Below are 57,227 nucleotides of genomic sequence, written 5' to 3'. Positions count from 1 at the left end.
TCCTCGTTCGGCGCCCGCGTCCGGTTTTCCGCCGGACGCGGGCGCCGTCCGCATTTCCCTCCGTCTCCACCCGGCCGCTGGCCCCCCGGCCCGGCCCGTTCGTCGCGCACCGTCGAAGGAGCATCCGCAGCATGAGCAGCGAGCGTCTGGCCGGCCTTCTCGACGAGTACGCGGAGCTGGAGAAGCGGTTGGCCGATCCGGCCATCCACGCCGACCAGGCCACCGCGCGCCGGGTCGGCCGTCGGTACGCCGAACTGGTGCCGCTGCACAAGGCCGCCGACGAGTTGGAGCAGGCCCGCGCCGATCTGGCCGCGGCGCGCGAACTGGCCGCCGAGGACCCGTCCTTCGCCGCTGAGGCGGACTCCATCGCCGGGTCCCTGCCGGTGCTGGAGGAGCGCCTCGCCGAGCTGCTCATTCCGCGTGACCCGCACGATGCCAAGGACGTGATCGTCGAGATCAAGGCGGGTGAGGGTGGCGAGGAGTCGGCGCTGTTCGCCGGCGACCTGCTGCGCATGTACACGCGCTACGCCGAGCGGCACGGCTGGGTCACCGAGGTGATCGACGCCCAGGATTCCGACCTCGGCGGGGTCAAGGACGTCTCCCTGGCGATCAAGACCAAGGGTGTGCCGGAGGGCGGCAACGGCGTCTGGTCGCGGCTCAAGTGGGAGGGCGGCGTGCACCGGGTGCAGCGCGTCCCGGTGACCGAGTCGCAGGGCCGGATCCACACCAGCGCCGCCGGGGTGTTGGTGCTGCCGGAGGCCGAGGACGTCGACGTCACGATCGACCAGAACGACCTGCGCATCGACGTGTTCCGCTCATCCGGCCCGGGTGGCCAGTCGGTGAACACCACCGACTCGGCGGTGCGGATCACCCACCTGCCGACCGGCATCGTCGTCTCCTGCCAGAACGAGAAGTCCCAGTTGCAGAACCGGGAGCAGGCGATGCGGATCCTGCGGGCCAGGCTGCTCGCCGCCGCGCAGGAGCAGGCCGACGCCGCCGCCTCGGACGCGCGCAAGGCCCAGGTGCGCACCGTGGACCGCTCGGAGCGGATCCGCACCTACAACTTCCCGCAGAACCGGATCACCGATCATCGGATCGGCTACACCGCGTACAACCTTGATCTGGCGCTCGGCGGGGAACTGGACGGGGTGCTGGACGCCCTCACCGAGGCCGACCGGGCCGCCCGGCTCGCCGGCGACACCGAGCTAACCCGCCGCTAACCACACCGCCCGCCCCACCCCCTCCCGCCCTCCCACGCCCCGCCACGCCCCCTCGATCATGGAGTTGTGGTGGGCCGTTTGTCGTGTGGTGGGCGTTTGGTGGGGCACCACAACTCCTTGATCGACCCGGCCCTCGGTGACGCCGGCCCTCGGTTGACGCCAGCCCTTGGTTGGGCGCCGGCAGCCCGGTTGATCAGCTTGCGCGGGGGCGGGTCTTGGCGCGGAGCATGGCGCGGTCGGCCTGCTCGAACGCCACGCTGAGCGCGTCGCGTAGCCCACTGCCACCGGAGACCTCGGCGAAGCCGATGGTCACCCCGACCGGGGTGCCCGGCACCAGCGATTCCCAGTCCTCCAGGCGGACCGCCGCCTCGATCCGGCGGGCCACCTCGGCGGCCTCGGTCATGCCGGTGTCCGGCAGCACCACCACGAATTCGTCACCGCCGTAGCGGGCCACGAAGTCGCCCCGGCGCATCACCCGGTTGATCACGCCGGCGATGCGTTGGAGCACCAGGTCGCCGGAGTGGTGCCCGTGCCGGGTGTTGACCGCTTTGAAGCCGTCCAGGTCGCAGACCCCGATCACCACCCGTTCGCCGCGGGTGACCACGGCGGTGATGTATCGCTCCAGCCGACGGCGGTTGGGTAGGCCGGTGAGCGGGTCGGTCAACGCCTCGCCCTCGAAGCGCGCCGCCTCGCGGCGCATCTCCTCGTGGTCGATGCGCGCGGCTATGCCGTCGATGTAGACGTCGCGTAGCCGGTCGTTGCGCTGCGCGGCGAGCCGGAACGCCAACCGGTCGGCCCGGTGTGCCGCCAGGTGGTCCCCGGCGCGGGTCAGCGCGATGCTGCGTAACCGGGCTGGTTCGGCCGCGCCGAGCGTCTCGTTGGACACCTGGACGGTGTCCAGTCTGGCGACCGCTTCGATTGGCCGCCCATCGGCGACGGCGAGGCACACCTGCCCGAGTTGGCGCAGGTCGCGGGCGCGGGCGCTGTCCCCGCCGTGGCTGATCAACCGGGCCGGCGGGGTGCCTTCGGTCGAGACCTGGTCGCCGAGCGCGGCCTGTCGGGCCGCCGCGTAGCCGTACGCGGCGAGGCTGCTCGGGCGTAGCTGGTCGGCCCGCCCGCTGTGGACGAAGCGGGCCAGGTCGGCGGCCACGTCCCGGAGCACCCGCAGGCAGCCGTCGCTGTCGCCGTTGTGGTCCAGGGCCACGGCGTTGCGCAGCCGGATGCCCGGCGCGGCGAACGTCTCCTCCGGGATTCCGGCGGTCAGCCCGAGCTGCCGGGCCCGCTCGATGGCGCCCAGGGCGTACCCGTGGAAGCTGAGGTAGCTGTAGGCCATGGCCAGGTCGTGCCAGCCCCAGGCGGTGTCCCGGTCCGGATCGGTGACGGCGCCCAGCGCCCGGGCCGCCCGGACGAGGTGCATGACGCAGCGGTCCAGTGCGCCCTGGTGGTGCGCGGCGAGCGCGGCGAGGGCGTTGAGGTGCCCGTGCAGGTAGGGCTCGGTGAGGTCGCGGACCGCCGCTGACGCCTCCTCGATGGCCCTGGTGAACTCCGCGGTCCGACCGAGATTGATCAGCGCGGAGAGGCGCTGCACCATCGCGTCCGCTCGGGCCGCCGGGTCGTGAGTGGTGCGGATCACACGCTCCAGGAGGACGTACGCCTCCGCGGAGCGGCTTGCTTCCTGCAACGCCCGGGCGTGCGTGAGGGCGTCAACCTGGTCATCGACCCGGTCGAGCCAGCCCACCCGCCAACCTCCTGTCGTGCGCGCCGGGGCGCACCTGTTCGTCACGTCGCTCGCGACGCTTCATGATTATGTCGTGAGTACTTTGCCGCAACACCCCCCCGAAGGGACAGGAGCCGTCCGGCCGTCCGCCGCGGTGGCCCGAGCGGCCCGCGCGCTCGCCGCCGCCGGGATCGGCTCCGCCCGGGTGGAGGCCGAGTTGCTGGCGGCGTACGTGCTGGGGGTTCCCCGGGGTCGGCTGGCGCTCGCCGACGACCTCGGCTACGACGAGCTGGTCCGGCTCGACGAGCTGACGCGTCGTCGCGCCGCGCGTGAGCCGTTGCAGTACCTGACCGGTCGGGCCGGCTTCCGGCACCTGGAGCTGTCGGTCGGCCCGGGGGTCTTCGTGCCCCGCCCGGAGACCGAACTCCTGGCCGGCTGGGGCGTCGAGGAGGCCCAGGGGCGGCCCGACCCGGTGGTGGTGGACCTGTGCAGCGGTTCGGGCGCGATCGCGCTGGCGGTGGCTCAGGAGCTGCCGGCGGCGCGGGTGATCGCGGTGGAGCGGTCCCCGGAGGCGCTGGCCTGGCTGCGGCGCAACGCGGCGGAGCGGGCGGCGGCGGGGGACCGGCCGATCGAGGTGGTCGAGGCCGACGTGACCGCCCCGGACCTGCTGGCGGAGCTGGTGGGCCGGGTGGACGTGCTGCTCTGCAACCCGCCGTACGTGCCGGACGACGTGGTGGTCCCGCCGGAGGTGGCCGGGCACGATCCGGCGGAGGCGGTCTTCGGCGGTGCGGACGGTCTGGTGGTGATCCGGCCGGTCGTAGCACGGGCGGCGGTGCTGTTGCGCCCGGGGGGCGTGTTCGGCGTCGAGCACGATGACACCCACGGCACGGCGGTGCCCGGGCTGCTCGCCGAGGCCGGTGGCTTCACCGCTGTCGCGGAGCACCGGGACCTCACCGGGCGTCCCCGCTACGCGACCGCGTCCCGACGGGCGGACGGCCAGCACGCCCCGATCGGGGCGGCGTGGCAGACTGACTCCTCGTGATGCTCTACGACTGCCGGTCGCCCGCCGATCGGGACCGCGGCATCGCTGCGGCGATCGAGGCGGTCAAGAACGGTGAGCTGGTTGTTCTTCCGACGGACACCGTCTATGGGATCGGCGCGGACGCGTTCACCCCGTACGCGGTGAAGGCGCTGCTGGATGCCAAGGGCCGGGGTCGGCAGATGCCGCCGCCGGTGCTGATCGGCTCGCGGCACACCCTGGACGGGTTGGTCTTCTCGCTGCCCACCGCCGCTCGGGACCTGGTGGAGGCGTTCTGGCCGGGTGCGCTGACGATCGTGGTCGAGCACTCGCCGAGCCTGCAGTGGGACCTGGGCGACAAGACCGGCACGGTGGCGGTGCGGATGCCGCTGCACCCGGTGGCGTTGGAGGTGCTGCGCGAGACCGGCCCGATGGCGGTCTCGTCGGCCAACAAGACCGGCCAGCCGGCCGCGGTCACCGCCGATGAGGCGCGTGACCAGCTCAGCTACTCGGTGCGGGCGTACCTGGAGGCCGGGCCCTGCCCGGACCCGGTGCCCAGCACGATCGTGGATCTGACCGGTGAGGTGCCGCAGTTGCTGCGGGCCGGGGCGATCCCCCTGGAGAAGCTGCGCGACGTGGTTCCGGACCTCGTCGACGGTCGGGCGGTCTGAGTGCCCCCGTTCACGGTTCTGCACGTCTGCATGGGCAACATCTGCCGCTCACCGATGGCGGAGCGGCTGCTCGCCCTGGCGGTGCGGGAGCGGCTGGTCCGGCGTTCGGAGGACCCGGCGCGGGCCGAGGAGTTGGTGCACAGCCACAGCGCCGGCACGGGTGGCTGGCACGCGGGTGAGGAGATGAACCCTCCGGCGGCGCGGCAGGTCACCGGCCGAGGTGGGGACGTGGAGGGGTTCGCGGCGCGCAAGCTGCGCTCGGACCACATCGACGCCGCCGACCTGGTCCTGACCGCCACCGCCGACCAGCAGGAGTACGTGGTGGCGCTCCGTCCGGACGCGGCGGCCCGCACCTTCGTGCTGGGCGAGTTCGGGCGGCTGCTGGCCGCGGTGGACGCCGCCGCGCTGCCGTCGGGCGACGCCACCCCGGAGGCCGTGTACGCGCGCGGGGTGGCCCTGGTGGCGGCGGCGCACGACGCGCGGCTGGGCGCTTCGGCGCTGCCCACCGATGATCTCGATGACCCGTGGGGCCGCGGTGACCAGTGCTTCAGCCGGGTCGCCGACGAGATCGAGGAGACGGTCCACCCGTTGGCCGGCGCGCTGCTGCCCTGAGCGTGGTGCGAGTTTCCTCCGGGTTTGTGGAAAACCCGGGGCTAACGGGGTGTTCCGGGTCATTCTGAACGGGTCCTAGCGTGACCGGCTCCTGCGGGGAGAGCTGATGATCCGGGCCCAACTCGACAAACTGCTGACCGTGGTGATCGCCGGCGTGCTGGCCGGGTTGGTGCTGGCCGCCGCCGCGCTGCCCGCGGCCCTGGTCTTCGGGATCGGCTTCAGCGCCCTGTCGACGCCGTACTCGGAGCTGCCGAACACGCTCCGCACGCCGCCCACCGCGCAGCGCTCCAACCTCTACGCCAACGACGGCACCACCCTGATCACCTCCTTCTACCAGGAGGACCGGGTGGACGTGCCGCTGCACGAGGTGGCCCCGGTGATGCGCCAAGCGATCATCGCCGCCGAGGACGTCCGGTTCTACCAGCACAGCGGGGTCGACCTGCGCGGCGTGGTGCGCGCGTTCACCGTCAACAGGCGCGACGGCCAGACCCGGCAGGGCGCGTCCACGCTGACCATGCAGTACGTCCGTAACGTGCTTAGCAACGACCCCCGACTGACCGAGGCGCAGCGGAAGGCCGCCACCGAACTCACCACCGTCCGCAAGCTCCAGGAGATGCGGTACGCGCTGGCGTTGGAGCGGGAACTCGACAAGGACGAGATCCTGACCCGCTACCTCAACATCGCCTACTTCGGTGCCGGCGCGTACGGCATCGCGGCGGCCAGCAAGCGGTACTTCTCCCGGTCGCCGGCCGATCTGACCCTGGCCCAGGCGGCCATGCTCGCCGGGCTGGTGCGTTCGCCGGACAGCGACGATCCGATCAACGGCGACGCCGACAGCGCGTTCGAGCGGCGGTCGTACGTGTTGGAGCGGCTGGTGGAGTCGGGGCAGGTGCCGGCGGACGCGGCGGCGGCGGCGCGCGCCGAACCGTTGCAGTTGCGGCCCAGCGAGACCCCGAACGACTGCACCGGCGTGCCCGACGCGCACAACGACTGGGGTTTCTTCTGCGACTGGTTCACCCGTTGGTGGAGCAACCAGTCCGCGTTCGGGGCGACCGCCGACGAACGGCAGCGCGCGCTGCGCCGGGGTGGCTTCTCCATCGTGTCGTCGCTGGACCCGGGGGTGCAGCGGGCCACCACCGAGCAGGTGTTGAAGATCTACCCCAGGACCAGGGCCGAGGCGCTGCCCACCGCGGTGGTGCAACCGGGCACCGGGCGGGTGCTGGCGATGTCGGTGAACCGGGCCTACAGCGTGGCGGACAACCCGGTCGGGCAGAAGAACCACCCGAACACCGTCAACCAGTTGGTCGCCGGCGGCGGCGCGATCGAGGGGTACCAGGGCGGTTCGACGTTCAAACTCTTCACCCTGCTGGCCGCGCTGGAGTCCGGCCTGCCCCTGTCGACCGAATTCGTGGCGCCGACCCAGTTGCTCACCCGCTTCCCGGTGACCGGGCAGGCGAGTTGCGACGGACGGTGGTGCCCGGCGAACGCCAGCCCGTCGTCGATGGACGGCCCCCGCACCATGTGGAGCGCGTTCGGTCGCTCGGTGAACACGTACTTCGCCTGGCTCACCGAGAAGGTGGGCGCCGACCGGGTGGTGGAGATGGCCGAGCGGCTCGGCATCGTGCTGCGGGCCGAGTCCGACGCCAAGATGGCCCGCTACGGCGCGAAGGACTGGGGTCCGTTCACGCTGGGCGTGGCAGCGACCACCCCGTTGGACCTGGCCACCGCGTACGCCACGGTGGCGGCCGAGGGGACCTGGTGCGCGCCGCTTCCGGTGGTCTCGATCACCGACTCGGGCGGCCGACCGGTCGACGCCGCGAAGCCGGACTGTCGGCAGGCGCTCGACGCCGACGTGGCGCGGGCGGCCACCGACGCGGCCCGCTGCCCGGTCGGCGACCAGTCGATGTACGGGCGCTGCGACGGCGCCACCGCACCCGGGCTGCGGGCGAAGCTCGGCCGTCCGGTGGCGGGCAAGACCGGCAGTTCGGAACGGTACGAGACGGAGACGGTGGTGGCGTTCACGCCGCAGCTCGCGGTCGCCTCGATGGCCGCGAACCCGGACGATCCCCGGGACGCGGTCGGTCAGGCCGTGCAGGCCCAGATGGTGAACGCGGTCGGCGCGGTGCTGGCGTCCGCCCTGCGCGACCAACCGGTCCGCGACTTCGTCCCGCCCAGCGAACGAACCGCCTTCCACCCCCAACCCCAAGCCGGCAACTGACCGACCACGTCAGCGGGGGTGTTCGGCGTTGCGGGCGATGTTGCGGGCCATTCCGCCGAAGACCACCGCGTGGAAGGGCGCCACCGAGCCCCAGTAGGCGTGTCCGGCCAGGCCGCGCGGTAGGAAGACCGCGCGCTGCTGGTAGCGGCTGCGGCCGCCGTCGGCGGGTAGGACGCGCATCTCCAGCCAGGCCCGGCCGGGTAGCCGCATCTCGGCGCGCAGGCGCAGCAACTCGCCCGGGATGATCTCCTCGACCCGCCAGAAGTCCAGTGCCTCACCGACCTGGAGGCGGTGCGGGTCGCGTCGTCCTCGCCGCAGCCCGACCCCGCCGACCAGCCGGTCCAGCCAGCCCCGGATGGACCAGGCCAGGGGGAAGGAGTACCAGCCGTGTTCGCCGCCGACGCCTTCGACGACCCGCCAGAGCGCGGCGGGTGGCGCGTCCACCGTCCGCTCCCGCAGGTCGGTGTAGGCGGTGCCGCCGGACCAGTCCGGGTCGCTGGGCAGCGGCTCGGCGGGCGCGTCCGGGATGCTCGCGGTGGACCAGCGGGTCTCCACCTGGGCGTCGCGCACCTTGGCCAGTGCCAGCGCCACCGCCTCGTCGAAGCCGGTCAGCCCTTCGGGCGGGTCCGGTACGTGGCGGGCGATGTCGTGTTCGTGGACGACCGCCTCGTGGATCAGGCTCTCCACCAGCGGGCGGGCGATCTTGTTCGGCACCGGGGTGATCAGGCCGACCCAGTGCGAGGAGAGCGACGGGGTGAGCGGGCGGACCGGCACGATAATCCGCCGTCGCAGCCCGGCCACCCGCGCGTAGCGCTGCATCATTTCGCGGAAGGTCAGCACGTCGGGCCCGCCGACGTCGAAGCCCCGGTTGACCTCTGCCGGCAGGTCGGCGCAGCCGGCCAGGTACCGCAGGACGTCGCGGACCGCGATCGGTTGGATGCGGTTGTCGACCCAGCGTGGGGTGACCATGGCGGGCAGCCGTTCGGTCAGGTAGCGCAGCATCTCGAACGACGCCGAGCCGGACCCGATGATCACCGCGGCGCGGAGCACCGCCGTGGGTACCCCGCTGGCCAGCAGGATCCGGCCCACCTCGGCGCGGGACCGCAGGTGCGGGGAGGGCACCTCCTCGTCGGACGCCGGCTCCGGGCCGCCCAGGTAGACGATGCGGCGTACGCCGGCAGCGCGCGCCGCCGCCGCGAAGTTGGTGGCCGCCGTCCGGTCGGTCGCCTCGAAGTCGGACCGGCCCAGCGAGTGCACCAGGAAGTACGCGACGTCCACGTCGGCGAACGCGGCGGCCAGTGTCTCCGGGCGGCTCAGGTCCCCCTCGACGATGTCCGCCGCTGACGCCCAGGGCACGTCACGTAGCCGCACCGCCTTGCGGGCGAGGCAACGCACGGTGTGCCCGTCGGCGAGCAGCAGCGGCGTCAGCCGCCCGCCGATGTAGCCGGTCGCTCCGGTGACGAGGCATCTCACGGGTCCCAGTGTGCGGCCGCCTAGACTCGTTCGCTGTGGAGACCGAGACGAGCACCTTCTGGGGGCCGGATTTCGCGCAGCTCAGGGCCACCGATCCGGAGATTGCCGGGGTGGTCCTCGGTGAGTTGGACCGGTTGCGGGGCGGCTTGCAGCTCATCGCCAGCGAGAATCTGACCTCGCCGGCGGTGCTGGCGGCGCTCGGTTCGACGCTGACCAACAAGTACGCCGAGGGTTACCCCGGCCGGCGCTACTACGGCGGCTGCGCCGAGGTGGACCGGGCGGAGGAGATCGGTATCGCCCGGGCCAAGGAGCTGTTCGGTGCCGAGCACGCCAACCTTCAGCCGCACTCCGGGGCGAGCGCCAATCTGGCCGCGTACGCGGCGCTGGTGCAGCCGGGGGACACGGTGCTGGCGATGGACCTGCCACACGGTGGGCACCTCACCCACGGCAGCCGGGTGAACTTCTCCGGCAAGTGGTTCCACCCGGTCGGCTACCCGGTCCGGCCGGACACCGAGCTGATCGACTACGACGAGGTCCGGGACCTGGCGCGAACGCACCGGCCCAAGCTGATCATCTGCGGGGCCACCGCGTACCCCCGGCTGATCGACTTCGCCCGGTTCCGGGAGATCGCCGACGAGGTCGGCGCGTACCTGATGGTGGACGCCGCGCACTTCATCGGCCTGGTCGCCGGTCGGGCGATTCCGTCTCCGGTGCCGTACGCCGACGTCGTCTGCGCCACCACCCACAAGGTGCTGCGCGGGCCGCGCGGCGGCATGATCCTGTGCCGCGAGTCGCTGGCCCAGCGGATCGACAAGGCAGTCTTCCCGTTCACCCAGGGCGGTCCGCTGATGCACGCGGTGGCGGCCAAGGCGGTCGCGCTGCGTGAGGCCGCCCAGCCGGAGTTCCAGACGTACGCCCGGCAGGTGGTCAGCAACGCCCAGGCGCTCGCCGCCGGTCTGGCCGACGAGGGGATGCGGCCGGTGTCCGGTGGCACCGACACCCACCTCGCGCTGATGGACCTGCGGGAGCTGGGGGTGACCGGCACCGAGGCCGAGCGGCGCTGTGACGCCGCGTCGATCACCCTGAACAAGAACGCCATTCCGTACGACCCGCAGCCCCCGATGGTGGCCTCCGGCATCCGGGTGGGCACCCCGAGCGTCACGACGCAGGGGATGCGCGAGGGGGAGCTGCGCCAGGTGGCCACGTTGATCGCCCGTGCGGTGCGGACCGATCCCGAGGCTCCCGGCGGGGCCGACCAGTTGACCCGGCTCGGTGCCGAGGTGGCCGAGCTGGTCGCGGCGTTTCCGGCGTACCCCCGTGGCTGAGCCCGGGGTGGTCGAGCCGGACGCCGACCGGCGGTGGCGGCTGCGGCACCTGCCGGTGTTGTTGGGAACGTCGGCGGCGCTCGCCGCGGTCGCGGCGGTGCTGGGTGCGGTGACCGGCGGCGCGACGGCGGCGCTCGGCGCGGCGGCGGGTGTGGGCGTCACGGTGTTCAGCTACACGTTGACCACGGTGGTGCTGGCCCGGGCCGACCAGGTCAACCCGCAGTTGCTGCTGCCGCTCGGCCTGGGCCTGTACGTGCTGAAGTTCAGCCTGTTGGGTGCGGTGCTGGTGGCGGTGGCGTCGACCGGTTGGGGCGGTTTGGTCCCGCTCTGCCTCGGCATCGTCGCCGGGGTGGCAGTGTGGACGGCGGTGCACATCTGGTGGCTGACCACGGTGCACGCGCGTCGGGCGCACAGCTGACCCGACGGCCGTCCCACCTTTCGGACGCGCGGCAATGTGTCGGCCTCCGGTCATTTTCCGACGGGCGGAAGGGGAGTAGCGTGCCCACAGACGACGGCGCCCACGAGAAGCCCACACAACGACGGTTGTGCGGGGGGTGAGGCACAGCCTCGTCTTCCCGGCTGATATCGTTCGCCCCGTCATGGCTGGTGACCAAACCCCCCGTCCCGCCGGTGAACCGGACGATTATCCGTCCGGCGCCGGTCAGGGTTGGACCGCGCTCAGCTACCTCGTCGGAGGCATGCTCGTGTGGGGTTTCATCGGTTGGCTGGTTGACCAGTGGCTCGACACCGGCGGCGTCGCCACCGGGATCGGCGTCGTGCTCGGTATGGCTGGGGGCATCATCCTGGTCGTCCGCCGACTCGGCACGCCTACTTAGGAAGGGACGCGGTGTTCGGACAGGCGAACGTTCTGGCAGCGGGCCAGGCGGGATTCCCACCCAGCGTGGACGACTTCTACCTGCCCAGCATCCTGCCCTGGGGTGTGGAGAACTCCTACTGGTTCACCAAGATCACGGCGATGGTCTGGATCGCGGTCGGCGTCCTGATCATCTTCTTCCTGGCGAGCTACCGGAACCCGCAGTTGGTGCCGACCAAGAAGCAGTGGTTCGCCGAGTCGATCTACGGCTTCGTGCGTAACAACATCGCCGTCGACATGATCGGGCACGCCGGTGTGCGGTTCGCCCCCTACTTCACCACGCTGTTCTGCTTCGTGCTGCTGACGAACGCGTTCGCGATCATCCCGTTCTTCCAGATCTCGCCGAACTCGCACATCGCCTTCCCGGCGATCCTCGCGATCATCAGCTACGTGCTGTTCAACTACATCGGCATCAAGCAGCACGGCTTCGTCAAGTACTTCAAGAACTCGTTGGTCCCGCCGGCACCCTGGTACATCCTGCCGCTGCTGATTCCGATCGAGCTCTTCTCGACCTTCATCGTCCGGCCGTTCTCGCTCGCGGTTCGTCTCTTCGCGAACATGTTCGCCGGTCACATGCTCCTGCTGGTCTTCACGCTCGGCGGCTTCGCGATGCTGAGCGCCAACGCCTGGCTGGCCCCGGTCTCGGTGCTCTCCTGGGTGATGACCATCGCGCTCACCTTCCTTGAGTTCCTGGTGATCTGCCTGCAGGCATACGTCTTCACCGTCCTCACCGCCAGCTACGTGCAGGGCGCGCTCGCCGAAGAGCACTGATCCACCGCACCAACCGTTGTCGTCCCGCGTGAGAGTCACGTGTGATAACCAGGAGGAACCACACCAATGGACGCTAGCGTTCTCGCCGAGGTCACCGGTAGCACCGCTGCCATCGGCTACGGTCTCGCCGCCATCGGCCCGGGCATCGGCGTTGGCCTGGTCTTCGCTGCCTACATCCAGTCGACCGCCCGCCAGCCGGAGTCGTCCCGGATGACCCTGCCGTACGTCTGGATCGGCTTCGCCGTCATCGAGGCGCTGGCGCTGCTGGGCATCGCCTTCGGCTTCATCTGGGCCGGCTCCGCCGCCTGATCCAGCCCTTTTCGACCGGGAGGTCTTCCATGTACTTCCTCGCCGCTGAGGGTGGTGAGTCCGCCCACAACCCGATCATCCCGCTCTGGCAGGAGATCGTGGTCGGTTCGGTGGCCTTCGCCGTGCTCTGCTTCGTGCTGATGAAGTTCGTCTTCCCGCGCATGGAGCAGACGTTCCAGGCTCGGGTCGACGCGATCGAGGGCGGCATCAAGCGCGCCGAGGCCGCCCAGGCCGAGGCGAACCAGCTGCTCGAGCAGTACCGTGCCCAGCTCGCTGAGGCCCGGACCGACGCCGCCAAGATCCGTGACGACGCGCGGGCCGACGCTGAGGGCATCCGGCAGGACATCCTCGCCAAGGCGCGGGAAGAGTCCGACCGGGTCATCCAGGCTGGCAAGGACGCGCTCGCCGCCGAGCGGGCCACCATCGTGCGCGAGCTGCGCGCGGAGGTCGGCACGATCGCGGTGGACCTGGCCAGCAAGATCGTTGGCGAGTCGCTGGCCGACGAGGCGCGCCGCAAGGGCACCGTCGACCGGTTCCTGAGCGGTCTCGAGAGCACGGGGGCCCGCTGATGCAGGCCGCCAGCCGGGAGTCGTACAAGGTCGCGGCCGAGCGCCTCGACGCGTACGTCCGCGGCGCGGAGCCGTCGGCGGTGACCTCCACCGCCGACGCCATCCTCTCCGTGGCGACCCTGCTGCGGCGTGAGCCGCGGCTGCGCCGGGCGCTCTCCGAGCCGGCCCGCTCCGGTGAGGACCGTGGGGCGCTGCTCGGCGACATGCTGGGCGGGCGGATCGGCGCCGACGCGCTCGACCTGCTCGTCTCGCTGGTCGCCGGCCGTTGGTCGGCACCGTCGGAGTTGCTCGACGGCACCGAGCGACTGGGCGTGGAGGCACTGCTCGCCAGCGCCGACAAGGCCGGCGAGCTGGGCGAGGTCGAGGACGAGCTGTTCCGCTTCGGCCAGGTCGTGGCCGGTCAGTCGGCGCTGAGCAACGCGCTCGCCGACCCGGTCGCTCCGGTCGAGCAGCGGGCCACCCTGGCCCGCGAGCTGCTCGCCGACAAGGCCCGCCCGGTCACCGTCCGCCTCGTCGAGGCGGCGCTCGGCGGGTTCGGGGGACGTTCCTTCACGGGGGCGCTCACCCGGCTGGTCGAACTCGCCGCCGACCGGCGTGACCGGCAGGTGGCGTACGTGACCGTCGCGGCCCCGTTGAGTGACGAGGACGAGCGCCGGCTGGGTGCGAGCCTCACCGCGATATACGGTCGAGAGGTGTCCGTCAAGCAGACGGTTGACCCCGCCGTTCTCGGTGGCGTGAGCGTCCGGGTCGGTTCCGACCTGTACGACGGCACCATCCTGCGCCGCCTCAACGAGACCCGTAACGCGCTCGCGAAGCGCTGATCGGCTTCACCGCCCAGAGATTGAGCGGTTTCGCCGCCCAAACGCTGAGCGGTTTCGCCGCCCAGCGTTGGGGTGGTTCGGCCGCCCAGCGCCCGGATTGACAGACGCCATTCGGACCGGTTGGTACTAGGTATCCCGGGCCCCTGAATTTTAAGGAAGCAGAGGATGGCCGAGCTGACCATCTCGACGGAGGAGATCCGCGGCGCCCTGGAGCGCTACGTCTCCTCCTACTCGTCCGACGTCTCCCGCGAGGAGGTCGGCACCGTCGCCGACACCGGTGACGGCATCGCCCACGTCGAGGGCCTGCCCTCGACCAAGACCAACGAGCTCCTGGAGTTCGAGGACGGCACGCTCGGCGTGGCGTTGAACCTCGACGTGCGGGAGATCGGCGTCGTCGTCCTCGGTGACTCCGCCAAGCTCGAGGAGGGGCAGCGGGTCAAGCGCACCAACCGGGTCCTCTCGGTTCCGGTCGGTGACGCCTTCCTCGGCCGCGTGGTCAACGCGCTCGGCCAGCCGATCGACGGGCTCGGCGACATCGCCGACGAGGGCTACCGCGAGCTGGAGCTGCAGGCTCCGAACGTGATGTCCCGGCAGTCGGTGTTCGAGCCGCTGCAGACCGGCATCAAGGCGATCGACGCGATGACCCCGATCGGTCGGGGCCAGCGGCAGCTGATCATCGGTGACCGGAAGACGGGCAAGACCACCGTCGCCCTGGACGCCATCCTCAACCAGCGCGACAACTGGCGCACCGGCGACCCGAAGAAGCAGGTTCGCTGCATCTACGTCGCCATCGGCCAGAAGGCCTCCACCATCGCCTCGATCAAGGGGCAGCTGGAGGAGGCGGGCGCGATGGAGTACACCACCATCGTCGCCTCGCCGGCGTCCGACCCGGCCGGCTTCAAGTACCTGGCCCCCTACACCGGCTCGTCCATCGGACAGCACTGGATGTACGGCGGCAAGCACGTCCTGATCGTCTTCGACGACCTGAGCAAGCAGGCCGAGGCGTACCGGGCCGTGTCGCTGCTGCTGCGTCGCCCGCCGGGCCGCGAGGCGTACCCGGGTGACGTCTTCTACCTGCACTCGCGCCTGCTGGAGCGCTGCGCGAAGCTCTCCGACGAGCTGGGTGGCGGCTCGATGACCGGTCTGCCGATCATCGAGACGAAGGCCAACGACATCTCGGCCTTCATCCCGACCAACGTCATCTCGATCACCGACGGCCAGATCTTCCTGGAGACCGACCTGTTCAACCAGGGCGTTCGTCCGGCGATCAACGTCGGCACCTCGGTCTCCCGGGTCGGCGGCGCCGCTCAGGTGAAGCCGATGCGCAAGGTCGCCGGCTCGCTGCGGCTCAACCTGGCCCAGTACCGCGAGCTGGAGGCGTTCGCCGCCTTCGCCTCCGACCTGGACCGGGCCTCCCGGGCCCAGCTGGACCGCGGTGTCCGGCTGGTCGAGCTGCTCAAGCAGCCGAACTACTCGCCGTACCCGGTGCAGGAAGAGGTCGTCTCGGTCTGGGCCGGCACCGAGGGCAAGCTGGACGACATCCCGGTGGGTGACATCCGGCGCTTCGAGGCCGAGTTCCTCCAGTACCTGCGGCACAAGCACGAGGGTGTGCTGGCCGGGATCGCCGACAACCAGTGGGGCGACGACATCGTCAGCTCGCTGGACACGGCGATCACCGAGTTCAAGCAGGTCTTCCTCAACAAGGACGACGAGCGCAAGGTCAACGACGCGCCGGCCCAGCCGCTCGAGGGCGACGAAAACCGTGAGACGGTGACCCGCTTCCGCGACAGCGCGACCGACCGCCCGGCCGAGAGCTGATCTGATGGCGGCCCAGGTACGCGTTCTTCGTCAACGGATCCGCTCGGCGAAGTCGATGAAGAAGATCACCAAGGCGATGGAGCTCGTGGCGACGAGCCGTATCGCCAAGGCTCAGGCCCGGGTGCAGGCGTCCCTGCCGTACGCCCAGGCCATCACCGGTGTGCTCACGGCGCTGGCGTCCAACGCGCGGATCGACCACCCGCTGCTCACCCCGCGTGAGCGGGTGCGGCGGGCCGGCGTCCTGTTGGTCACCAGCGACCGTGGCCTGGCCGGTGGTTACAGCTCCAACGCGATCAGGATGGCGGAGTCGCTGATCGCACGCCTCAAGGCGGACGGCAAGGAGCCGGTGCTCTACGTCATCGGGCGTAAGGGTGTCGGGTTCTACCGGTTCCGCGACCGGCCGATCGAGGCGAACTGGACCGGGTTCAGCGAGCAGCCGTCGTTCGAGGACGCCCGCGCCGTGGGTGAGACGCTGATCAAGGCGTTCACCGCCGGTGCGGACGACGTCGACGGCGGTGCCGGAGCGGACGGGGTGCTCGGCGTCGACGAGTTGCACATCGTCTACACCGAGTTCCACTCGCTGATGACGCAGAACCCGGTTACCAAGATCATTGGTCCGATGCAGGTGGAGGACCGGCCGCGCTCCGAGGGGCTGCTGCCGGCGTACGAGTTCGAGCCGGAGGCGGAGGCGCTGCTCGACGCGCTCCTGCCGAGGTACATCAACACGCGGATCTACGCGGCGTTGATCGAGTCGGCGGCGAGTGAGTCGGCGGCGAGGCGGCGGGCGATGAAGAGCGCCACCGACAACGCCGAAGAGATGATCGAGAAGTACACGCGTGAGATGAACTCGGCCCGCCAGGCTGGGATCACCCAGGAGATCAGCGAGATCGTCGGCGGCGCCAACGCGCTGGCCGCGTCGGGAAGTGAAGTGTGATGACTGCCCCAGTAGAGACCAAGACGGCCACGGGTCGCGTGGTCCGGGTCATCGGCCCGGTCGTCGACGCCGAGTTCCCGCGCGACGCCATGCCTGCCCTGTTCAACGCCCTGAACGTCACCGTGGACCTGTCCGGCGGTGAGAAGACGCTGACCCTGGAGGTCGCCCAGCACCTGGGTGACAACCTGGTCCGTGCCATCTCGATGCAGCCGACGGACGGCCTGGTCCGCGGCGCGGAGGTTCGTGACCGCGGCGAGCCGATCACCGTTCCGGTGGGCGACGCGGTCAAGGGCCACGTGTTCAACGCGATCGGCGAGGTGCTCAACCTCAAGGAGGGCGAGACCCTCACCCCGGACGACCACTGGGGTATCCACCGCAAGGCCCCGGCCTTCGCGGACCTGGAGCCGAAGACCGAGATGCTGGAGACCGGCATCAAGGTCATCGACCTGCTCGCCCCGTACGTCAAGGGCGGCAAGATCGGCCTGTTCGGCGGCGCGGGCGTGGGTAAGACGGTGCTCATCCAGGAGATGATCACCCGTGTTGCCCGCAACTTCGGTGGTACCTCGGTCTTCGCCGGCGTGGGTGAGCGCACCCGTGAGGGCAACGACCTCATCGCTGAGATGACCGAGTCCGGCGTCATCGACAAGACCGCGCTGGTCTACGGCCAGATGGACGAGCCGCCGGGCACCCGGCTGCGGGTGGCGCTCTCCGCGCTGACCATGGCGGAGTACTTCCGGGACGTGAAGAAGCAGGAGGTGCTGCTCTTCATCGACAACATCTTCCGCTTCACCCAGGCGGGTTCGGAGGTCTCCACCCTGCTCGGCCGTATGCCGAGCGCGGTGGGTTACCAGCCGACCCTGGCCGACGAGATGGGCGAGCTCCAGGAGCGGATCACCTCCGTCCGGGGCCAGGCCATCACCTCGATGCAGGCGATCTACGTGCCGGCGGACGACTACACCGACCCCGCCCCGGCCACCACGTTCGCCCACCTGGACGCGACCACCAACCTGGAGCGGTCGATCTCCGACAAGGGCATCTACCCGGCCGTGGACCCGCTGGCGTCCTCGTCCCGGATCCTCGCCCCGGAGTTCGTCGGCCAGGAGCACTTCCAGGTCGCCACCGAGGTGAAGCGGATCCTGCAGCGTTACAAGGACCTGCAGGACATCATCGCCATCCTCGGTATCGAGGAGCTCTCCGAGGAAGACAAGATCACCGTGGCTCGGGCCCGGCGGATCGAGCGCTTCCTCTCGCAGAACACCTACGCGGCGGAGCAGTTCACCGGCGTGCCGGGCTCGACGGTCCCGATCAAGGAGACCATCGAGGCGTTCCGGAAGATCAGCGAGGGTGAGTACGATCACTTCCCCGAGCAGGCGTTCTTCATGTGCGGCGGCCTCGACGACCTGGAGAAGAAGGCTGAGGAGCTGATGAAGGGCTGATCCAGCCCGACATTCGATCCGTAACCAAAAGACTGCCCCGGCAACGCCGGGGCAGTCTTTTGTTCATGTTCGCGTCTTACCATCGTCGCGGTCCGTTACTCAGGGTCGTCACTTCCGCGACTCCCGAGCTACGGTTCGATCCGCGCTCACCTGAACGAGCGTTGATCTTTGCAACCTTTCGACGACGTGCGCCCGTCTTTCTCGTCGTGGGCGTAACGAACGGAGATTCTCGTGGGTAAGGCCGGCAAGAGTGGCCGCAAGCCATCCATCTGGCGAGGTGTGCCGCGGTGGGCCAGAATCTGCACGGTGTTCGGCGCCGTGCTGACCGTGCTCAGCGGCGCGGTGCTGGTCGGCACCGAGGTGCTGATGGCCCGCTACGAGGGCTCCGTCGGCAAGGCCGACCTCTTCGGCGACCAGGCGGCGGGTGCGCAGGCGAAGAAGAGCGACATCAAGGGCCCGCTCAACATCCTGCTCGTCGGCATCGACCCGCGTACGCCGACGGCCGCGCCGCTGGCCGACTCGATCATGGTGCTGCACGTGCCGGCATCCATGGACCGGGCCTACCTGTTCTCGGTGCCGCGTGACCTCTACGTGCACATCCCGGAGTTCAAGAAGGCCCAGTTCCCGGGTGAGACCACGAAGATCAACGCCGCCATGTCGTACGGCAGCAGGGTGCCCGGAGCGAACCCCGACGCGGCACGCGGCTTCGAGTTGTTGGCCACCACGGTGCAGAAGGTGACCGGCATCAAGCGCTTCGACGCTGGCGCGATCATCAACTTCACCGGCTTCCAGAAGATCGTCGACGCCATGGGTGGTGTCGACATGTACGTCGAGCGTGACGTGAAATCGGAGCACAAGCAGCCGGACGGCACGGCACGGCCGGGCAACCCCCGTGGCGAGGGCTACATCGGCCCGCAGGCGGTCTACAAGAAGGGCAACCAGCATCTGAGTGGGTGGCAGGCGTTGGACTACGTCCGGCAGCGCTACCCGAAGAACGGCGTCCCGGATTCGGACTACGGCCGGCAGCGCCACCAGCAGCAGTTCGTGAAGGCCATGGTCGGCCAGGCGTTCAGTGCCGACGTGGTGTCCAACCCGATCAAGCTGGACAAGGTGCTCCGGGCCGCCGGCCAGTCGCTGATCTTCAACGGTCGGGGCAACAGTGTCGTCGACTTCGGGCTCGCCCTGAAGGACATCCGCCCGAACACGATCGAGATGATCAAGCTGCCCGGTGGCGGGGTCTTCAACGGTAAGAAATACCTGGGCGAGCAGTTCCAGGACGGGGTCGAGGACTTCTTCGCCGCACTGCACAACGAGCAACTCGACCCGTTCCTGCTGGAGCACCCGGAATTCGTCAACAAGACCAAGTAGCCAGGGCGGTGTTGTCCCCACCCGCGTTGGGCGCGCCGCTTCGTCAGGCTAGACTTTCGGCAATCCGTAGCCGCAGCAAGGAGACAGCGTGGCACAGCAGCTTCACGTCGAGCTCGTCGCCGTCGAGGAGAAGGTCTGGTCCGGTGACGCCGAAATGGTCGTCGCCCGGACGACCGAGGGCGAGCTCGGTGTCCTGCCGGGGCACGCGCCGCTGCTCGGCCAGCTCGCCGAGCCCGGCCAGGTGCGCATCAAGCTCGCCGGCGGTGAGCAGGTCGCCTACGAGGTGGCCGGCGGCTTCCTCTCGGTGAGCGCCGACGGTGTCACCGTGCTGGCCGAGAGCGCAACCCCGGTTTCCGCGCAGAGCCGCTGAGCCACACCGGGGATGGAGATCGTCGAAGGATTCGGAATCGGCGTTGTCGTCATCCTCGGCGCGCTGCTGATCCTCTTCGTCCGGCGAGCTCTGGTCACCCGCAGCGGTGGCATCATCCGGCTCAGCGTCCGGGTCTCCACCATGCTCGACGGCCGCGGCTGGTCGCCCGGCTTCGGCCGGTTCGCCGGTGACGAGCTGCGCTGGTACCGGATGTTCAGCTTCGCGATCCGGCCCAAGCGAGTGCTCTCCCGCAAGGGGTTGGCCGTGGAGCGCCGTCGGTTGCCCGAAGGTCAGGAACGGTTCTCCATGCCGGCCGACTGGGTGATTCTCCGCTGTACCAGTCACCACGCACCGGTGGAGATCGCCATGGCGCGATCGACCGTGACCGGTTTTCTCTCGTGGCTTGAGGCCGCCCCTCCGGGGGCGGTCTCGCCGCGTATGGCCTCCCAGGACTGGCCGGCTGCCTGATCGGCTCTTCTGTGGTTGCTCTTCTGGGTTTCCGGGGGAGCCCGCCCGGCTCCGGGCGGTCAGGCTTGATCCCTGCACCGGGCGGGCTCCCCCGGAAACCCTTCGTTGGGCACTGCCCGCCGTTCTGGCGCGGGCTTTGATCACTTGCCGTTACCGGTGTGGGTGGGTCTCGCCTTATCGGGTTGATCGACTCGATTTTCTTGGATCCGGGGTGTCCTGCTGATGGGGATGCCCCGATTTTCGTGATTCCGAGTGGATCAAGCCCGCACTATGCGTGGTGGCAGGCAGAGTGGGAACCCAGACTTCGACGTGGTGCGGAGCGCCCGACGTTCAGCGCTTGCCGCCCGGCACCCATAGCACATCTCCTGCCGGATTTGCCGTTCTTGACAGGATAAAGAGCAGATCGGAGAGCCGGTTGAGATACTTTGCCGGGAGCGTGCTGGTTCGTTCCGGATCGTGGCTGACCAGGGCCCACGCTGCCCGTTCGGCACGCCGGGCGATGGTCCGCGCCACGTGCAGCAGCGCCGCGCCTGCGGTGCCGCCGGGGAGGATGAAGGAGTCGAGCTTGCTCAGGCGTGCGTTGTACTCGTCGCACCAGCCCTCCAGGCGCTCGACGTACTCCTCGGTCACCCGCAGCGGCGGGTACTTCGGTTCCGGCTCCACCGGGGTGGACAGGTCGGCGCCGACGTCGAACAGGTCGTTCTGCACCGACCCCAGCACGCCGCGAAGTTCCTCGTCGAGGTTTCCCAGCGCGAGGGCGACGCCGATCGCCGCGTTGCACTCGTCGACATCCGCGTACGCGGCGATCCGTGGATCGGTCTTCGGCACCTGCTCGTTGTTGCTCAGCCTGGTCATGCCGGCGTCGCCGGCCTTGGTGTAGATGCGCGTGAGGTGGACGGCCATGACGCACAGCCTACGGATTCCCGACCTGACCATCCCGGCGCGGCCGGACAGCACCGCCGGGTGGCCGGTGGTGGTCGGTCCCGGCGACGCCGGCGATCCGGCGGTCAACGATGTCGACGTCATCCGGGTCCGCGGTGACGCCCGGCTGGCCGGCACCGTGCACGTGGTCGGTGCCAAGAACTCGGCGTTGAAGCTGATGGCCGCCGCGTTGCTCGCACCCGGCCGCAGCGTGATCACCAACGTCCCACGGATCACCGACATCGCGATCATGGGGGAGGTGCTGCGTCGGCTGGGCTGCGACGTCCAGTTCGACGCGGACGACCCGGTCGACCCGATGGTCGCCCGTGGTGGCGTGGCCCGGTCCCGGTCGGTGACGATCGACGTACCCGAGCAGCCGGGCGCGGAGGCCGACTACGACCTGGTCCGACGGTTGCGCGCCTCGATCTGCGTGCTCGGCCCCCTGCTGGCCCGCCGCGGGTACGTGCGGGTGGCCCATCCCGGCGGCGACGCGATCGGGTCGCGGGGCCTGGACATGCACATCTCCGGGTTGACCCGGATGGGCGCGGAGATCTCCGGTGAGCACGGGTTCGTCATCGCCTCCGCCCCGCACGGGCTGCGTGGCGCGGACATCATGCTGGACTTCCCCAGCGTCGGCGCGACCGAGAACCTGGTGATGGCCGCGGTGCTGGCCCAGGGCACCACGGTGATCGACAACGCGGCCCGGGAGCCGGAGATCGTCGACATCTGCACGATGCTGAACCAGATGGGCGCGTGCATCGCCGGTGCGGGTACGTCGATGCTGCGGATCACCGGTGTGCCCGGTCTGCGTCCGGTCCGCCACGCCACGGTGGGGGACCGGATCGTCGCCGGCACCTGGGCGTTCGGCGCGGCGATGACCCGGGGCGACGTGACGGTGACCGGGCTGGACCCGGCCTTTCTGGAGGTCGCCCTGGACAAGGTGGTGGCCGCCGGCGGGCTGGTGGAGACCCGGGGGAACGGTTTCCGCGTCCGGATGGACGAGCGGCCCCGGGCGGTGGACGTGGTGACGCTGCCGTACCCCGGTTTCGCCACTGACCTGCTGCCGATGGCGATCGGGCTGGCGGCCGTCAGCGACGGGGCCTCCCTGATCACCGAGAACATCTTCGACGGCCGGTTCATGTTCGCCAACGAGATGATGCGGCTCGGCGCGGACATCAAGACCGACGGGCATCACGCGGTGGTCCGGGGCCGGGACCGGCTCTCCGGTGCCCCGGTGCGGGCCACCGACATCCGCGCCGGCGCGGGGCTGATCATCGCCGGGCTCTGCGCGGACGGGGTCACCGAGGTCTCGCACGTGCACCACGTCGATCGGGGCTACCCGGACTTCGTGGCCGACCTGCGGGCGCTCGGGGTGGCGGTCGAGCGGGGCACCACACCGGAGGAGCCGGCACTGGAGATCTGAGATCGGGCCCCGGCAGATCCAGCCCCACCGCCACTTAGCCATCGTTCAGGCTCGCCGACTAGGGTGCAGGCAGGCACTCAATCGCAGCGAGGGAGAAGTAGATGGCGGGTCGACTCGCGGTCGTCGGGGCCGGGTTGATGGGGTCCGGCATCGCCCAGGTGGCGGCGCAGGCGGGCTGGCAGGTGACGCTGCGCGACCTGGACGACGCGGCCACCACCCGGGGTCTCGGCGGCATTCGGAAGTCACTGGAGAAGTTCGCCGAGAAGGGCAAGATCGAGGCGTCCGAGGTCGAGGCGACGCTGGCTCGGATCACCCCGACCACCGACCTGGAGGCGGCGGCCGACGCGGACATCGTGGTCGAGGCGGTCTTCGAGCGGCTGGAGATCAAGCACGAGGTGTTCCGTGCCCTGGACAAGATCTGCAAGTCGGACGCGGTGCTGGCCACCAACACCTCGGCCATCCCGGTCACCCAGATCGCCGCGGTGACCGAGCGGCCCGAGGCGGTCGTCGGCACGCACTTCTTCTCCCCGGTGCCGATGATGCAGCTCTGCGAGCTGGTTCGCGGCTACAAGACCAGCGACGCCACGCTGGACACCGCGCGGGCCTTCGCCGAGGAGATCGGCAAGACGGTCGTCGTGGTCAACCGGGACATCGCCGGCTTCGTCACGACCCGGCTGATCTCCGCGCTGGTGATGGAGGCGGTCAAGCTGGTCGAGTCCGGGGTGGTGTCCGCGGAGGACCTGGACACCGCCTGCCGGCTGGGCTTCGGGCACGCGATGGGCCCCCTGGCCACCACCGACCTGACCGGCGTGGACGTGCTGCTGCACGCCTCGAAGAACATCTACACCGACACCGCCGACGAGAAGTTCTTCCCGCCGGAGCTGCTCCAGCGGATGGTCACCGCCGGTGACCTGGGTCGCAAGACCGGCAAGGGCTTCTACACCTACTGAGACCGGCAGCCGCGGGGCCCGCAGGTAGGCCCCGCGGTCGGCTCAGTTCGGGCCGGGCGGCGCGGTCAGCGCCGCCGCGACGAAGTCGAGGGCGTCGGGTATGACCGAGCCCCAGTACCGGAAGTCGTGCCGGCCGTCGGCGTACTCGGCTCGGGCGGCCGGCTCGGGAAGGGCCCGTTCCAGCGCCTGCACGTCGTCGAGAAGGTCGTCCTGGCGACCGCACCAGAGGCCCAGTGGAGCGCCGCGCAGCCGATCGACACCGGCGAAGACGGCGTCGCCGGGCGCGACGGCGGGGGAGAAGGCCGCCACCGCCCGGAGTAGCCCCGGCCAGGTCTCGGCGAGCAACAGCGAGCCGAAGCCACCCATGGACCAGCCCCAGGCCGCCAGCCGGCCAGCGTCGAAGCCCTGCTCGGCACACCAGGCCGGCAGTTCCTCCCGCACCATCCGTTGCGGGTCGTCCCGGCCGGCGGGCCGCCAGGAGAGGCGGTCGCCGGTCGCTCCGGCGAGCACGAACGGCGGTGCGCCCCGACGTACCGCATCGGTCAGGAATCGGCCCAGGCCGAGCCCGGGGAAGTCCCGTGCGGTGGTGGACGCGCCGTGCAGCACGAGGCAGACGGGCAACCCCTGACCGTCGCCGTGCCCGGCCGGGACGGCGGTGTAGAAGTCGACCGAGCGGCCACGTGCGGCGGACGGGCGGCTGGTCAGTCGCTCGTCGCCGGCCGGCGCGTCCGGGGGATCGGGCCGTGCCGGCGAGGGGCGGATCAGGTCACGGGCTGCCCAGCCGACCCCCACCGTCAGCGCCGTCGCTCCTGCCCCCGCGAGGAGCAGCCCACGCCGGGTCGGTCGAACGGTCATCGTCGAAGTCTGGCAGCTCCGGGGCGGATCGTGGGCCCCGGAAGGGCTCAGCCGTCGCGCTTGGTGGTCCAGCGGAAGGTGGTCAGGCAGACCACCAGGCCGATCACGCACCACAGGGCCAGCACCATCGCCACCCGGCCCAGCTCGAACGAGCCGCCCGGTTCCTGGGCGCCGAAGCTCTCCGGCAGGAACACCGACCGCAGGCCCTGGCACATCCACTTGAGCGGGAACAGCGCCGCCACCTGCTGCATCCAGGTGGGCAGGTCGGTGAAGACGAAGAACACCCCGGAGATGAACTGGAGGACCAGGGCGACCGGGGTGACCACCGCCGAGCCGCTGCGGGCGCTGCGGGCCAGCGACGAGATCGCGATGCCGGACAGGGTGCACGCGGTCACCCCGAGTACGGCTACCCAGCCGAAGGTGAACCACTTCTCGGCGGTGCCGGGCAGGTCGAGGTCGAACAGCGCCACCGCGACGGCCAGCAGCAGCGCCGTCTCGGCGATTCCGATCACCACCACCATGATCACTTTGCCGGCGAACCAGACCCACTTCGGCATCGGCGTGCCCCGGTAGCGCTTGAGCACCCCTCGGTCCCGCTCGACCGGGATCCAGATGCCCAGGTTCTGGAAGCTCACGGTCATCAGACCGGTCGCGATCATGCCGGTGATGAAGTACTGCGTGAACTTCACCCCGCCGCCGATCGTCCCATGGAAGATCGACGCGAAGATCAGGATCATGATGATGGGGAAGCCCATCGTGAAGACCACCGACTCCCGGCTGCGCAGGAACTGGGTGGTCTCCAGCCGGCCCTGGCGCAGGGCGAGCGCAGCGGCACCCGGCCGCCGGCCGCGGGTCGCGGTGATCGGCGTCGCCGGCTTCGTCGTGGTCGTCATCGCGCGTGTCCGATCATGGTGAGGTAGACGTCCTCCAGGGTCGGCCGGGTCACCGTGAGCCCGGGGACCTCGCCGTCGTGGCGCGCGGCGAGGTCGGCCACGAAGGCCGTCGGCGTCGCGGTCTGCGCGCTGTCCAAGGTCCCTTCCGGGGTACGCCAGGAGACCGTCGCGAGGGCCTCCTGCCGATTGCCCAGCCGGTTCGGGGCGGCCACCTCGACCAGCCGACCGCCGGCGATCACGCCGACCCGGTCGGCGAGGGCCTCGGCCTCGTCCAGGTAGTGGGTGGTGAGCAGAATGGTGGTGCCGGCTGCGGCGAGGTCGCGGATCAGCTCCCAGAACTCGCGGCGGGCCTCGGGGTCGAAACCGGTGGTCGGCTCGTCGAGGAAGAGCAGCTCCGGTCGGCCGATGATGCCCAGCGCCACGTCCAGGCGGCGCTTCTGGCCGCCGGAGAGGGTGTGCGTACGAGCCTTCGCCTTGTCGGTCAACCCGACCCGCTCGATCACCTTGTCCGGGTCGTCGGCGTCGGCATAGAAGCCGGAGAAGTGCCGGACCACCTCGGCCACTGTCAGCTCGTCGAACTCCCCGGTGCCCTGCAGCACGATGCCCACGCGGGACCGCCAGTCCGGATCGGCCTGGGCCGGGTCCGTGCCGAGCACCGTCACCTCGCCCGAGTCGCGACGCCGGTAGCCCTCCAGGATCTCCACCGTGGTGGTCTTGCCAGCGCCGTTGGGGCCGAGCAACGCGAACACCTCGCCACGGTGGACGTCGAGATCCACGCCCGCCACGGCCACGTTGTCGCCGTACGCCTTGCGCAGCCCTCGGACGGAGATGGCCAGCTCGTCATCCATGCTGTCCAGTGTGCGTCCTGGCCTGGCCTGGGTGGTGCCCGGGGTGTGGCGGTCCGCGCCACTGCGGGCGCTTGGCACCCGGACGTCCCCGACATGGACCTGTGTGGTTTTCCACAGCCCTTTTTACTGAACGGTAACTTAGACTCCGGCCATGGATGAGACGGCATTCCCGGGGCGGCTGCCCGAGCGGGACCGCCCGTGGGTGATGCGCACCTACGCCGGCCACTCGTCGGCCGCGGCGACCAACGCTCTCTTCCGCCGCAACCTGGCGAAGGGGCAGACCGGGCTCTCGGTCGCCTTCGACCTGCCCACCCAGACCGGGTACGACCCGGACCACGAACTCGCCACCGGTGAGGTCGGCCGGGTCGGTGTGCCGGTGGCCCACCTCGGTGACATGCGGGCGCTCTTCGACGGTCTCCCGCTCGCCGACACGAACACCTCGATGACCATCAACGCCCCGGCGATGTGGCTGCTCGCCCTGTACGGCACCGTCGGGCTGGAGCAGGGCGCCGACCTGGCCCGGTGCGCCGGCACCACCCAGAACGACATCATCAAGGAGTACCTGTCCCGGGGCACCTACATCTTCCCGCCGGCGGCGTCGCTGCGGCTCACCGCCGACGTGGTGGCGTACACGCTGCGCGAGATGCCCCGGTGGAACCCGGTCAACATCTGCTCGTACCACCTCCAGGAGGCCGGCGCCACGCCCGTGCAGGAGGTCGGCTTCGCGCTGGCCACCGCCGTCGCCGTGCTCGACGCTGTCCGTGACTCCGGCCAGGTGCCGGCCGAGCGGATGGGCGACGTGGTCCAGCGGATCTCGTTCTTCGTCAACGCCGGGGTGCGCTTCGTCGAGGAGATCGCCAAGATGCGCGCGTTCGGCGTGCTCTGGGACGAGATCACCCGGGACCGGTACGGGGTCACCGACGCCCGGCAACGGCGATTCCGTTACGGCGTGCAGGTCAACTCGCTCGGCCTCACCGAGGCGCAGCCGGAGAACAACATCCAGCGCATCGTGCTGGAGATGCTCGGCGTGACGATGTCCCGCGACGCGCGCGCCCGGGCGGTCCAACTGCCCGCCTGGAACGAGGCCCTCGGCCTGCCCCGCCCGTGGGACCAGCAGTGGTCGCTGCGGATGCAGCAGGTCCTGGCGTACGAGTCGGACCTGCTCGAATACCCCGACCTCTTCGCCGGCTCGCACGTGATGACCGCGCTGGTCGACGAGGTGGTCACCGGGGCGCGGGTCGAGTTGGACAAGGTGCTCGAGTTGGGCGGCGTCGTCGCCGCCGTGGAGACCGGCTACCTCAAGAGCGCGCTGGTCGCGTCGCTGGCCGAACGCCGCCGGCGGATGGAGTCCGGTGCCGACGTGGTGGTCGGGGTCAACCGGTACACCGAGACCGAACCCTCCCCGCTGACCGCCGCCGGCGCGGCGACCGTCGAGCAGGTCGATCCGGCGGTCGAGGCGGCGGCCGTGAACGGCGTACACCGGTGGCGGGCCGCGCGGGACGCGGCCGTGGTCGACGCGGCGCTGGCCCGGCTGCGCGCGGACGCCGCGACCACCACCAACCTGATGCCGGCGACGCTGGAGTGCGTGCGGGCCGGGGTGACCACCGGCGAGTGGGCCGGCGCGCTGCGCCAGGTCTTCGGCGAGTACCGGGCGCCGACCGGCCTCGCCGGCGGCACCGGCGGCGGCGGTGAGCAGGGCCTCGCGGCGGTCCGCGAGCGGGTCGCCGCCACCGCCCGGGAGTTGGGCAGTGGCCGGCTGCGGCTGCTGGTCGGCAAACCCGGCCTGGACGGGCACTCCAACGGCGCGGAACAGATCGCGGTACGCGCCCGCGACGCCGGCTTCGAGGTCGTCTACCAGGGCATCCGGTTGACCGCGGGGCAGATCGTCACCGCTGCCGTGCAGGAGGACGTCGACCTGGTCGGGCTCTCCGTGCTCTCCGGATCGCACCTGGCCGCCGTGCCCGCGGTGCTCGACGGGCTGCGCGCCGCTGGCCGGGCGGACCTGCCGGTGGTCGTCGGCGGCATCATCCCGGCCAGCGACGCGGACACCCTCCGGGCGGCCGGGGTCGCCCGGGTCTTCACCCCGAAGGACTTCGCCCTCACCGGCATCATCGACGACCTGGTGACGGTCATCCGTCGCGCCAACGACCTGCCCTGACCGGTTCGGCCCGGGTCAGCGGCCGGCGTAGGTCATGCAGTCGGCCATGTCGTTGTCCGGGCCGACCCGGATGGACGTCGCGTGGCACTCCAACTGCTCGTTGTGCCGGCAGTCGGATCGTTGGCAGGCACCCACCTGCGCGATCAGGCTCTCCACGCCGCCCTGGACCGGCGACTCGACGAAGGTGTGGCAGTGTGCGTGATCCATGCTGCCGATGGTGATCGCGAAGGCGTGGCAGTCACCCGACTGGTTGTACGCGCACGCGGCGACCACACATTCCTGGACTCGGGGCATCTCCAACGCTGCGGTCATGCCGACCTCCTCTAGGCTCCTGCCCCGATCGTAGGCATATGTCGGTCGGCGGAACCGCGATATGGCGACCTGCGGACGGGGCGCACGGCTGATCGACGTAAACCCGGGCACCCGAGTCGAGCACGCCTCAGACGCGGAAGCCGGCGGCCCGGGCGGCCGCTCGTTCCCGGCGTCGCTCGGAGCGGCGGCGGACGAACCAGAAGGTGAAGACGACCAGGCCGACCAGGAAGACGAGCACCAGCACCGGCAGGAGGATCGCCGCCAGGGAGACCACCACACTGGTGGCGTCCTCGGCGGTGCTGGCGACCGGGGCGCCGAACCCGGCGGTGGTCGCGTTGATCACCGGGCGGGCCGCGGACTTGAGCAGGTGCATGCCCAACGCCAGCAGGACGCCGGCGACGACCGGCACCCACTGGTGGGACGAGAAGAAGCTCCCCGGGTCGCTGACCGTCACCGTCTCCGACGAGGAGCCCGCGCCGAAGGCCAGGCCACCGGCGGTGGGCCGGACCACTGTCTGCACCACGTCGTTGATGTGGTCGACCACGGGCACCTTGTCCGCCACCATCTCCACGGCGAGCAGCGCGGCCATGATGGCGATGACCCAGCCGTTGCCGAGCCAGGTCCAGCCGCTGGGCAGGTCGATCAGGTCGCTGTAGCGGCTGAGCAGGCCGAGGATGAGCAGGGGTATGTAGGCGTTCAGGCCCGCCGAGGCGGCGAGACCGGTGCCGGTGAGGACTTCGAACACGGTCTCAGCATCGCATCGACGCGCCAGTGCCGCTCGCTGGCGACCGGCGGGGGCTCGGCTACCCTCGTCAGGTGCGGTTGGTCATTGCGAAGTGCTCGGTGGACTACGTCGGACGGCTCTCGGCTCACCTGCCGCTGGCCACCCGGTTGCTGATGGTGAAGGCGGACGGGTCGGTGTCCATCCACGCCGACGACCGGGCGTACAAGCCGTTGAACTGGATGAGCCCGCCGTGTCGGCTGGAGGAGGCCCCCGGTGTGTGGCGGGTCGTCAACAAGGCCGGCGAGGAGCTGCGGATCACCCTGGAGGAGATCTTCCAGGACACCTCGTACGAGCTGGGGGTGGATCCGGGCCTGCGCAAGGACGGGGTGGAGGCGCACCTGCAGGAGTTGCTGGCCGCCAACCCGGGCACCCTCGGTGAGGGGTTCACGCTGGTCCGCCGTGAGTACATGACGGCGATCGGCCCGGTCGACCTGCTGTGCCGCGACGCCAACTCCGCCTCGGTCGCCGTCGAGGTCAAGCGGCGTGGCGACATCGACGGGGTGGAGCAGTTGACCCGCTACCTCGAGTTGATGAACCGCGACCCGCTGCTCAGCCCGGTCACCGGGGTCTTCGCCGCTCAGGAAATCAAGCCGCAGGCCCGGGTCCTCGCCACCGACCGGGGTATCCGGTGTGTGGTCGTGGACTACGACAAGCTGCGCGGCATCGTGAAGGACGAGCTGACGCTCTTCTGACCGGCGCCCTACCCGGTGCGCACCGCGATCAGTGACTTCGGCAGGCCGAACACCCGCTCCACCAGGATGGTCGAGTCCGGGAAGTAGTGGCGCATCTGCGAGCGGTCCAACAGCTCGGTCCAGAGCACCTGGTGGATGGCGGCGTCGTGGCTGCGGGTGGGCTTGTGCCCCAGCGGCCAGCGTCGGGCCAGCGCGGTGCGCAGTCGTACCGGCAGGAACTGCATTCCCGGCGCGATCCAGTGTGGCTCGATGGGGAAGTAGCGGTAGGGCGTCTGCACCCAGTGCCGGTCGGCCAGGGAACGGGCGGCGGCGGCAAACCGGATCCGGCGTTCGTGCCCGCCCACATGCTCCAGCACCGAGTTGGAGAAGACCAGGTCGTAGCCGCCCTTGGTGAGGTGCGGGGGCAGGTCGCAGGCGTCGGCCTGCTCGACGTGGGCCCACTCCGGAACGATGGTGGGCGGCTTCTCCAGGTTGACGACTGTCACGCGGGCCGGCCGGACGGTGGCGCGGTGCCAGGTGCCGAGCCGACCGCCGAGGTCGACCACGTGCATGTCGCCGATGTCCGGGAAGGTGCGCGCCAACCAGTCCGACCGGTGCTGACGCCGTCGGGCGCTCCACGACTGGTCACTGTCGACAAGGCGGTAGCGCAATCGATTGGGGCCCATTTAACGCAATGTACCGCCGCGACCACACGTGTAAACATGTGGATGCGCCGATACTTTGTGGGTGATCGGTTATCCGACACTTACCTTCCGTACATGACCTTGATGGCCTTGACGAGTCGGGCCACGTCGGTGGGGGTGCGGTCGAAGGTCATCGACGGCAGCAGCGACCGGGCGCGACGTCGGGTGACCGCCTTGGCCCGGCCGAACTCACGCAGGCCGTCCTCCCCGTGGATCCGACCGAAGCCGGAGTCGCCGACACCGCCGAACGGCAGGGTGGACATGCCGGCGAAGGTCAGCGTCGAGTTGATCGAGGCCATCCCGGAGCGCAACCGCCGGGCGACGGCCACCGCGCGCCGCCGGCCGAAGACCGAACCCCCGAGGCCGTACGACAGCGCGTTGGCACGGCTGACGGCCTCGTCGGCGTCGCGGACCCGGCTGATGGTCAGCGTGGGGCCGAAGGTCTCCTCGCGGATCGCGGCCGACTCCTCCGGGACGTCCACCAGCACGGTGGGGTGGACGTACGGCGGCTGTACGGCGCTCGGGCCGCCGAGCACGGCGCGCCCGCCGGACGTGATGGCGGCGTCGATGTGCCGACGGATCACGTCGATCTGCTGGGGCATGGTGATCGGGCCGATGTCGGTGCCCTCCGGCCCGACCGTCAGTCGACCGGCGCGGGCCACCACCTTGTCGACGAAGGCGTCGAAGACGGCGTCGACGGCGTACACCCGCTCGATGCCGATGCAGGTCTGGCCCGCGTTGGTCATGCCACCCCAGACGCACGCCTCGGCGGCCGCGTCCAGGTCGGCGTCGCTGTCCACGATCATGGCGTCCTTGCCGCCGCCCTCGATGAGCACCGGCGTCAGCGTCTCGGCGCAGGCGGCCATCACCTTGCGGGCGGTGGCGGTGGAGCCGGTGAAGGCCAGCTTGTCGACCCCGGAGCGGCACAGCGCCGCGCCGACGTCGCCCAGCCCGTGCACGGCGGTGAACACCGGCTGCTCGGGCACCACCTCGGCGAAGCTGTCCACCAGCCACTGGCCGACGGCGGGCGTGTATTCGCTCGGCTTGAGCACCACGGCGTTCCCGGCGGCGAGGGCGTACGCGGCAGAGCCGATCGGCGTGAAGACCGGATAGTTCCACGGCCCGATCACGCCGACCACCCCGTGGGGCTGGTATTCGAGGTGCCCGGAGAACTCGGCGAGGATGAGTCGGGACCGCACCCGGCGTGGGCCGAGGACCCGGCCGGCGTTGCGGGCAGCCCAGTCGATGTGCTCGATCGCGGTGACGATCTCGACGATGGCGTCGGCGACCGGCTTGCCGCCCTCGACGTGCACCAACTCGGCCACCTGCTCGATCCGCTTGGCGAGCAGGGCGCGCCACCGCAGCATCCGTTCGCGGCGGCCGGTGAAGCCCAGACCGGCCCACCACGCGCCGGCGACGCGGGCGCGGCCGACGGCCTGCCGCACGTCGGCGTCGGTGGCGACCGGCAGCCGACCGGCCTCGACACCGGTCGCCGGGTTGGTGGAGATCAGCCGGCCCGCCTCGATGACCGGAACGCCCGGGATATGCACTGCCGTCATGGCGGAAGTCTAGACCCGAAGATTACTCACCGGTAGGGTGCCGGATTTGGGGTGCGGGGATCGGCGTCGCACCGACCCGACCGGTCGTTGATCAGTGCAGGTCAGGGTGTTGGTGACGGGTGCGGCCCGCCCGAATCGTTGAACGGCAGGTGGCCGGGAGGTGACGAGAGGCTAGCCGGCCGGTCGGTATTGACGACTACCGTCTGATGGCAAGCTGACGCGCGGAGTGACGGTGTGGGGTGGAGGGCTGACTGTCCATGGAGGAACATCCGGAACTGTTGCCGCTGTTGACGGTCGCCGGTGGACCGATGCGCGGCGCGAGTTTTCGCATGCGAACCGAGCCGCAGGTGATCGGCCGAGCACCGACCGGCCAGGTGGTCATCAACGACCCGCACCTGAGCCGGCGCCACGCCGAGGTGTGGCTGGCTCCCGAGGGCCCCTCCCTGCGGGACCTGGGCTCCACCAACGGCACCTGGCTCAACGACCGGCGGATCACCGAGGTGGAACGACTCTCCGACGGGGACGTCATCCGGCTGGGCCGCACCGAACTGCGCCTGTTCGACCCCGGGGTGGCGCTCACCGATCCGGTGGGGCTGAGCTTCGGCCCGTCCCGGCGCGACGTCCGACCGACGCTGCCGCTGCCGCTGGCCGTGCCGCCCGGCACCCGTCGCTGATCCCTGGCGTCCGACCACACCGGGCTGCCCCGCCGGGTGGTGGCCGGCCACCTGGACCGGCGGAAACCCGCGTGGCAGCATGCCGCGGATGGACACCGAGCAGCGGACCGTGACGGCGAACGGCATCACCCAGGCGGTACGGGTGGCCGGCCCGCCGGACGGCACGCCGGTGCTGCTGATCCACGGCAACTGCTCATCCGCGCTGTTCTGGGAGCCGCTGGTTCGGCGGCTGCCACCGACGCTGCGGGTGGTCGCCCCCGACCTGCGCGGGTACGGCGACTCCGCGACCGCCCCGGTGGACGCCACCCGGGGCCTGCGGGACTTCGCCGACGACGTGGCCGCCCTGCTGGACGACCCGACGCTCTTCGGCGCCGACGCGCGCCCCGTGGTGGTCGGGCACTCCCTCGGCGGTGGAGTGGCGATGCGCCTGCTCGTCGACCACCCGCACCGGGTGGCGGCGTTGCTGCTCGCCGCGCCGGTCTCCCCGTACGGCTTCGGTGGCACCCGTGACCTGACGGGCACGCCGACCACCCCCGACTTCGCCGGCACCGGCGCCGGCACGGCCAACCCGGACTTCGTCGCCCGCCTCGCGGCCGGCGACCGCAGCGCGGACGCCCCGGCCAGCCCACGCGCCGTGCTGCGAGCCACCTATGTGGCCGATCCCGCCTCGCTCGGCGCGGACGAGGACCTGCTGCTGGACACGGTGCTCTCCACCGCCACCGGGGACGACAACTACCCGGGTACGTCGATGCCGTCGGCGAATTGGCCGGGTACCGCGCCGGGGGAGCGCGGGGTGCTCAACGCGCTCGCGCCGACCTGGTTCCGGCTCGCCGACGAGCTGGTGGCCGTCGCCGACAAACCTCCGGTCACCTGGGTACGCGGGGACGCCGACGTCATCGTCTCGGACACGTCGCTGTTCGACCTGGCGTACCTGGGTTCGCTGGATCTCGTGCCCGGCTGGCCCGGCGCGGACGCCTGCCCACCCCAGCCGATGGTCGGGCAGACCCGGGCGGTGCTCGATCGGTACGCGGCGGCCGGCGGCGCGTACCACGAGGTGGTGCTCCCCGGCTGCGGGCACAGCCCGCACCTGGAGCGCCCGGCGGAGTTCGTCACCGAGTTGCTGGCCCTGACCAGCCGGTCGACCGTCTGACCGACGCCCCCGGCGGTCGGCCGGGAAGCAGCGCCGTGCCGTGGGTGAAATATGCCACGGCGTCTCGACAACTCACCGGCACGTGGCAGACTCGCGCGCATAACCTTAGCGGCCGTTCAGCGGCCGTGCGGAGTCTCTGGGGAGGCCGGTCGTGGCGCGCGAGTTCAGCACCGTTGGCGTGGTGGGGCTGGGCACCATGGGTGCCGGCATCGTCGAGGTCTTCGCCCGCAACGGCATCGACGTGGTGGCCGTGGAGATCTCCGCGCCGGCGCTGGAGCGCGGCCGGGCCACCCTCACCGGCTCCACCGATCGGGCGGTCGCCAAGGGCAAGCTCGCCGAGGCCGACCGCGACGCCCTGCACGAGCGGGTGCACTTCGCGGTCGGGCTGGAGGCACTGCACTCCGTCGACCTGGTCATCGAGGCGGTGCCCGAACACCTCGACCTCAAGCAGCGGATCTTCGCGGAGCTGGACCGGGTCTGCCGACCGGAGGCGATCCTCGCCACCAACACCTCGTCGCTGAGCGTCACCGAGATCTCGGTCGCCACCAGCCGACCCAACCAGGTGATCGGCATCCACTTCTTCAACCCGGCCCCGGTCATGAAGCTGGTCGAGGTGGTCCGCACCGTCGTCACCGCACCCGAGGTGGTCGCCGACGTCGAGGCGCTCTGCACCCGCCTCGGCAAGGTCGACGTCACCATCAACGACCGGGCCGGATTCATCGCCAACGCCCTGCTCTTCGGCTACCTCAACCACGCCGTCGGCATGTTCGAGTCGCACTACGCGACCCGGGAGGACATCGACGCCGCGATGAAGCTCGGCTGCGGCCTGCCGATGGGCCCACTGGCCCTGATGGACCTGATCGGCCTGGACACCGCGTACGAGATCCTGGACACCATGTACCGGCGTGGCGGGCGGGACCGCCGGCACGCACCGGTGCCGCTGCTCAAGCAGATGGTGACGGCGGGGCTGCTCGGCCGGAAGTCGGGCCGGGGCTTCTACACCTACGAGCGGCCCGGCTCCCCGGTGGTCGTACCGGATGAGGCGACGCCGCTGGCCACGGAGGCCGCGTTCGCCGACGGGGCCCGCGCCATCGCCAAGGTTGGTGTGGTGGGTTCCGGGACGATGGCCACCGGGATCATCGAGGTCTTCGCGAAGGCCGGCTACGAGGTCATCTCGGTGACCCGCGGCATGGAGAAGTCCGCGAAGGTCTGCGAGGCGGTGAAGACCTCGCTGAACAAGGGCGTGGTGCGGGGCAAGCTCGCCGAAGCCGATCGGGACGCCGCCCTGGGCCGGATCAGCTGGTCGGCGACGCTCGACCACCTCGCCGACGTCGACCTGGTGGTCGAGGCGGTCGTCGAGGAGCTGAGCGTCAAGAAGGCCCTCTTCGCGAGCCTCGACGAGATCTGCAAGCCGGGCGTGGTGCTGGCCACCACCACCTCGTCGCTGCCGGTGATCGACGTGGCGATGGCCACCCAGCGGCCGGCCGACGTGGTGGGGCTGCACTTCTTCAACCCGGCGCCGGTGATGCCGCTGGTCGAGGTCGTCCGCACCATCCGCACCTCACCGGAGGCCACCGCCACCGCTCGCGCCGTCTGCGCCGCGCTCGGCAAGACCGGTGTGGTCTGCGGCGACCGGTCCGGCTTCATCGTCAACGCGCTGCTCTTCCCGTACCTCAACGACGCGGTGAAGATGCTGGAGGCCAGCTACTCGACGGCCGACGACATCGACCACGCCATGAAGCTGGGCTGCGGCTACCCGATGGGCCCGTTCGAGCTGCTCGACGTGGTCGGGCTGGACGTCTCCCTGGCGATCCAGCGTGAGCTGTACCTGGAACTACGCGAGCCGGGCTTCGCGCCCGCACCGCTGCTGGAGCACCTGGTCACCGCCGGCTACCTGGGTCGCAAGACCCGCCGCGGCTTCCGCGACCACTCCCACCGCTGACCGGTCAACGCCTGCGGGTGCTCACCGCGTCTGCAGAGTGTGACCTTCGAGGAGTACGTCAGCAGCCGGGGTCCGGCGCTGGTCCGGCTCGCCCGGCTACTGACCGGTGACGAACACCGGGCCGAGGACCTCACCCAGGACGTGCTGTCCCAGGCGTACGTGCGGTGGCGCAGGATCGCGCGCGCCGACCGGCCCGACGTGTACGTGCGCCGCATGCTGGTCAACGCCAACATCTCCTGGTGGCGCCGCCGGTCCAATCGGGAGCTGGCGGTCGACACCTTCGCCGAGCGGGCACACCGTGGCGACCTCGGCGGTGAAGCGGCCGACCGGGACGAGATGTGGCGGCTGATCCTCGGCCTGCCCGACCGTCAGCGGGCGGTCCTGGTGCTGCGCTACTACGAGGACCTCGACGACGCGACCATCGCCCAGATCCTGGACTGCTCGCCGGTCACCGTCCGCACCCACGCGATGCGGGCGCTCGCCAACCTCCGGGAGCGCTGCGGTGCCCCGGCCACCAACGGGAGCCGACCGTGACCGACCTTGACCAGCGCATCGATCAGACGCTGCGCGAACACGCGGAAGGTCCGGTCGACGCCGACCGACTGTTGGTCCACGCGGTGCTCCGGGGGCGGAGCCGGGTGCGTCGGCGGCGCGCGGCCGGCACCGGGGTCGCCGTCGGTGTGGCCGCCCTGCTCGGGTTCGGCGCGGTCGCCGCTCCGATGGACCGGCTGCCCCGCCTGGGGCCGGCGATCACCCCCGGGCTGACCGAGGCCGCGGTGCCCCTCATCCCACCGCGGGTCGACGGCGCTCCCGGCGCGGCGGCCCGGCCCGACCAGATCGGCAAGGATCCGACCCTGCTGCACATCGGCCTCGCCCCGGGCGGCCCCCGCTACCTGGAGTGGGCCGTCGCTGGCGGCAAGGAGACCGCGAAGCTCGACGTCGGCGGCCGTACGGTCACCGTCGAGCTGACCTCGATCGACGTGCTGCGACTCACCGGCGCCTGGAACATGCCGCCGCTGGACGGCCCTGGCGGCAACCGCTACGACGGCTCGGTGGTCCACGCCGACGGGCCGGACGGTGTGCCGATCTGGCGGCGCTACTGGCAGCCGGCCCCCGGCGTGTACGCCGGAGCCAGCGTGCCCGGCCCGGACGAAGCCCCCTTGTACGACGCGGCCGAGGCGCTCCGGCTCGATCAGGCGTACGGGTGCACCGGCCCACTGCGGTTGACCGCACTGCCGGCCGGTGCGCAGCTCACCAGATGTTCGACGGTCGTCGGCACCTTCCCGGCTGCGTACGCGGTGATGCTGGCGGTCATTGACGACGACCGGGACATGGGGATCACCGTCGAGTTGCAGTACGCGGGCACCACCGTGACGGACAAGCCACCGGCGAACCGGACGATCGACGGCAGGCCCGCCCACCTCGACCCCGGTGGTGCACGGCTGGAGCTTCTGGACATCCCTCGGGCCCAACTGTTCGCCACCTTCAATTACGAGCGGTCCCTCAGCGAGGCCCAGGCGGAGACCGTGCTGGGCGGGGCGCGGGTCGCCGAGCACCTGGATCAGCCCGGGACCTGGTGACCGCCCCGGGCGGCCTCGCCCGCCGGACGTACGCTTGGTGACTGTGAGCCCCCGTCGCAATCGCCCTCGCCGGGACGACAACGCCAACCTGGACGCCGACCGGGTCCGGCAGGGCGTCGCCTCGGTGCAGCAGTGGACCGACGGCGCCTGGCAGGTGCGGGGGATCGGCGCGGGTGCGTCGGTCAAGACGTACCGTTGTCCCGGTTGTGACCAGGAGATCCGGCCCGGGGTGGCACACCTGGTGGCCTGGCCGGCGGACGGCCTGGGTGATCTGACCGACCGGCGGCACTGGCACAGCGGCTGCTGGCGCGCCCGGGACCGGCGCGGCCCGGCGGTGCAGCGCGGTCGGGGCACCCCGCGCTACTGACCGATCCCCGTTGAGCGACCTGGATCACGCTGTTCGCGCCTGGGCGGGCGGTGACGGCGACTTCGCGCCAGACTGGGGCGGTGAGCACAGCGATCCGCGCGTCGTCGATCCTGCCCGGCCGCCGGGAGGACATCGAGCTGCACACCGCAGACGGTCTGCAGCTGGTGGGTGAGCTGGCCCTGCCGGCCGACCGCCCGCCGGTGGCCACCCTGGTCTGCCTGCACCCGCTGCCCACCCACGGCGGAATGATGGACAGCCACGTGTTCCGCAAGGCGGCCTGGCGGCTGCCCGCCCTGGCCGACCTGGCCGTGCTGCGGTTCAACACCCGCGGCACCAGCAGCGTGCGCGGCACCAGCGAAGGCGCGTTCGACGCCGCGGTGGGGGAGCGGTACGACGTGGCCGCCGCCATCGAGTACGCGGAGTTCGCCGAGCTGCCCAACATCTGGCTGGTCGGCTGGTCGTTCGGCACCGACCTGGCGCTGAAGTACGGCTGCGACCCGACGATCGCCGGAGCGATCCTGCTCTCTCCACCGCTGCGCTTCTCCGCCCCCGACGACCTGGCCACCTGGGCCAGCTCGGGTCACCCGCTGGTGGCGCTGGTGCCGGAGTTCGACGACTACCTGCGCCCCACCGAGGCACGGGAGCGGTTCGCCGCCGTGCCGCAGGCCGAGGTGGTCGGGGTGTCGGGTGCCAAGCACCTCTGGGTGGGCGACGCGGAGACAGTGCTCGACGAGATCGTCCGACGGGTCAACCCGGCCGTCGAGGTGCCACTGCCGACGACCTGGGACGGCCCGATGGAGGCCGGCGACGTCAGCGCGTACGCCGACCGGACGGTGGCCGCCTTCGCCGAAACGCCCGTCCCCGGCCCCGCCGCCGGCCAGGCCGGCTGACGCCCCGGCCGCTGCTCAGGGCGGCTGACGCCCCGGCCGGCTGGTCTGGCCGGTCAGCGGCGCTCCTGGCGGGGCAGCACCACCTCGCGCAGGATCAGTTGCAGCGCGGCCACCGTGGGGATGGCGATCAGCGCGCCCACCACACCCAGCAGCGACACCCCGAGCAGCGCGGCCAGCAGGGCGGCCACCTCGTTGACCTCCACCGAACGCCGCATCACCTTCGGGTAGATGAGGTAGTTCTCCACCTGCTGGTAGATGAGGAAGAAGACCGCGCAGGCGATGCCGGTGGGCAGGTCGACGGCGAAGCCGACCAGGCTCACGATCACCGCGCCCAGGGTGGCACCGATCTGCGGGATCAGGTCGGTCACCGCGACCACCACGGCCAGCGCGAACGGGTACGGCAGGTCGACGATCAGCGCGAAGACGAAGGTGGTCGCGCCGGCCAGCACCGCGATACTCAACGCGCCCACCATGTACGAGCCGACCTTCGCCAGAATCTCGTCGCCGATCAACTGCACCCGCTGCCGCCGGGACCGGGGCACCAACGAGTAACCCAGCGACCGCAGCCGGTCGAAGTAGGCCAGGAAGTAGATCGTCAAGACCAGCACGGTCAGCGTCCGGAAGACCGTGCCGAAGATCAGTTGTGCGCCACCCAGCACCCCGCCGAGCGCCCGCCCGACCGTCTGCGCGTTGGCCGCGCCCTGCACCCGCTGCACCACGTCGTACCGCTCCACCAGGTCGTTGACCGTCGGGTTGCGGCGCAACTCGTCGAGCAGGCTCGGGATCTGGTCGATGAACTGCCCCGACTGGGTGACGATCGGCGGGACCAGCGCCACCACACCCCCGCAGAGCAGCAGCACCACCGTCAACGCGACCGCCGCCACCGCCAGGCCGTGCGGCACACCCCAGCGGCGTAGCCGGACCACCGCCGGGTTGAGGCCGACCGCGAGGAAGAGCGCGATCACCACCAGCACCAGGATGCCGCCGGCGTTGCGAATCCCCAGATAGAGGGTGTACGCCAGCAGCACGCCCAGCGCGCCGGTGAAGCCGATCAGGAAGCTGCTGCGGCGCAGGGGCCGCCCGGGTGTGCCGAACTTCCCGGACGGGACCGCCGGCAATTCGTCCGGGTCGACCCCCGGGACGGGAACCGGCACCGGCGGTGGCGTCTCGGCTGCCGTCGGTGTCTCGGCCGGCGGTGGCGTTTCGCCGGACGGGTCGTGCTGCGGATTGTGCTGCGGATTGTGCTGCGGCACCAGGAACCCCCCGGCTCAGGTGGTGGAACGACGGGTGACGGCCACGAACGCCCGCCACGCGTCCGGCGCGAACACCAACACCGGGCCGGTCGGGTCCTTGCTGTCCCGTACCCCCACCATCCCGGGCAGATTGTCCGCCACCTCGACGCACTCACCGTTCCCGCTGCGAGTGGAGGTGCGCCGAACTGCGCCGCTCAGGTGCATGAATTCGCTGCTTCCTTCATCAGGTCTGTCGAGTGCCGATGAGAAAGCGCTTCGTTCCGAACCGTCTCCCATCGTGAGAGCAGCGTAGCTATGTGACCACCTTGGTCAACCACGACGCGGGCAAGCTGGGTTTCGAGATTGCCGACCCAACCACCGTCCGCGCTGCGCGCAGGCGTGAAGGGTCCGGACCTCCCGCGCAACCAGCTCGGTTGGCCGTCGTCGACTAACTCAAACTCACCGTCAAACCCGTCGACCGCCCGCTCGGTCACCCGATGATCGACCCGCCACCCGATGATCGACCCGCCACCCGATGTCGTCTCACCCCGGCCAGCGGGTAGATCTTGGACAGTTTCCGTTACGCGCTGACGGAAACTGTCCAAGACCTGGTGGTGCGGTGGCTTCCAGGCGGTGAAGGCTGTCCGGCTGCTGCCCGCCGATGACGCCGACGCACTCGAATGGCTCGCCTTCGAACAGGCGGGTGTCCTCAGGACCGCGCAGGTGTCCGCGCTGCTCAGCGACGGGGCGGTGCGAGGGCGGATCCGCTCCGGCCGGTGGCGGTCGATCTGTCGGGGAATCGTGCTGACCGGCAACGGCCGCCTGACCCGCGACCAACAGCTCTGGGTGGCGGTGCTGGCCGCCGGGCCAGGGGCGCTGCTGGCCGGGGTGACCGCCGCCGCGGAGGCCGGGGTACGAGGGCTGCGGCGTGAACCGCTGCGCGTGCTGGTGCCGGCCACCCGCCGGGCCGCCCGGACCTCGCTGCGCCGCCTGCCGATCGACATGCCGGCGGTGCTGGTGCACCGCACGTCGGTGCTGCCGGAGTCGCACCGGCAACTCGCCCGCCCGCCGCGCACCACAACGGCCAGGGCCTGCGTCGACGCGGCCGGGTGGGCGGTCGGTGTGGACGAGGCGCAAGGGGTGCTGGCCGCCGCCTGCCAGCAGCGTCGGGTGCTGCCCGAGGAGTTGCAGGCGGTCCTCGACGTGCTGCCCCGGGCACCGCGCCGGCGCCTGATCGCGCAGACGGTCGGCGACATCGCGGGCGGCGCCCAGGCGCTCTCAGAGATCGATTTTCTGCGACTGTGCCGACGACACCGACTGCCCATGCCTGATCTTCAGGAGCATCGGGTCGACGCGGCGGGTCGACACCGCTGGCTGGACGCGTACTGGCGGAAGTGGCGGGTGCAGGTGGAGATCGACGGAGCGCACCACATGGACGCCAAACAGTGGGCGGCGGACATGCGCCGGCAGAACGATGTGTGGACCAGTGGCGACCGGATCCTGCGCTTCCCCGCCTGGCTGGTCCGTGCCCGCCCGGACGAGGTCGCCGACACCGTCCGCCGCGCGCTGATCGCGGCCGGCTGGACACCCACCCCCGCGCCGTCCCCCACATAAGTGAACCTTGGACACTTTCCGTCATCCGCTGACGGAAAGTGTCCAAGATCTTGGAGCTCGTGCGGGTTCGCGTACCCGTCAATCCTTTTCGATGGTGACCTTGCTGGGCTTGGCGCTGCGCTCGTCGGTGGTCGGCTTGGTGGGCCGCTTGCCGTTCTCACCGGTGCTAGTGATCTTGGTGGGCTTGGCGCCCCGGCCACCCTCACCCGGAACGGCGGCCACGGTCGGCTCGCCGTCCACCCCGGCGCTCGCCGTCCCACCATCCACCGTGGTCACCGGCTCGGCCACCGGCCGTGTCGTGGGCTGCCCGGACTCCTCCGCACCCGCGTTCACCGGCTGCCTGGTGTCGGCGGCCTCGGCCTTCAGACCGGTGGCCGGACCCGACCCGACGGTCGCGCCGGCGGTAACGCTCACGCCGTCGTCACCACCATCGGGTACGCCCCCACTCGCGCCGTCCTCCGCGGTCGGGCCGTCGATGGGGCCGGCGACGCTCTGCAACCGCAGCTCGGACATCTGACGCTGAAGCTCGTCGGACTCCTGCCGCGCCTTCCAGGTCTCCTGCCGCAGATCCGCCAGCTGCTGCTGGGCCTGGGCGATCTCCAGCATCACCTGGGCCAACTGCTGCCGGCCCGCCGCCGCCTCCTGCTGGGTCGCCGCCAGGTGCTGCTGGGTGGTGGCCAGGTGCTGCTGCGTGGTGGCCGCGTACTCCTCGAACTGCCGCCGCGACGCCGCGACATGCTCGTCGGCCGCGCGGCGCTTCTCGCTGGCCTCGGTCTCGGCCCGGCTCAGCAGCTCGGCGGCCTCCGCCTCGGACCGCTGACGCAGCGACGCCGCGTCCTGCTCGGCGGCCTCACGGACAGCCGCCGCGCCCTGCTCGATCTCGTTCTTGCGGGCGGTGTAATCGGTCTCCAACTCGTTCTTGTGGGTCGAGTACTCCGTCTCCAGCTCGTCCCGGCGAGTGGTGAACCCGCTCTCCAGCTCCTGCTGACGGCTGGTGAACGCGGCCTCCAGCTCCTGCTGGCGCGACGTGTGCTGCTTGTCCAGCTCATCGCGGCGCTTGGCGAACTCCTGCTCCGCAGTGGACCGTCGCTGCGCCAGCTCCCGGTCGGCCGCCTCCCGACGGGAGTTGACCTCCTGCTCCACCCCGGCCCGCCACGCGCCCAACTCCTGCTGGGTCTGCGCCCGGGTCTGCTGCACGTACGCTTCGGTCTCGGCGCGCATCCGCTGCACGTACGCCTCAGTCTCGGCGCGGCTGCGCTTCGCCGACTCGGTGGCCTGCGTCGTCAGCCGCTCGGCCTCCTGCTGCGCCTTCGCGCGGGTGGCCCGCCCGGCCATCGACGCGTCGTCGATGATCTGCTTGGCCTCCTGCTGCGCCTTGGCGTGGGTGGCCCGCCCGGCCTCGGTCGCCGTGTCGGTGAGCCGCTTGGCCTCCTGGAGGGCCTTGGCGTGCACCTCCTTGGCCGCATCGCGCAGCTCGCTGGCTTCCTGCCGGGCGTTGGCCAGCGTCTCGCGGGCCGTCTCGCGCAGCTTGGTGGCTTCCTGCTGGGCCCGGGTGTGAATCTCCTTGGCGGAGTCCCGCAGTTGGGTGGCCTCCTGCTGGGCCTTCGCGAGCGCGTCCTGCGCCGTTTTGCGCAACTGCGCCGACTCGTCCTTCGCCGCCCGTAGGGTCGCGTCGGCCTCGGCCCGCCGGGCGGAGCTGTGCCGCTCCTCCTCCGCGCGCCGGGCGGCGAGGGCGATCTCAAAGTCCTTCAGAGCCCGCGCGGCCTGCTCACGGGCCTCTTCGATGATGTGCTCGGCGGCGGCACGGCGGGCCTCGATCTCCCCGTTCGCGTCGGCGAGGATCTGTTCCGCCTGCTCCTCGGCGAGAGTGAGGATCGACTCGACGCGCGGGCCGAGGTGCCGGAACGAGGCCCGGTCGACCACGTTCATCTGCTTGCGCACCTGGGTCAGGTCGCGCTGGAGAACCTCGACCTGGCCGGCGAGCTTGTGGATCTGTGTGTACGCCTGTTCCCGTTCGGCAGCGAGGGTCGCGATCTCGTGCTCAGCACGTGCGACATAACGGTCGACCTGTTTCTTCTCGTACCCCCGCAGAGCGGACTCGAAGCTGGGCTCCGTCGTCACGTCCCCGCCGAGAGCGAACAGTTCCTCGCCGTGCGACATGCCCCCATCCTCACACGCAACGGGCCCTGCTGGGGCGATACGGACGCGCCTTGTGGGAGCTACTTCACTCAGTTTCCGCCGGCGGATACCACCGGCTGGGAAACGCATACGGCGCGAGGTGGCACCGGTTACCCGGTGTCACCTCGCGCCGTCGATGCCCCGACCCGACGCCTCGGGTCAGCCGGCGGTCTCCGCGGGCACCCGCTCCTGACCGCCATCGGTCTTCTTGGCGTCCGGCTTGGCAGCCGCAGCGCCCTGCGCCGGCATCCCCGGGACGATGCCGGCGAGCCCGGAGAGCATCTGACCCAGCTGCGAGGTGACCGCGTCCTTCTGCCGGGTGAGGTCCTCGACCTCGCGGCGGGCGGCCTGCGTGGTCAGCTCGGCCTCGGTGCGAGCCTCGGTGAGCAGACGCTGCGACTCGGCCTTCGCCTCGTTGAGGGTCTTGTCCGCGTGCGCCTTGGCCTTGTCGATCGTCTCGGCGGCGTTGCGCTCAGACTCGACCCGCCGCGCCTCGGCCCGCTGCTCGATCTCCTTGGCCCGCTCCTGTGCGGCCCGGGCACGCTGCTCGGCCTCGCTGACCATCTTCTGGGTCTGCGCGACCTGGGCGGCGTGGCGCTCGGACTCCTCGCGCTCGGCCTTCTCCCGACGCTCGGCCAGCTGCAGCTCCAGGGCCTGGAGGTCCTTGTCGCGCTTGTCCCGCGCGTCGGTGAGCAGCTTGGTCGCCTCGGCGCGCTTCTCCTCAGCCTCGCGGGCCGCCTTCGCCCGCTGCTGGGTGATCTCCCGCTCGGCGGTGGCCCGGAGGGTGGCCACCTCCCGCTCGACGGTCGACTTCAGCTCGGCCACCTCGTGGGCGGTGACCGTACGCAGCTGCTTGGTCTCCCGGTCGGCGTCGGCGCGCAGCGTGTCAGCCTCGCGGCGGGCCTGCACCCGGACCTCGGCGGCCTCGCGCTCGGCGGCCGTACGCAGGTTGCCCGCCTCGCGCTCGGCGCTCGCCTTCATGGCGGCGGCCTCGGCGCGGGCCTTGTCGGTGATCTCACGGGCTTCGAGGCGGGCGGCGGAGAGGATGCCCTCCGACTCGCGCTTGGCCTCGTTGCGGTGGTCGTTGGCCTGCTCCTCGGCGAGCCGGAGGATCTGCTCAACGCGGGTGCCGAGCCCGGAGAGGGTGGGCCGGCTGTTCTCTTCGAGCTGCTTGTTCGTGTCGGTGAGCTTCTGCTCCAGCGCACTCATGCGCTGCTCGGCCTGGCGGAGCCGACGCTGGGCGTCGTTCATCCGCTGCTCGGCCTCGGCACGGGCCTGGTCGGACTGGGTCAGCGCGGCGGTCATCCGGCCGAGGAAGTCATCGACCTGATGGGTGTTGTATCCGCGCAGGCCAACGGTGAAATCTGGCTGCGAGTTCGCGTTATCGAAGAACGCGAGAGGGGAGGACTGCTGCTGGGGCATTGGGACATACTGGCAGACGCCCCAGGGTGCTTCGCAAGAGCGGTGCGCAGCTTTCATGCCCTCTTTACATGGTCAACTCCCCCGATCGACGAGGTTGGACCAATCCGCGATCTTGGCAGGTCCCGGCGGGTCGGACACCACGCAGCGTGACGCGGAAAAGGGCCCCGGGGTTACCCCGAGGCCCTTTGTTCGATCCGGGTGGGCTATCCGCTAATGGGGGCGGAAGAACAATGAGCGATCGGCGCAATGGTCATCCGGCGTTCCACCGTCCGGCCGGTACCGACGACGCCGGTCAGTGACCCCGGGGCCGGCGGCGCCGGTCAGTGACCCCGGAACCGGTTGATCGCGTCCTCGTGCTGGGCCCGCAACTCTCCGTCGCGTACGCCCAGTCCGTCGCGGGGGGCGAGGCAGCGCACCCCGACCTTGCCCTGGTGGGCGTTGCGGTGCACCTCGTACGCGGCCTGACCGGTCTGCTCCAACGGATAGCTGCGGGACACCGTCGGGTGCACCTTGCCGAGCGCGACCAGGCGGTTGGCCTGCCACGCCTCGTGGTAGTTGGCGAAGTGACTGCCGACGATCCGCTTGAGGTGCATCCACAGGTAGCGGTTGTCGTACTGGTGGTTGAAGCCGCTGGTGGAGGCGCAGGTGACGATGGTCCCGCCACGCCGGGCCACGTAGACGCTGGCCCCGAACGTCTCCCGACCCGGGTGCTCGAACACGATGTCCGGGTCCTCGCCGCTGGTCAGCTCGCGGATCCGTTCGCCGAAGCGCCGCCACTCGTCCGGGTCCTGGGTCTCCTCGTCCTTCCAGAAGCGGAAGCCCTCCGCGGCCCGGTCGATGACCAGCTCGGCACCCATCTTGCGGCACAGCTCGGCCTTCTCCGGTGAGGACACCACGCAGACCGGGATCGCGCCGCCGTTGAGCGCCATCTGCGTGGCGTACCCGCCGAGGCCGCCGGACGCGCCCCAGATCAGCACCACGTCACCCTGCTTCATGTTGGCGCCGTGGTGCGAGACGAGCTGCCGGTACGCGGTGGAGTTGACCAGCCCCGGGCTGGCCGCCTCCTCCCAGCTCAGGTGCCGCGGCTTGGGCATCAGCTGGTTGGCCTTGACCACCGCCATCTCGGCCAGCCCGCCGAAGTTGGTCTCGAAGCCCCAGATCCGCTGCTGCGGGTCGAGCATGGTGTCGTCGTGCCCGGCCGCGTCCTCCAGCTCGACGGAGAGGCAGTGCGCGACCACCTCGTCGCCGGGCGCCCAGCGGGTCACCCCGGGGCCGGTGCGCAACACCACGCCCGCCGCGTCCGAGCCGACCACGTGGTACGGCAGGTCGTGTCGGCGGGTCAGCTCGGAGACCCGGCCGTAGCGTTCCAGGAACCGGAAGGTGGGCAGCGGCTCGAAGATGCTGGTCCACACCGTGTTGTAGTTGATCGCGCTGGCCATCACCGCGATCAGCGCCTCACCCGGCGCCAGCTCCGGGGTCGGCACCTCCTGCACGTGCAGCGCCTTGCGCGGGTCCTTGTCCCGGGTGGCCATGCCGTCGAACATCCGGGCCTCCTCGGCGCGGACCACCACGCCTCGGTAGCTCTCCGGTACGGGCAGCCCGGCGACACCGGCGAGTTCGCGGTCCGGATCGTTCGATTCCTCCGCCGCCATGATCGCTTCGAGGATGTCCTGCACGGTGACCTCCGGTTCATCCGCACCCGTACGGGCCCGGGTGCTGCCATCGTCGGCGCCGGTGGGCACGACCGCCATGTCGGCATTCGACACATCCGGCACCGGTCGCGCTCCTGTGGGGCCGGACGTTACTGAACGGTAGCTAGGCCGGGAAGTCCTCTGTGAAAAACTGCATCCGCCGATGCGTGAAGCTGCCCGACCACCCCGCCAACCGCGCACTGACGTGCGCGCGCACTCCGCCACCCCCTGTTGATCAAGAGCTTTCGGTCACCTACGAGGCGCAGGATGACGCAAACCTCTTGATCAACAGGGGCGGCAGGGCGGTGGGGGCGGCGGTCAGTGGGTTGGGGGCAGTCGGTCAGTGGTTGGCGGGGGCGGGCTGGACCAGTTCGACGAGGACGCCACCGGCGTCCTTCGGGTGGACGAAGTTGATCCGGCTGTCCGCGGTGCCGCGGCGGGGAGCGTCGTAGAGCAGGCGCATCCCGCGCTCGCGCAGGGCCGCGCAGGCGGCGTCGATGTCCACCACGGTGTACGCGACCTGCTGGACGCCCGGCCCGTTGCGGTCCAGGAACTTCGCGATCGTCGACTCCGGGCTGAGCGGCGCGAGCAACTGCACGCAGCCGCCCTCGGTGGTCGGTCCGACGGCCAGCATCGCTTCCCGAACGCCCTGCTCGGCGTTGGTTTCCACGTGTACGCAGCGCATCCCGAACGTCCGCTGGTAGAAGTCGATCGCGGCGTCCAGGTCGGCCACGGCGATCCCAACGTGGTCAATCTTGCGAAGCCCGATGTCTGTGACGTAGTCCGCACCGGGCTCGACGGGGGAGTTCTCTGCCATGGCGCTAGTCTGGCCGAACAATCGTTAAGGCGTACAGCTCGGCACCCCCCTCGGAGGCAGGCATGGCTTCGGTGATCGTCAGCGGCGCGCGGACCCCCATGGGCCGGCTGCTGGGCAACCTCAAGGACCTCCCGGCCACGAAGCTCGGCGGGATCGCCATCAAGGCGGCTCTGGAGCGGGCCGGCGTCAGCCCGGACCAGGTCCAGTACGTGATCATGGGTCAGGTGTTGCAGGCCGGCGCCGGTCAGATCCCGGCTCGGCAGGCAGCGGTCGAGGCCGGCGTACCGATGTCCGTGCCGGCACTGACCATCAACAAGGTCTGCCTCTCCGGCCTGGACGCGATCGCCCTGGCCGACCAGCTGATCCGCGCCGGCGAGTTCGACATCGTGGTGGCCGGCGGCATGGAGTCGATGACCAACGCCCCGCACCTGCTGATGGGCCAGCGCACCGGCTACAAGTACGGCGACGTGGTGGTCAAGGACCACATGGCACACGACGGGCTCAGCGACGCCTGGGACTGCTGCTCGATGGGTGAGTCGACTGAGCGGCTCGGCGTCAAGCACAACATCACGCGTATGGAGCAGGACGCCTTCGCCGCCGCCAGCCACCAGCGGGCTGCCGCCGCCCAGAAGAACGGCCATTTCGCCGACGAGATCGCCCCGGTGGTCATCCCGCAGCGCAAGGGCGACCCCCTGGTGATCAGCGAGGACGAGGGCATCCGCCCGGACACCACCGTCGAATCGCTGGCCAAGTTGCGCCCCGCCTTCGCCAAGGACGGCACCATCACCGCCGGCAGCTCCTCGCCGATCTCCGACGGCGCCGCCGCGGTGCTGGTGATGAGCAAGGCCAAGGCGAGGGAGCTGGGGTTGACCTGGCTGGCCGAGATCGGTGCGCACGGCAACGTGGCGGGCCCGGACAACTCCCTGCACTCGCAGCCGTCCAACGCGATCAACCACGCCCTGAAGAAGGGCGGCCTGAGCGTGGCGGACCTGGACCTCATCGAAATCAACGAGGCGTTCGCGCAGGTCGGCATCCAGTCCACCAGGGACCTCGGGATCAGCCCGGACAAGGTCAACGTCAACGGCGGCGCGATCGCGCTGGGCCACCCGATCGGCATGTCCGGCGCCCGTCTCGTCCTCACCCTCGCCCTGGAGTTGAAGCGGCGCGGTGGCGGCACCGGCGCGGCGGCGCTCTGCGGCGGCGGTGGCCAGGGTGACGCGCTGATCATCCACGTGCCGGGCCAGTGAGCGGAGCGGCCGAGCAGGTTCCGGCAGCGGGCACCACGTCGGTGCGCCGCAGCCGGGACGTACCCCTGCTGGTCGAACGGGCCCGCGCGGGTGACCCCCGCGCGGTGGCCCGCCTGATCACGCTGGTGGAGAACGGCGACGCGCTGTTGCCGGCGATCGCTGCGGCGCTGGCGCCGTACGCCGGGCAGGCGCAGGTCGTCGGGTTGACCGGTTCACCGGGGGTGGGAAAGTCGACCACCACGAACGAGTTGGTCCGCGCGCTGCGGGCGCACGGGCACCGGGTCGGTGTGCTGGCGGTCGACCCGTCCAGCCCGTTCACCGGCGGCGCGATCCTGGGTGACCGGGTGCGGATGCAGGACCACGCCACCGATCCGGGCGTCTACATCCGGTCGATGTCCAGCCGGGGGCACCTCGGCGGGCTGGCCGCGGCGACGCCGCAGGCGGTCCGGGTGCTGGAGGGCGCCGGCTGCGACGTGGTGCTGGTGGAGACCGTCGGCGTCGGGCAGGCCGAGGTGGAGGTCGCCTCGCTGGCCGACACGACGCTGGTGCTGCTCGCGCCCGGAATGGGCGACGCGATCCAGGCGGTCAAGGCCGGCATCCTGGAGATCGCCGACGTGTTCGTCGTGAACAAGGCCGACCGGGACGGCGCCGACGCCACCGTCCGGGACATCCAGGGCATGATCGCTCTCGGTGAGCGCGGGCCGGGGCAGTGGCGGCCGCAGGTGGTCCGGTCGGTCGCCGCGCGCGGCGAGGGCATCGACGACATCGCCGCCGCCATCGACAAGCACCGGGGTTGGCTGGTCGAGCACGGCGAGCTGCGCCGCCGCCAGGAGGCGCGGGCCGCCGCCGAGATCGAGGCGATCGCGCTCGGCACCCTGCGCGCCCGGATCGGCTCACTACGCGACGGTACGGAGTTGTCCACGCTGGCCACGAAGGTCGCCGAGGGCGCGATCGACCCGTACACGGCGGCCGACGAACTGCTCGCCCAGCTCGCTCGCTGATCCGGGGACTGCCGGCGGGACCGCCGCCGGTGAGCGGCGACGGCCGCGCGTCAGGTGAGTCCACGTGCAGTGGTCCCGGCGGCCGGTCCACAGGGTGCTCCGGCTGACCCGCCAAACTGGACGTACTTTCCGGCGGCCTCGCCCCCGCACCGGCGGCGCGTCGCGTGCCCGGAAGCGAAGGTCGCTCCGGTTTTAGTAGGCTCGCGGCGCGTGGCCGGGGAGCGAGGCTGGCCCGCGGCGGGCTGACGACACGATCGGTCCACAATGTGCCGGACCAGGGGAGATGTGATCATGACGGACGCGGTGGAGAACGCCGGTACGGTGCCGCCCGCGACGGGCGACGCCCGGGGTGGCACGTTGGTCTCCGATGAGGTCGTGGAGAAGATCGCCGGTGCCGCCGCTCGTTCGGTGCCCGGCGTCGCCGATCTCGGCGGTGATGTGGCCCGGTTCTTCAACAGCATCCTGGACAAGGTCGGTCTGGACGAGGCGGGCGACGCCCGTCGAGGCATCTCGGCTGACGTGAAGGGCACCTCGGCGGTCATCAATGTCGTTCTGGTGATCGACGCCGGTCGGGTCGTGTCCGACGTGACCGAGGCGGTGCGGGTCGCGGTGATCGAGGCCGTGGAGAAGTACGGCCTGACGGTCACCCAGGTCAACATCACGGTGGACGACATCGAACTGAACCAGCCCGGGGCAGCCGGCGCCTGAGGCGTCGACGCGGTGACGCGAGCAGTAGGGGAGCGGCTGTGGACCACGAGATGACGCAGGAGTTGGCCGCGACGTCGGTGCCGGCCGGCGGAACGACGAAGGTCGCCGACGAGGTGGTCGAGAAGATCGCCGTCGCGGCGGCCAGGGCGGTGCCCGGGGTGGTCGAGCTGGGCGGGGACGTCGCCCGGTTCTTCAACGCGGTTTTCGACCGGGTCGGGCTGGACCAGCTGGGCGACGCCCGCCGGGGCTGCTCGGCCTACGTGACCGGGGACGCCGCCGTGATCAACCTGGTGCTGGTGACCGAGGCCGGTCGCCCGGTGCCGGAGATCACCGGCGAGGTGCGCGCCCAGGTGACGGAGGCGGTCGAGGCGTACGGGTTGCGGGTCGACGAGGTCAACATCCGTGTCGACGACGTGACGATCGGTGACCCCGCGACCACAACCCCGGCCTGAGAGATACAAGACGGGTCCCGCGCCGCCTTTTTTTCTGCGTCGATCATGGAGTTGTGGTGGCCGGTTTGGCCCCGGCGGCGGGATTTGTGCACCACCACAACTCCATGATCGACGCGGTTCGGCCGTTACCCGTCGGTAGGCAGTGACTTAGCGATCGTTCAGGTATGGGCTCTACACTCGACGTGCTAGTCGAGGAACCGAGGAGGAGCCCTGCTCATGGACGCCGACGAGATCGACGCCGGACGGGCGCGCTGGCAGGCCCGGTACGACGCCGCGCGCAAGCGGGATGCGGACTTCACCACGCTCTCCGGGATGCCGGTCGAGCCGGTGTACGGGCCGCCGGAGGGCGTCAGTTACCCGGGCTTCGAACGGATCGGCTGGCCGGGCGAGTATCCGTACACCAGGGGTTTGTATCCGACCGGCTACCGCGGGCGGACCTGGACGATCCGGCAGTTCGCCGGCTTCGGCAACGCCCAGCAGACCAACGAGCGTTACAAGATGATCCTCGGCGCCGGTGGCGGCGGCCTCTCGGTCGCGTTCGACATGCCGACGCTGATGGGCCGCGACTCGGACGACCCGCAGGCGCTCGGCGAGGTCGGGCACTGCGGGGTGGCCATCGACACCGCCACCGACATGCAGGTGCTCTTCGACGGCATCGACCTGGCCGGCGTCACCACCTCGATGACCATCTCCGGTCCGGCGGTGCCGGTGTTCTGCATGTACCTGGTCGCCGCCGAGCGGCAGGGCGCCGATCTGTCCAAGCTGGACGGCACCCTGCAGACCGACATCTTCAAGGAGTACATCGCGCAGAAGGAGTGGCTCTTCGACCCGGAGCCGCACCTGCGCCTGATCGGCGACCTGATGGAGTACTGCGCCGCCGAGATTCCGCGCTACAAGCCGCTGTCGGTCTCCGGTTACCACATCCGCGAGGCCGGCTCGACCGCCGCGCAGGAGTTGGCGTACACCCTGGCGGACGGCTTCGGCTACGTCGAGCTGGGTCTCTCGCGCGGGCTGGACGTGAACGTCTTCGCGCCGGGGCTGAGCTTCTTCTTCGACTCGCACCTCGACTTCTTCGAGGAGATCGCCAAGTTCCGTGCCGCCCGCCGGATCTGGGCCCGCTGGCTGCGCGACGTCTACGGCGCGACCAGCGAGAAGGCCCTGTGGCTGCGGTTCCACACGCAGACCGCCGGGGTGTCGCTGACCGCGCAGCAGCCGGTCAACAATGTCGTACGGACCGCCGTCGAGGCGCTCGCGGCGGTGCTCGGCGGAACGAACTCGCTGCACACCAACGCGTTGGACGAGACGCTGGCGCTGCCCACCGACGAGTCGGCCGAGATCGCCCTGCGTACCCAGCAGGTGCTGATGGAGGAGACCGGTGTGGTCAACGTGGCCGACCCGCTCGGTGGCTCCTGGTACGTCGAGGCGCTGACCGACAAGATCGAGGCCGAGGCGGAGGAGATCTTCGCCCGAATCCGGCAGCTCGGGGGCGACGGGCCGCATCAGATCGGCCCGATGACCTCGGGCATCCTGCGTGGCATCGAGGACGGCTGGTTCACCGGGCACATCGCCGAGTCGGCCTTCGTCTACCAGCAGGCCCTCGAGAAGGGCGACAAAAAGATCGTCGGGGTCAACTGCCACACCGGCACGGTCGCCAAGGAGCTGGAGATCCTGCGCATCTCGCACGAGGTGGAGGTGGAACAGCGCCGGGTGCTCGCCGAGCGCAAGAGCGCGCGGGACTCCGCGGCGGTCCGTGCGGCGCTGACCCGGATGATCGAGGCGAGCCGTACCGACGAGAACATGATCCCCGCCATGCTCGACGCCGTCCGCGCCGAGGCCACGCTGGGCGAGATCTGCGACGCCCTACGGGCCGAATGGGGCACCTACCGGGAGCCGGCCCGCTTCTGACCCCCCACCCCACCCTCACCCCCGTCGATCGTGCGGGTCTGGCGGCGACGCAAGGCATAAATGCGGCGTATCGGTGACAGAACGCGCACGATCGCGGGGGTCGAGGGCCGAGGTGAGAGTTGCAACGTCGGGGTTGCGGGTGAGCTGAGATCGGGGGCTCACGTGCGAGACTAGGTAACCATGAGCGACCCACGGATCACCTCGTCGATCTTCACCCGCGGCGCGGTCGACCTCAGCACGCTGCGTGGCCCCGCACCAGCCAGTACCCGCCCCGGCACACCCCCGCAGGCCGGCCCGTCCAACGGTGCCACCGGCGCGCCCACCCCCGGCGGTGAGACCGCCATCGTGGACGTCACCGAGGCGACCATCCAGTCCGACGTGCTCGAACGCTCGATGGCCATGCCCGTCGTGGTGTTCTTCGGTGCGGCCGGCTTCCCGGAGAGCGACGAGTTCGCCCCGGTCCTGGAGCGGCTGAACGCCGAGGGCGGCGGCACCTGGGTGCTGGCCCGGGTCGACGTGCAGGAAAACCCCCGAATCGCCCAGATGTTCCGGGTCCAGGGCATTCCCATGGTCTACGCGGTCGTCGGCGGCCAGCCGGTCGACGCCTTCTCCGGAGTGGTGCCCGAGGCGCAGCTGCGGCAGTGGATTCAGGCCGTACTCAAGGCCGGCGGCGTGACCGTCGCCGAGCCGGAGGACCCCCGCCTCGACGAGGCGGATGACGCGCTGATGAGCGGCGATCTGGACGCCGCCGAGCAGGCGTACCGGAAGATCCTGGCCGACGCCCCGGCGGACGCCGCGGCCACCGCGGGGCTGGCTCAGGTCGGGGTCGCCCGACGGGTGGCCGGCGCCGACCCGTCGACCGCGCTGGCCGCCGCCGAGAGCGCCCCCGACGACGTCGCCGCCCAACTGCTGGCCGCCGACATCGAGGTGCTCAGCGGCCTGGCCGAGCAGGCGTACGCGCGGCTCGTCGGTCTGGTCCGGCGCACCGCCGGCGAAGACCGCGAGACGGCTCGCCAACACCTGGTCTCGCTGTTCTCCATCGCCGGCCCGGACGACCCGGCCGTCGCCTCGGCGCGTCGGGCCCTGGCCAGCGCCCTGTTCTGAGTTCGTAGCACGCCAGCGCGGGCCGGCGTTCCGGCCGGCCCGCCCGACCACCGAGGACGGGAGCTCATGATGCGCCGGATCGCCGTCCTCGACGCGCCGACAAATCTCGGTCTACGGCCGCCGACACCCACGTCCGTCCCGGGTTGCGCCAAGGCACCCGGGGCGCTGCGCGACCACGACCTGCTGGCCCGGCTCCGGGCCCGCGACGCCGGCTGCGTCACCCCCGCCCGGTACGACCCGGGCGACTGGCGGCCCGGCGACGGGGTGTGCCACGCCCGGGAGATCGCCGACTACTCCCTGGCCCTCGCCGAACGCATCGGCTCGATCATCGACCGGGGTGAGTTCCCGGTGGTGCTCGGGGGCGACTGCTCCGTGCTCCTCGGCTCCGCCCTGGCCATGCACCGACTGGGCGAGGCCGTCGGCGGGCGCATCGGCCTGGTCTTCGTCGACGGGCACTCCGACTTCCGGCACCCCGGCAACGCCTCCTACGTCGGCGCGGCGGCCGGTGAGGACCTGGCCCTGGTCACCGGGCGAGGGCAGGCCGACCTGGCCGCGCTGGAGGGCCGTCGGCCCTACTTCCGTGACATCGACGTGGTGGTGCTCGGCATCCGCGCACAGGACGAATACCGGCTCGACCTCCAAGCCGCCGGAATCACCACCCGGCCGGTGCCGGCGCTACGTGCCGAAGGTGCCGCGCGGACGGCCCAGTGGGCGCACGAGCAACTCGCCGACTGCGCCGGCTACTGGGTGCACATCGACGTGGACGTGCTCGACCCTGCGGTGATGCCCGCCGTCGACGCCCCCGACCCAGGTGGGATCGCCTTCGCCGAGCTGGAGATCCTGCTCGCCGGCCTGGTCGACACCCCGCACTGCCTCGGCGTGGAGCTGACCGTCTTCGACCCCGACTACGACCCGGACGGCTCGTACGCGGCCGAAATCGTCAACACCGTGGTCGCCGGTCTGGCACCGGTGACCGCCCCGGAGGCCGTGCCGCCCCGGCTGCTGTCGGCCCGGCCCACGCCCAGCCCTCGGCGCGCCAGCGGCCGGAGCGCCACCGCCACTGAGCGTCCCGAGCGGCTCGCTGGGCTGGCTGGGCTCGACGGGCTCGATCGGGTTGCGGGGGTTGTGGGGCTTGACGGCGCGGAGCGGGTTGCGGGGCTTGACGGGGTCGCTGACGTCGACTCCGACAGTGTCGGCTCTGGCGCTCTCGGGTCTGGTGCTCTCGGTTCTGCCGGTGTCGGGCCTGCTGGCGTCGGCGCTTCTGGCGTCGGCGCGTCTGGTCTCGGTCCGTCGGTGAGCGCGGTGCCGCACGACGTCGCGGCCCAATCGGTCCTGCCTGAGCCACCGAGCAGCGCCGCGACGGCGGCCGAGGCGGAGTCACCCGACACTGGCGGGCGGGCCCACACCGAGCCGTCGGGCGTCGCGCCCCTGGTCGACCGCGAACCGGTCGGCCCACCCGCGTCGGCCGGTCCAGGTCTGCTCCGACGTACGTCTCCGCCGGCGTAGATCCCGTTCAAAAGGCGCAAAGCCGACACTGCCTGACCCGGACCCGGCCGCCCAGTCCCTTGGCGGTCCGGCCTTCGGTCACGCAGCCCCCGGCCGCCCGGCCTTGATCGACTCGATATCAAGGAAACCGCGGTGTCCGGGTGGCTTGGATACCGCGGTTTCCGGAAAGCTGAGTGGATCAAGGCCGGGCGCCGACCGAGTGGCGGCCCGAGTGGATCAAGGCCGAGCGGTGGGCGGCGTTGCGCGGGTGGATCAAGCCGGGCGGAGGCCGGGCGGAGGCTGGGCGGCGGCCGGGGAGGTCGAGGTCAGGTGGTCGGGAGGGCGCGGAGGAAGCGCTCGGCGATCGGCACGGCGGAGGCCGTGCTGGCTCCGCCCCTCTCGACGAAGACGGCGAACGCCACGTCACCCCGCCAGCCGACGAACCAGGCGTGGGTGTGGGCCGGGTTGTTGTCGTACTCGGCGGTGCCGGTCTTGCCGTACACCTCGCCTGGAACATCCTTGAGCGCGCTGCCGGTGCCGGTGGTGATCACCTCGCGCATCATGGTGCGCAGCGCTTCGACGGATGCTGGCTTGAGTTGTTCACCAGCCGGGGCCGGGGTGGCCGGTGCCGGGTCGATCAGCAGCTTCGGCTGCTCGAAGTGGCCGCGGGCGACGGCGGCGGTGGCGCCGGCCATGGCGAGCGGGCTGACCAGCGTGGTGCCCTGCCCGAACGACGCCGCGGCCTGCTCGGCCGGGCTGCCGCCGGTCGACACCTTGCCGGTGAAGGCGTCCGTGCCGAGGTCCCACTGACCCTCCAGGCCCAGCGAGCGGCCGGCGGCGGCCAGCCCGTCGCCGCCGAGCTTCGGCGCCAGCGCGGCGAACGCGGTGTTGCAGGACTTGGCGAAGTCGGTGCGGAACGGCACCGAGCCGAGCTCGAAGTTGTCCGAGTTCTTGAAGGACCGGCCGTCCACGGTGAAGGTCTTCTTGCAGTCCACCGGCCCGTCCAGGGTGACCGCGCCCCGGTCCAGCAGGCCCAGCGCGCTGACCATCTTGAACGTGGAGCCCGGGGGCACCTGGGCGTTGAAGGCCAGATTCTCCCCGGCCGGGCCGGGGCCGTTCGCCGCGGCGAGCACGGTGCCGTCGCTGATCCGGAGCGCCACCAGGGCGGATCGGCGCGACTCGCCGCGCAGCGCCCCGTCGGCCGCGTTCTGGACGGCGACGTCCAGCGTGGTCTTCAGCGGCTGCCCGGGCTGCGGCTCCCGACGGAACAGTTCGGTGCCGGTGGGTTCGAGTTTGCCGTCCTCGGCCGGGCGCTCGACCACCACGGTCAGCCCGGGGCCGCCGCGCAGCCGTTCGTCGTAGCGACCCTGGAGCCCGCCGTGCCCGACCAGGTCGCCGACGACGTACCGGTCGGGGTGTGCGGCGAGGTCGTCGGCCTGCGCCGGGTCGACGGTGCCGAGCACCGCCCGGGCGAACTCACGGGTGGGCGCCAGATCGATCTTGTCGGAGATGAACTTGGTGCCGGGCAGGTCGTAGATCCGGGGTTTGATCTGCCGGTACGCCTCCTCGCGCAACGACACCACCTCGACGAAGGCGCCCGGCTCGGCCTTGGCCACCCGCTCGGGCAGGTCGGCCAGGTCGACGCCGGGGACCAGCGCCGGGCGAATGGCCTTGAACGCCGCGTCGAGGTCCTTGACG

54 protein-coding genes (1 of these 54 running past the window's edge) are annotated in these 57,227 nt (G+C 70.9%); 37 read left to right on the top strand and 17 right to left on the bottom strand.

All coding sequences use genetic code 11. The features are described from left to right. Positions 1–131 precede the first annotated feature (131 nt). Complete coding sequence (prfA, locus tag EV382_RS20075; protein WP_130404114.1) at positions 132–1,220, top strand: peptide chain release factor 1; 1,089 nt, start codon at positions 132–134, stop codon at positions 1,218–1,220. Between the two features lie 193 nt (positions 1,221–1,413). Here prfA and EV382_RS20070 read toward each other — a convergent pair whose 3' ends face one another. Continuing rightward, on the bottom strand, positions 1,414–2,958 hold the full coding sequence (locus EV382_RS20070) for a GGDEF domain-containing protein (RefSeq protein WP_130404112.1): 1,545 nt from the start codon (positions 2,956–2,958) through the stop codon (positions 1,414–1,416). 73 nt (positions 2,959–3,031) lie between these two features. Between EV382_RS20070 and prmC the strand changes: the two genes are divergently transcribed. The 4 genes from prmC to EV382_RS20050 all read left to right on the top strand — a co-directional run bounded on the left by prmC (position 3,032) and on the right by EV382_RS20050 (position 7,456). Further along, the gene (prmC, locus tag EV382_RS20065) at positions 3,032–3,979 is read left to right on the top strand and encodes a peptide chain release factor N(5)-glutamine methyltransferase (RefSeq protein ID WP_130404110.1); all 948 of its coding nucleotides are present in this window, start codon (positions 3,032–3,034) and stop codon (positions 3,977–3,979) included. Continuing rightward, positions 3,979–4,626, top strand: a complete 648-nt coding sequence (locus EV382_RS20060) for an L-threonylcarbamoyladenylate synthase (RefSeq protein ID WP_091406475.1) — start codon at positions 3,979–3,981, stop codon at positions 4,624–4,626. The genes prmC and EV382_RS20060 overlap by 1 nt, the downstream gene beginning before the upstream one ends. Further along, positions 4,627–5,238 carry an arsenate reductase/protein-tyrosine-phosphatase family protein gene (locus EV382_RS20055; protein ID WP_130404108.1) on the top strand — a complete coding sequence of 204 codons (612 nt, stop codon included), beginning with the start codon at positions 4,627–4,629 and terminating at the stop codon, positions 5,236–5,238. A gap of 106 nt (positions 5,239–5,344) precedes the next feature. Then, on the top strand, positions 5,345–7,456 hold the full coding sequence (locus EV382_RS20050; RefSeq protein ID WP_130404106.1) for a transglycosylase domain-containing protein: 2,112 nt from the start codon (positions 5,345–5,347) through the stop codon (positions 7,454–7,456). A 9-nt stretch (positions 7,457–7,465) separates the two neighbouring features. Here the strand turns inward: EV382_RS20050 and EV382_RS20045 are convergent, their stop codons facing one another. Next, positions 7,466–8,929: an SDR family oxidoreductase gene (locus EV382_RS20045; protein WP_130404104.1), complete on the bottom strand. Its 1,464-nt coding sequence runs from the start codon at positions 8,927–8,929 to the stop codon at positions 7,466–7,468. 35 nt (positions 8,930–8,964) lie between these two features. On the opposite strand from EV382_RS20045, the gene EV382_RS20040 reads away from it, so the two are divergent. From EV382_RS20040 to EV382_RS19980, 13 genes are all read left to right on the top strand, one after another. Continuing rightward, the gene (locus EV382_RS20040) at positions 8,965–10,254 is read left to right on the top strand and encodes a serine hydroxymethyltransferase (RefSeq protein WP_208758457.1); all 1,290 of its coding nucleotides are present in this window, start codon (positions 8,965–8,967) and stop codon (positions 10,252–10,254) included. After that, positions 10,247–10,672, top strand: a complete 426-nt coding sequence (locus tag EV382_RS20035) for a hypothetical protein (protein WP_130404100.1) — start codon at positions 10,247–10,249, stop codon at positions 10,670–10,672. The genes EV382_RS20040 and EV382_RS20035 overlap by 8 nt, the downstream gene beginning before the upstream one ends. Before the next feature lie 181 nt (positions 10,673–10,853). Next, entirely contained in the window at positions 10,854–11,090 is a 237-nt protein-coding gene (locus EV382_RS20030; protein ID WP_030333169.1) for an AtpZ/AtpI family protein, read from the top strand. A gap of 11 nt (positions 11,091–11,101) precedes the next feature. Further along, complete coding sequence (gene atpB / locus EV382_RS20025; protein WP_130404098.1) at positions 11,102–11,899, top strand: F0F1 ATP synthase subunit A; 798 nt, start codon at positions 11,102–11,104, stop codon at positions 11,897–11,899. A gap of 66 nt (positions 11,900–11,965) precedes the next feature. Then, positions 11,966–12,208 (top strand): ATP synthase subunit c family protein, encoded by a 243-nt coding sequence (locus EV382_RS20020; RefSeq protein WP_130404096.1) that lies wholly within the window; start codon positions 11,966–11,968, stop codon positions 12,206–12,208. A gap of 29 nt (positions 12,209–12,237) precedes the next feature. After that, positions 12,238–12,777 carry a F0F1 ATP synthase subunit B gene (locus tag EV382_RS20015; protein ID WP_130404094.1) on the top strand — a complete coding sequence of 180 codons (540 nt, stop codon included), beginning with the start codon at positions 12,238–12,240 and terminating at the stop codon, positions 12,775–12,777. After that, entirely contained in the window at positions 12,777–13,598 is an 822-nt protein-coding gene (locus tag EV382_RS20010) for a F0F1 ATP synthase subunit delta (RefSeq protein WP_130404092.1), read from the top strand. The genes EV382_RS20015 and EV382_RS20010 overlap by 1 nt, the downstream gene beginning before the upstream one ends. Positions 13,599–13,763: 165 nt before the next feature. Next, entirely contained in the window at positions 13,764–15,416 is a 1,653-nt protein-coding gene (gene atpA, locus EV382_RS20005; RefSeq protein ID WP_130404090.1) for a F0F1 ATP synthase subunit alpha, read from the top strand. 4 nt (positions 15,417–15,420) lie between these two features. Beyond that, positions 15,421–16,350: a F0F1 ATP synthase subunit gamma gene (locus EV382_RS20000; protein WP_130404088.1), complete on the top strand. Its 930-nt coding sequence runs from the start codon at positions 15,421–15,423 to the stop codon at positions 16,348–16,350. Beyond that, positions 16,350–17,786: a F0F1 ATP synthase subunit beta gene (gene atpD / locus EV382_RS19995; RefSeq protein WP_130404086.1), complete on the top strand. Its 1,437-nt coding sequence runs from the start codon at positions 16,350–16,352 to the stop codon at positions 17,784–17,786. The genes EV382_RS20000 and atpD overlap by 1 nt, the downstream gene beginning before the upstream one ends. Before the next feature lie 225 nt (positions 17,787–18,011). Continuing rightward, a complete protein-coding gene (locus tag EV382_RS19990) occupies positions 18,012–19,154 on the top strand; it encodes an LCP family protein (protein WP_130404084.1) in 1,143 nt (380 codons plus the stop codon). Positions 19,155–19,242: 88 nt separating this feature from the next. After that, entirely contained in the window at positions 19,243–19,524 is a 282-nt protein-coding gene (locus EV382_RS19985) for a F0F1 ATP synthase subunit epsilon (protein WP_030333186.1), read from the top strand. Between the two features lie 12 nt (positions 19,525–19,536). Then, a complete protein-coding gene (locus EV382_RS19980) occupies positions 19,537–19,992 on the top strand; it encodes a DUF2550 domain-containing protein (protein WP_124857610.1) in 456 nt (151 codons plus the stop codon). A 330-nt stretch (positions 19,993–20,322) separates the two neighbouring features. Here EV382_RS19980 and EV382_RS19975 read toward each other — a convergent pair whose 3' ends face one another. After that, positions 20,323–20,895 (bottom strand): cob(I)yrinic acid a,c-diamide adenosyltransferase, encoded by a 573-nt coding sequence (locus EV382_RS19975; protein ID WP_130404082.1) that lies wholly within the window; start codon positions 20,893–20,895, stop codon positions 20,323–20,325. Here EV382_RS19975 and murA point away from each other — a divergent pair. Then, the gene (gene murA, locus EV382_RS19970; protein ID WP_130404080.1) at positions 20,894–22,336 is read left to right on the top strand and encodes a UDP-N-acetylglucosamine 1-carboxyvinyltransferase; all 1,443 of its coding nucleotides are present in this window, start codon (positions 20,894–20,896) and stop codon (positions 22,334–22,336) included. The two genes, EV382_RS19975 and murA, sit on opposite strands and share 2 nt — an antisense overlap. A 101-nt stretch (positions 22,337–22,437) precedes the next feature. Then, a complete protein-coding gene (locus EV382_RS19965; protein ID WP_110561611.1) occupies positions 22,438–23,286 on the top strand; it encodes a 3-hydroxyacyl-CoA dehydrogenase family protein in 849 nt (282 codons plus the stop codon). Between the two features lie 42 nt (positions 23,287–23,328). Here the strand turns inward: EV382_RS19965 and EV382_RS19960 are convergent, their stop codons facing one another. The 3 genes from EV382_RS19960 to EV382_RS19950 are packed head-to-tail and all read right to left on the bottom strand — an operon-like array spanning position 23,329 to position 25,882. After that, positions 23,329–24,141 (bottom strand): alpha/beta hydrolase, encoded by an 813-nt coding sequence (locus EV382_RS19960; protein WP_130404078.1) that lies wholly within the window; start codon positions 24,139–24,141, stop codon positions 23,329–23,331. 47 nt (positions 24,142–24,188) lie between these two features. Further along, a complete protein-coding gene (locus tag EV382_RS19955; protein ID WP_130404076.1) occupies positions 24,189–25,034 on the bottom strand; it encodes an ABC transporter permease in 846 nt (281 codons plus the stop codon). Further along, complete coding sequence (locus EV382_RS19950; protein WP_130404074.1) at positions 25,031–25,882, bottom strand: ABC transporter ATP-binding protein; 852 nt, start codon at positions 25,880–25,882, stop codon at positions 25,031–25,033. Before EV382_RS19950 ends, EV382_RS19955 begins: the two co-directional genes overlap by 4 nt. Before the next feature lie 151 nt (positions 25,883–26,033). Here EV382_RS19950 and EV382_RS19945 point away from each other — a divergent pair, with 151 nt between their 5' ends. Continuing rightward, positions 26,034–28,040, top strand: coding sequence for a protein meaA (locus EV382_RS19945; protein WP_130404072.1), 2,007 nt, complete (start codon positions 26,034–26,036; stop codon positions 28,038–28,040). Between the two features lie 15 nt (positions 28,041–28,055). On the opposite strand, the gene EV382_RS19940 is transcribed toward EV382_RS19945, so the two are convergent. Together EV382_RS19940 and EV382_RS19935 are read right to left on the bottom strand one after the other, a co-directional pair. Next, a complete protein-coding gene (locus EV382_RS19940) occupies positions 28,056–28,352 on the bottom strand; it encodes a DUF1540 domain-containing protein (RefSeq protein ID WP_130404070.1) in 297 nt (98 codons plus the stop codon). Between the two features lie 127 nt (positions 28,353–28,479). Continuing rightward, positions 28,480–29,097, bottom strand: a complete 618-nt coding sequence (locus tag EV382_RS19935) for a DUF4126 domain-containing protein (protein WP_130404068.1) — start codon at positions 29,095–29,097, stop codon at positions 28,480–28,482. 71 nt (positions 29,098–29,168) lie between these two features. Here EV382_RS19935 and nucS point away from each other — a divergent pair, with 71 nt between their 5' ends. Continuing rightward, positions 29,169–29,828 carry an endonuclease NucS gene (nucS, locus tag EV382_RS19930; RefSeq protein WP_130404066.1) on the top strand — a complete coding sequence of 220 codons (660 nt, stop codon included), beginning with the start codon at positions 29,169–29,171 and terminating at the stop codon, positions 29,826–29,828. 8 nt (positions 29,829–29,836) lie between these two features. On the opposite strand, the gene EV382_RS19925 is transcribed toward nucS, so the two are convergent. Further along, the gene (locus EV382_RS19925; RefSeq protein ID WP_130404064.1) at positions 29,837–30,493 is read right to left on the bottom strand and encodes a class I SAM-dependent methyltransferase; all 657 of its coding nucleotides are present in this window, start codon (positions 30,491–30,493) and stop codon (positions 29,837–29,839) included. An 80-nt stretch (positions 30,494–30,573) separates the two neighbouring features. After that, a complete protein-coding gene (locus EV382_RS19920; RefSeq protein ID WP_130404062.1) occupies positions 30,574–32,070 on the bottom strand; it encodes an aldehyde dehydrogenase family protein in 1,497 nt (498 codons plus the stop codon). A gap of 257 nt (positions 32,071–32,327) precedes the next feature. Here EV382_RS19920 and EV382_RS19915 point away from each other — a divergent pair, with 257 nt between their 5' ends. The 7 genes from EV382_RS19915 to EV382_RS19885 all read left to right on the top strand — a co-directional run bounded on the left by EV382_RS19915 (position 32,328) and on the right by EV382_RS19885 (position 38,673). Next, positions 32,328–32,744, top strand: a complete 417-nt coding sequence (locus EV382_RS19915) for an FHA domain-containing protein (protein WP_130404060.1) — start codon at positions 32,328–32,330, stop codon at positions 32,742–32,744. Between the two features lie 79 nt (positions 32,745–32,823). After that, complete coding sequence (locus EV382_RS19910; RefSeq protein ID WP_425271911.1) at positions 32,824–33,894, top strand: alpha/beta hydrolase; 1,071 nt, start codon at positions 32,824–32,826, stop codon at positions 33,892–33,894. A 151-nt stretch (positions 33,895–34,045) separates the two neighbouring features. Further along, on the top strand, positions 34,046–35,836 hold the full coding sequence (locus EV382_RS19905) for a 3-hydroxyacyl-CoA dehydrogenase family protein (RefSeq protein WP_130404056.1): 1,791 nt from the start codon (positions 34,046–34,048) through the stop codon (positions 35,834–35,836). Between the two features lie 39 nt (positions 35,837–35,875). Beyond that, positions 35,876–36,370: a SigE family RNA polymerase sigma factor gene (locus tag EV382_RS19900; RefSeq protein ID WP_130404054.1), complete on the top strand. Its 495-nt coding sequence runs from the start codon at positions 35,876–35,878 to the stop codon at positions 36,368–36,370. Beyond that, complete coding sequence (locus tag EV382_RS19895; RefSeq protein WP_130404052.1) at positions 36,367–37,416, top strand: hypothetical protein; 1,050 nt, start codon at positions 36,367–36,369, stop codon at positions 37,414–37,416. The genes EV382_RS19900 and EV382_RS19895 overlap by 4 nt, the downstream gene beginning before the upstream one ends. A gap of 43 nt (positions 37,417–37,459) precedes the next feature. Next, complete coding sequence (locus tag EV382_RS19890) at positions 37,460–37,783, top strand: hypothetical protein (RefSeq protein ID WP_244236765.1); 324 nt, start codon at positions 37,460–37,462, stop codon at positions 37,781–37,783. Positions 37,784–37,863: 80 nt separating this feature from the next. Next, positions 37,864–38,673 carry an alpha/beta hydrolase gene (locus tag EV382_RS19885; RefSeq protein WP_130404048.1) on the top strand — a complete coding sequence of 270 codons (810 nt, stop codon included), beginning with the start codon at positions 37,864–37,866 and terminating at the stop codon, positions 38,671–38,673. Positions 38,674–38,726: 53 nt separating this feature from the next. Here EV382_RS19885 and EV382_RS19880 read toward each other — a convergent pair whose 3' ends face one another. Continuing rightward, complete coding sequence (locus EV382_RS19880; protein WP_244236976.1) at positions 38,727–39,827, bottom strand: AI-2E family transporter; 1,101 nt, start codon at positions 39,825–39,827, stop codon at positions 38,727–38,729. 114 nt (positions 39,828–39,941) lie between these two features. Continuing rightward, positions 39,942–40,130 (bottom strand): DUF397 domain-containing protein, encoded by a 189-nt coding sequence (locus EV382_RS19875; protein WP_130404046.1) that lies wholly within the window; start codon positions 40,128–40,130, stop codon positions 39,942–39,944. Positions 40,131–40,538: 408 nt separating this feature from the next. Between EV382_RS19875 and EV382_RS19870 the strand changes: the two genes are divergently transcribed. Beyond that, positions 40,539–41,519, top strand: a complete 981-nt coding sequence (locus EV382_RS19870) for an endonuclease domain-containing protein (protein WP_244236764.1) — start codon at positions 40,539–40,541, stop codon at positions 41,517–41,519. A gap of 78 nt (positions 41,520–41,597) precedes the next feature. Here EV382_RS19870 and EV382_RS19865 read toward each other — a convergent pair whose 3' ends face one another. The 4 genes from EV382_RS19865 to mce form a co-directional block, all read right to left on the bottom strand. After that, positions 41,598–43,679 carry a coiled-coil domain-containing protein gene (locus tag EV382_RS19865; RefSeq protein ID WP_130404044.1) on the bottom strand — a complete coding sequence of 694 codons (2,082 nt, stop codon included), beginning with the start codon at positions 43,677–43,679 and terminating at the stop codon, positions 41,598–41,600. A gap of 177 nt (positions 43,680–43,856) precedes the next feature. Continuing rightward, positions 43,857–45,119: a DivIVA domain-containing protein gene (locus tag EV382_RS19860; RefSeq protein ID WP_130404042.1), complete on the bottom strand. Its 1,263-nt coding sequence runs from the start codon at positions 45,117–45,119 to the stop codon at positions 43,857–43,859. Between the two features lie 320 nt (positions 45,120–45,439). After that, on the bottom strand, positions 45,440–46,795 hold the full coding sequence (ccrA, locus tag EV382_RS19855) for a crotonyl-CoA carboxylase/reductase (RefSeq protein ID WP_130409019.1): 1,356 nt from the start codon (positions 46,793–46,795) through the stop codon (positions 45,440–45,442). A 355-nt stretch (positions 46,796–47,150) separates the two neighbouring features. Further along, positions 47,151–47,627: a methylmalonyl-CoA epimerase gene (gene mce, locus EV382_RS19850; protein WP_130404040.1), complete on the bottom strand. Its 477-nt coding sequence runs from the start codon at positions 47,625–47,627 to the stop codon at positions 47,151–47,153. A 62-nt stretch (positions 47,628–47,689) separates the two neighbouring features. On the opposite strand from mce, the gene EV382_RS19845 reads away from it, so the two are divergent. The 7 genes from EV382_RS19845 (at position 47,690) to EV382_RS19815 (ending at position 55,550) form a co-directional block, all read left to right on the top strand. Then, positions 47,690–48,874: an acetyl-CoA C-acetyltransferase gene (locus EV382_RS19845; RefSeq protein ID WP_130404038.1), complete on the top strand. Its 1,185-nt coding sequence runs from the start codon at positions 47,690–47,692 to the stop codon at positions 48,872–48,874. Continuing rightward, positions 48,871–49,875: a methylmalonyl Co-A mutase-associated GTPase MeaB gene (meaB, locus tag EV382_RS19840; protein ID WP_130404036.1), complete on the top strand. Its 1,005-nt coding sequence runs from the start codon at positions 48,871–48,873 to the stop codon at positions 49,873–49,875. The genes EV382_RS19845 and meaB overlap by 4 nt, the downstream gene beginning before the upstream one ends. A gap of 291 nt (positions 49,876–50,166) precedes the next feature. After that, positions 50,167–50,583: an Asp23/Gls24 family envelope stress response protein gene (locus EV382_RS19835; protein ID WP_130404034.1), complete on the top strand. Its 417-nt coding sequence runs from the start codon at positions 50,167–50,169 to the stop codon at positions 50,581–50,583. A gap of 38 nt (positions 50,584–50,621) precedes the next feature. Beyond that, positions 50,622–51,035 carry an Asp23/Gls24 family envelope stress response protein gene (locus tag EV382_RS19830; protein WP_130404032.1) on the top strand — a complete coding sequence of 138 codons (414 nt, stop codon included), beginning with the start codon at positions 50,622–50,624 and terminating at the stop codon, positions 51,033–51,035. A gap of 216 nt (positions 51,036–51,251) precedes the next feature. After that, a complete protein-coding gene (gene icmA, locus EV382_RS19825) occupies positions 51,252–52,940 on the top strand; it encodes a coenzyme B12-dependent isobutyryl-CoA mutase large subunit (protein ID WP_130404030.1) in 1,689 nt (562 codons plus the stop codon). Positions 52,941–53,120: 180 nt separating this feature from the next. After that, on the top strand, positions 53,121–54,044 hold the full coding sequence (locus tag EV382_RS19820) for a tetratricopeptide repeat protein (protein WP_130404028.1): 924 nt from the start codon (positions 53,121–53,123) through the stop codon (positions 54,042–54,044). Positions 54,045–54,110: 66 nt separating this feature from the next. After that, on the top strand, positions 54,111–55,550 hold the full coding sequence (locus EV382_RS19815; protein WP_130404026.1) for an arginase family protein: 1,440 nt from the start codon (positions 54,111–54,113) through the stop codon (positions 55,548–55,550). A 305-nt stretch (positions 55,551–55,855) separates the two neighbouring features. On the opposite strand, the gene EV382_RS19810 is transcribed toward EV382_RS19815, so the two are convergent. Beyond that, positions 55,856–57,227: the 3' portion of a penicillin-binding transpeptidase domain-containing protein gene (locus EV382_RS19810; RefSeq protein WP_130404024.1), read on the bottom strand. 593 nt of this gene lie beyond the right edge of the window; the window shows 1,372 of its 1,965 coding nt (coding positions 594–1,965); its start codon lies beyond the right edge, outside the window; its stop codon occupies positions 55,856–55,858.

The sequence above is a fragment of the Micromonospora violae genome (assembly GCF_004217135.1).
GTDB classification, from domain to species: domain Bacteria; phylum Actinomycetota; class Actinomycetes; order Mycobacteriales; family Micromonosporaceae; genus Micromonospora; species Micromonospora violae.
Note: the sequence above shows the minus strand (reverse complement) of the source record. Positions and strands in the feature narration are given on the sequence as shown.

Excerpts from the sequence above, each read along its gene's own strand:
- murA (WP_130404080.1), top strand. The coding sequence starts at position 20,894 with ATGACGCACAGCCTACGGATTCCCGACCTGACCATCCCGGCGCGGCCG.
- EV382_RS19920 (WP_130404062.1), bottom strand. The coding sequence starts at position 32,070 with ATGACGGCAGTGCATATCCCGGGCGTTCCGGTCATCGAGGCGGGCCGG.
- EV382_RS19955 (WP_130404076.1), bottom strand. The coding sequence starts at position 25,034 with ATGACGACCACGACGAAGCCGGCGACGCCGATCACCGCGACCCGCGGC.
- atpD (WP_130404086.1), top strand. The coding sequence starts at position 16,350 with ATGACTGCCCCAGTAGAGACCAAGACGGCCACGGGTCGCGTGGTCCGG.
- EV382_RS19960 (WP_130404078.1), bottom strand. The coding sequence starts at position 24,141 with ATGACCGTTCGACCGACCCGGCGTGGGCTGCTCCTCGCGGGGGCAGGA.
- EV382_RS19940 (WP_130404070.1), bottom strand. The coding sequence starts at position 28,352 with ATGACCGCAGCGTTGGAGATGCCCCGAGTCCAGGAATGTGTGGTCGCC.
- EV382_RS19860 (WP_130404042.1), bottom strand. The coding sequence starts at position 45,119 with ATGCCCCAGCAGCAGTCCTCCCCTCTCGCGTTCTTCGATAACGCGAAC.
- EV382_RS19815 (WP_130404026.1), top strand. The coding sequence starts at position 54,111 with ATGATGCGCCGGATCGCCGTCCTCGACGCGCCGACAAATCTCGGTCTA.
- EV382_RS19980 (WP_124857610.1), top strand. The coding sequence starts at position 19,537 with ATGGAGATCGTCGAAGGATTCGGAATCGGCGTTGTCGTCATCCTCGGC.
- icmA (WP_130404030.1), top strand. The coding sequence starts at position 51,252 with ATGGACGCCGACGAGATCGACGCCGGACGGGCGCGCTGGCAGGCCCGG.
- EV382_RS19965 (WP_110561611.1), top strand. The coding sequence starts at position 22,438 with ATGGCGGGTCGACTCGCGGTCGTCGGGGCCGGGTTGATGGGGTCCGGC.
- EV382_RS19915 (WP_130404060.1), top strand. The coding sequence starts at position 32,328 with ATGGAGGAACATCCGGAACTGTTGCCGCTGTTGACGGTCGCCGGTGGA.
- EV382_RS19845 (WP_130404038.1), top strand. The coding sequence starts at position 47,690 with ATGGCTTCGGTGATCGTCAGCGGCGCGCGGACCCCCATGGGCCGGCTG.
- EV382_RS19835 (WP_130404034.1), top strand. The coding sequence starts at position 50,167 with ATGACGGACGCGGTGGAGAACGCCGGTACGGTGCCGCCCGCGACGGGC.
- EV382_RS19875 (WP_130404046.1), bottom strand. The coding sequence starts at position 40,130 with ATGCACCTGAGCGGCGCAGTTCGGCGCACCTCCACTCGCAGCGGGAAC.
- mce (WP_130404040.1), bottom strand. The coding sequence starts at position 47,627 with ATGGCAGAGAACTCCCCCGTCGAGCCCGGTGCGGACTACGTCACAGAC.
- EV382_RS19945 (WP_130404072.1), top strand. The coding sequence starts at position 26,034 with ATGGATGAGACGGCATTCCCGGGGCGGCTGCCCGAGCGGGACCGCCCG.
- EV382_RS19865 (WP_130404044.1), bottom strand. The coding sequence starts at position 43,679 with ATGTCGCACGGCGAGGAACTGTTCGCTCTCGGCGGGGACGTGACGACG.
- atpA (WP_130404090.1), top strand. The coding sequence starts at position 13,764 with ATGGCCGAGCTGACCATCTCGACGGAGGAGATCCGCGGCGCCCTGGAG.
- EV382_RS20050 (WP_130404106.1), top strand. The coding sequence starts at position 5,345 with ATGATCCGGGCCCAACTCGACAAACTGCTGACCGTGGTGATCGCCGGC.
- EV382_RS20000 (WP_130404088.1), top strand. The coding sequence starts at position 15,421 with ATGGCGGCCCAGGTACGCGTTCTTCGTCAACGGATCCGCTCGGCGAAG.
- EV382_RS20010 (WP_130404092.1), top strand. The coding sequence starts at position 12,777 with ATGCAGGCCGCCAGCCGGGAGTCGTACAAGGTCGCGGCCGAGCGCCTC.
- EV382_RS19820 (WP_130404028.1), top strand. The coding sequence starts at position 53,121 with ATGAGCGACCCACGGATCACCTCGTCGATCTTCACCCGCGGCGCGGTC.
- EV382_RS20020 (WP_130404096.1), top strand. The coding sequence starts at position 11,966 with ATGGACGCTAGCGTTCTCGCCGAGGTCACCGGTAGCACCGCTGCCATC.
- EV382_RS19925 (WP_130404064.1), bottom strand. The coding sequence starts at position 30,493 with ATGGGCCCCAATCGATTGCGCTACCGCCTTGTCGACAGTGACCAGTCG.
- EV382_RS19950 (WP_130404074.1), bottom strand. The coding sequence starts at position 25,882 with ATGGATGACGAGCTGGCCATCTCCGTCCGAGGGCTGCGCAAGGCGTAC.
- EV382_RS20015 (WP_130404094.1), top strand. The coding sequence starts at position 12,238 with ATGTACTTCCTCGCCGCTGAGGGTGGTGAGTCCGCCCACAACCCGATC.
- EV382_RS20030 (WP_030333169.1), top strand. The coding sequence starts at position 10,854 with ATGGCTGGTGACCAAACCCCCCGTCCCGCCGGTGAACCGGACGATTAT.
- prfA (WP_130404114.1), top strand. The coding sequence starts at position 132 with ATGAGCAGCGAGCGTCTGGCCGGCCTTCTCGACGAGTACGCGGAGCTG.
- EV382_RS19910 (WP_425271911.1), top strand. The coding sequence starts at position 32,824 with ATGCCGCGGATGGACACCGAGCAGCGGACCGTGACGGCGAACGGCATC.
- EV382_RS19975 (WP_130404082.1), bottom strand. The coding sequence starts at position 20,895 with ATGGCCGTCCACCTCACGCGCATCTACACCAAGGCCGGCGACGCCGGC.
- EV382_RS20060 (WP_091406475.1), top strand. The coding sequence starts at position 3,979 with ATGCTCTACGACTGCCGGTCGCCCGCCGATCGGGACCGCGGCATCGCT.